The sequence below is a fragment of the Nocardia caishijiensis NBRC 108228 genome (genome assembly GCF_001612825.1).
Taxonomy (GTDB): domain Bacteria; phylum Actinomycetota; class Actinomycetes; order Mycobacteriales; family Mycobacteriaceae; genus Nocardia; species Nocardia caishijiensis.
Window position 1 is genome coordinate 1 of the sequence record NZ_BDBE01000028.1, and the last position, 56,508, is coordinate 56,508.

The 56,508-nt window shown below is 67.6% G+C and carries 55 protein-coding genes, 2 pseudogenes and 1 riboswitch (1 of these 58 only partly in view); of the genes and pseudogenes, 24 read left to right on the forward strand and 33 right to left on the reverse strand.

Annotation, left to right across the window (positions count from 1 at the left end; genetic code table 11):
* Nucleotides 1-65 precede the first annotated feature (65 nt).
* Nucleotides 66-1,442 carry a thymidine phosphorylase gene (locus NC7_RS11260; RefSeq protein ID WP_084458367.1) on the reverse strand — a complete coding sequence of 459 codons (1,377 nt, stop codon included), beginning with the start codon at nt 1,440-1,442 and terminating at the stop codon, nt 66-68.
* Nucleotides 1,443-1,449: 7 nt separating this feature from the next.
* Nucleotides 1,450-1,875, reverse strand: a complete 426-nt coding sequence (locus tag NC7_RS28445; RefSeq protein WP_084458381.1) for a cytidine deaminase — start codon at nt 1,873-1,875, stop codon at nt 1,450-1,452.
* A 289-nt stretch (nt 1,876-2,164) separates the two neighbouring features.
* On the opposite strand from NC7_RS28445, the gene sdhC reads away from it, so the two are divergent.
* The 7 genes and pseudogenes from sdhC to NC7_RS11285 all read left to right on the forward strand — a co-directional run.
* Nucleotides 2,165-2,569 carry a succinate dehydrogenase, cytochrome b556 subunit gene (sdhC, locus tag NC7_RS11265; protein ID WP_067981688.1) on the forward strand — a complete coding sequence of 135 codons (405 nt, stop codon included), beginning with the start codon at nt 2,165-2,167 and terminating at the stop codon, nt 2,567-2,569.
* A gap of 1 nt (nt 2,570) precedes the next feature.
* Nucleotides 2,571-3,005: a succinate dehydrogenase hydrophobic membrane anchor subunit gene (locus NC7_RS11270; protein WP_067981691.1), complete on the forward strand. Its 435-nt coding sequence runs from the start codon at nt 2,571-2,573 to the stop codon at nt 3,003-3,005.
* 16 nt (nt 3,006-3,021) lie between these two features.
* The gene (gene sdhA / locus NC7_RS11275; protein WP_157101938.1) at nt 3,022-4,791 is read left to right on the forward strand and encodes a succinate dehydrogenase flavoprotein subunit; all 1,770 of its coding nucleotides are present in this window, start codon (nt 3,022-3,024) and stop codon (nt 4,789-4,791) included.
* Nucleotides 4,791-5,561, forward strand: a complete 771-nt coding sequence (locus tag NC7_RS11280; protein ID WP_067981694.1) for a succinate dehydrogenase iron-sulfur subunit — start codon at nt 4,791-4,793, stop codon at nt 5,559-5,561. The genes sdhA and NC7_RS11280 overlap by 1 nt, the downstream gene beginning before the upstream one ends.
* 161 nt (nt 5,562-5,722) lie before the next feature.
* The gene (locus NC7_RS28450; protein ID WP_084458369.1) at nt 5,723-6,838 is read left to right on the forward strand and encodes a helix-turn-helix domain-containing protein; all 1,116 of its coding nucleotides are present in this window, start codon (nt 5,723-5,725) and stop codon (nt 6,836-6,838) included.
* Nucleotides 6,835-7,365 (forward strand): PIN domain-containing protein, encoded by a 531-nt coding sequence (locus NC7_RS30665; RefSeq protein WP_084458371.1) that lies wholly within the window; start codon nt 6,835-6,837, stop codon nt 7,363-7,365. Before NC7_RS28450 ends, NC7_RS30665 begins: the two co-directional genes overlap by 4 nt.
* Before the next feature lie 176 nt (nt 7,366-7,541).
* Nucleotides 7,542-7,955: pseudogene (locus tag NC7_RS11285) on the forward strand (4Fe-4S dicluster domain-containing protein); the annotation flags it as partial.
* Between the two features lie 63 nt (nt 7,956-8,018).
* On the opposite strand, the gene NC7_RS11290 reads toward NC7_RS11285, so the two are convergent.
* Nucleotides 8,019-8,915 carry an Rpn family recombination-promoting nuclease/putative transposase gene (locus tag NC7_RS11290; RefSeq protein ID WP_159372850.1) on the reverse strand — a complete coding sequence of 299 codons (897 nt, stop codon included), beginning with the start codon at nt 8,913-8,915 and terminating at the stop codon, nt 8,019-8,021.
* Nucleotides 8,916-9,004: 89 nt separating this feature from the next.
* Nucleotides 9,005-9,613, reverse strand: a complete 609-nt coding sequence (locus NC7_RS11295) for a dihydrofolate reductase family protein (protein WP_067981698.1) — start codon at nt 9,611-9,613, stop codon at nt 9,005-9,007.
* Between the two features lie 148 nt (nt 9,614-9,761).
* Between NC7_RS11295 and NC7_RS11300 the strand changes: the two genes are divergently transcribed.
* Nucleotides 9,762-10,259: a DoxX family protein gene (locus NC7_RS11300; RefSeq protein ID WP_067981701.1), complete on the forward strand. Its 498-nt coding sequence runs from the start codon at nt 9,762-9,764 to the stop codon at nt 10,257-10,259.
* On the opposite strand, the gene NC7_RS11305 is transcribed toward NC7_RS11300, so the two are convergent.
* Nucleotides 10,260-10,973: a TetR/AcrR family transcriptional regulator gene (locus NC7_RS11305; protein ID WP_067981704.1), complete on the reverse strand. Its 714-nt coding sequence runs from the start codon at nt 10,971-10,973 to the stop codon at nt 10,260-10,262.
* Nucleotides 10,974-11,001: 28 nt separating this feature from the next.
* A complete protein-coding gene (locus NC7_RS11310) occupies nt 11,002-12,231 on the reverse strand; it encodes a cytochrome P450 (RefSeq protein WP_067981705.1) in 1,230 nt (409 codons plus the stop codon).
* Between the two features lie 168 nt (nt 12,232-12,399).
* Here NC7_RS11310 and NC7_RS11315 point away from each other — a divergent pair, with 168 nt between their 5' ends.
* Nucleotides 12,400-13,293, forward strand: coding sequence for a fructosamine kinase family protein (locus NC7_RS11315; protein WP_067981708.1), 894 nt, complete (start codon nt 12,400-12,402; stop codon nt 13,291-13,293).
* Between the two features lie 118 nt (nt 13,294-13,411).
* A complete protein-coding gene (sph, locus tag NC7_RS11320; protein WP_067981711.1) occupies nt 13,412-14,371 on the forward strand; it encodes a sphingomyelin phosphodiesterase in 960 nt (319 codons plus the stop codon).
* A 37-nt stretch (nt 14,372-14,408) separates the two neighbouring features.
* On the opposite strand, the gene NC7_RS11325 is transcribed toward sph, so the two are convergent.
* Nucleotides 14,409-15,077: a JAB domain-containing protein gene (locus NC7_RS11325; RefSeq protein WP_067981713.1), complete on the reverse strand. Its 669-nt coding sequence runs from the start codon at nt 15,075-15,077 to the stop codon at nt 14,409-14,411.
* Between the two features lie 60 nt (nt 15,078-15,137).
* On the reverse strand, nt 15,138-15,356 hold the full coding sequence (locus NC7_RS11330) for a type II toxin-antitoxin system VapB family antitoxin (protein WP_067981716.1): 219 nt from the start codon (nt 15,354-15,356) through the stop codon (nt 15,138-15,140).
* A gap of 159 nt (nt 15,357-15,515) precedes the next feature.
* On the opposite strand from NC7_RS11330, the gene NC7_RS11335 reads away from it, so the two are divergent.
* Entirely contained in the window at nt 15,516-16,412 is an 897-nt protein-coding gene (locus NC7_RS11335) for a phenylalanine 4-monooxygenase (RefSeq protein WP_067981718.1), read from the forward strand.
* Between the two features lie 152 nt (nt 16,413-16,564).
* Entirely contained in the window at nt 16,565-17,248 is a 684-nt protein-coding gene (locus NC7_RS11340) for an ester cyclase (RefSeq protein ID WP_236573281.1), read from the forward strand.
* Here the strand turns inward: NC7_RS11340 and NC7_RS11345 are convergent.
* Nucleotides 17,245-17,841 carry a TetR family transcriptional regulator gene (locus tag NC7_RS11345; RefSeq protein WP_067981726.1) on the reverse strand — a complete coding sequence of 199 codons (597 nt, stop codon included), beginning with the start codon at nt 17,839-17,841 and terminating at the stop codon, nt 17,245-17,247. The genes NC7_RS11340 and NC7_RS11345 overlap by 4 nt on opposite strands.
* Nucleotides 17,831-19,333 (reverse strand): MFS transporter, encoded by a 1,503-nt coding sequence (locus tag NC7_RS11350; protein WP_067981728.1) that lies wholly within the window; start codon nt 19,331-19,333, stop codon nt 17,831-17,833. The genes NC7_RS11345 and NC7_RS11350 overlap by 11 nt, the downstream gene beginning before the upstream one ends.
* A gap of 118 nt (nt 19,334-19,451) precedes the next feature.
* Here NC7_RS11350 and NC7_RS11355 point away from each other — a divergent pair, with 118 nt between their 5' ends.
* A complete protein-coding gene (locus NC7_RS11355; protein ID WP_067981730.1) occupies nt 19,452-20,732 on the forward strand; it encodes a D-alanyl-D-alanine carboxypeptidase family protein in 1,281 nt (426 codons plus the stop codon).
* 1 nt (nt 20,733) lies between these two features.
* On the opposite strand, the gene yhjD is transcribed toward NC7_RS11355, so the two are convergent.
* Genes yhjD through NC7_RS11370 form a run of 3 tightly spaced genes read right to left on the reverse strand, consistent with a single transcriptional unit; the run spans nt 20,734 to nt 23,794 of the window.
* Entirely contained in the window at nt 20,734-21,753 is a 1,020-nt protein-coding gene (yhjD, locus tag NC7_RS11360; RefSeq protein WP_067981733.1) for an inner membrane protein YhjD, read from the reverse strand.
* A 43-nt stretch (nt 21,754-21,796) separates the two neighbouring features.
* Nucleotides 21,797-22,828, reverse strand: coding sequence for a tryptophan--tRNA ligase (trpS, locus tag NC7_RS11365; RefSeq protein ID WP_067981735.1), 1,032 nt, complete (start codon nt 22,826-22,828; stop codon nt 21,797-21,799).
* Between the two features lie 21 nt (nt 22,829-22,849).
* Nucleotides 22,850-23,794 (reverse strand): oxygenase MpaB family protein, encoded by a 945-nt coding sequence (locus NC7_RS11370; RefSeq protein WP_067981738.1) that lies wholly within the window; start codon nt 23,792-23,794, stop codon nt 22,850-22,852.
* A 102-nt stretch (nt 23,795-23,896) separates the two neighbouring features.
* On the opposite strand from NC7_RS11370, the gene NC7_RS11375 reads away from it, so the two are divergent.
* Nucleotides 23,897-24,535, forward strand: coding sequence for a TetR/AcrR family transcriptional regulator (locus NC7_RS11375; RefSeq protein ID WP_067981741.1), 639 nt, complete (start codon nt 23,897-23,899; stop codon nt 24,533-24,535).
* Nucleotides 24,536-24,551: 16 nt separating this feature from the next.
* On the opposite strand, the gene NC7_RS11380 is transcribed toward NC7_RS11375, so the two are convergent.
* The 3 genes from NC7_RS11380 to NC7_RS11390 form a co-directional block, all read right to left on the reverse strand.
* Nucleotides 24,552-24,926, reverse strand: a complete 375-nt coding sequence (locus NC7_RS11380) for a hypothetical protein (RefSeq protein WP_157101939.1) — start codon at nt 24,924-24,926, stop codon at nt 24,552-24,554.
* 92 nt (nt 24,927-25,018) lie between these two features.
* On the reverse strand, nt 25,019-25,492 hold the full coding sequence (locus NC7_RS11385) for a barstar family protein (protein ID WP_067981746.1): 474 nt from the start codon (nt 25,490-25,492) through the stop codon (nt 25,019-25,021).
* A complete protein-coding gene (locus NC7_RS11390; protein ID WP_067641336.1) occupies nt 25,492-25,986 on the reverse strand; it encodes a guanyl-specific ribonuclease in 495 nt (164 codons plus the stop codon). Before NC7_RS11390 ends, NC7_RS11385 begins: the two co-directional genes overlap by 1 nt.
* A gap of 303 nt (nt 25,987-26,289) precedes the next feature.
* On the opposite strand from NC7_RS11390, the gene NC7_RS28460 reads away from it, so the two are divergent.
* Entirely contained in the window at nt 26,290-27,495 is a 1,206-nt protein-coding gene (locus tag NC7_RS28460) for an RNA-guided endonuclease InsQ/TnpB family protein (RefSeq protein WP_236573279.1), read from the forward strand.
* Here NC7_RS28460 and NC7_RS11395 read toward each other — a convergent pair.
* Nucleotides 27,476-28,255 (reverse strand): exodeoxyribonuclease III, encoded by a 780-nt coding sequence (locus NC7_RS11395; RefSeq protein WP_157101940.1) that lies wholly within the window; start codon nt 28,253-28,255, stop codon nt 27,476-27,478. The two genes, NC7_RS28460 and NC7_RS11395, sit on opposite strands and share 20 nt — an antisense overlap.
* 164 nt (nt 28,256-28,419) lie before the next feature.
* On the opposite strand from NC7_RS11395, the gene ephH reads away from it, so the two are divergent.
* Entirely contained in the window at nt 28,420-29,280 is an 861-nt protein-coding gene (gene ephH, locus NC7_RS11400; RefSeq protein WP_236573277.1) for an epoxide hydrolase EphH, read from the forward strand.
* Here ephH and NC7_RS11405 read toward each other — a convergent pair whose 3' ends face one another.
* The gene (locus NC7_RS11405) at nt 29,281-30,510 is read right to left on the reverse strand and encodes an acyl-CoA dehydrogenase family protein (RefSeq protein ID WP_067981748.1); all 1,230 of its coding nucleotides are present in this window, start codon (nt 30,508-30,510) and stop codon (nt 29,281-29,283) included.
* Between the two features lie 196 nt (nt 30,511-30,706).
* On the opposite strand from NC7_RS11405, the gene NC7_RS11410 reads away from it, so the two are divergent.
* Entirely contained in the window at nt 30,707-32,332 is a 1,626-nt protein-coding gene (locus NC7_RS11410) for a purine-cytosine permease family protein (RefSeq protein WP_067981750.1), read from the forward strand.
* A gap of 57 nt (nt 32,333-32,389) precedes the next feature.
* Here NC7_RS11410 and NC7_RS11415 read toward each other — a convergent pair whose 3' ends face one another.
* Nucleotides 32,390-33,139: an SDR family oxidoreductase gene (locus tag NC7_RS11415; RefSeq protein ID WP_067981752.1), complete on the reverse strand. Its 750-nt coding sequence runs from the start codon at nt 33,137-33,139 to the stop codon at nt 32,390-32,392.
* Nucleotides 33,140-33,428: 289 nt separating this feature from the next.
* Between NC7_RS11415 and NC7_RS11420 the strand changes: the two genes are divergently transcribed.
* A complete protein-coding gene (locus NC7_RS11420) occupies nt 33,429-33,650 on the forward strand; it encodes a hypothetical protein (RefSeq protein ID WP_157101941.1) in 222 nt (73 codons plus the stop codon).
* 51 nt (nt 33,651-33,701) lie between these two features.
* Here NC7_RS11420 and NC7_RS11425 read toward each other — a convergent pair whose 3' ends face one another.
* The 4 genes from NC7_RS11425 to NC7_RS11440 all read right to left on the reverse strand — a co-directional run bounded on the left by NC7_RS11425 (nt 33,702) and on the right by NC7_RS11440 (nt 40,827).
* Entirely contained in the window at nt 33,702-34,850 is a 1,149-nt protein-coding gene (locus NC7_RS11425) for an MFS transporter (RefSeq protein ID WP_067981756.1), read from the reverse strand.
* Between the two features lie 311 nt (nt 34,851-35,161).
* Nucleotides 35,162-36,379: an NADP-dependent isocitrate dehydrogenase gene (locus NC7_RS11430; RefSeq protein ID WP_067490842.1), complete on the reverse strand. Its 1,218-nt coding sequence runs from the start codon at nt 36,377-36,379 to the stop codon at nt 35,162-35,164.
* Between the two features lie 332 nt (nt 36,380-36,711).
* Complete coding sequence (locus tag NC7_RS11435; RefSeq protein WP_067981758.1) at nt 36,712-40,095, reverse strand: ATP-binding protein; 3,384 nt, start codon at nt 40,093-40,095, stop codon at nt 36,712-36,714.
* An 81-nt stretch (nt 40,096-40,176) separates the two neighbouring features.
* Nucleotides 40,177-40,827: a hypothetical protein gene (locus NC7_RS11440; RefSeq protein ID WP_067981760.1), complete on the reverse strand. Its 651-nt coding sequence runs from the start codon at nt 40,825-40,827 to the stop codon at nt 40,177-40,179.
* Between the two features lie 150 nt (nt 40,828-40,977).
* A riboswitch (SAM riboswitch) is annotated at nt 40,978-41,088 on the forward strand.
* A 77-nt stretch (nt 41,089-41,165) separates the two neighbouring features.
* On the opposite strand from NC7_RS11440, the gene NC7_RS11445 reads away from it, so the two are divergent.
* Together NC7_RS11445 and metX are read left to right on the forward strand one after the other, a co-directional pair.
* Nucleotides 41,166-42,482 carry a bifunctional o-acetylhomoserine/o-acetylserine sulfhydrylase gene (locus tag NC7_RS11445; protein ID WP_067981829.1) on the forward strand — a complete coding sequence of 439 codons (1,317 nt, stop codon included), beginning with the start codon at nt 41,166-41,168 and terminating at the stop codon, nt 42,480-42,482.
* Complete coding sequence (metX, locus tag NC7_RS11450) at nt 42,479-43,624, forward strand: homoserine O-acetyltransferase MetX (RefSeq protein ID WP_067981762.1); 1,146 nt, start codon at nt 42,479-42,481, stop codon at nt 43,622-43,624. The genes NC7_RS11445 and metX overlap by 4 nt, the downstream gene beginning before the upstream one ends.
* Before the next feature lie 6 nt (nt 43,625-43,630).
* Here metX and NC7_RS11455 read toward each other — a convergent pair whose 3' ends face one another.
* Complete coding sequence (locus NC7_RS11455) at nt 43,631-44,158, reverse strand: TetR/AcrR family transcriptional regulator (RefSeq protein WP_084458373.1); 528 nt, start codon at nt 44,156-44,158, stop codon at nt 43,631-43,633.
* Between the two features lie 50 nt (nt 44,159-44,208).
* On the opposite strand from NC7_RS11455, the gene NC7_RS11460 reads away from it, so the two are divergent.
* Entirely contained in the window at nt 44,209-45,096 is an 888-nt protein-coding gene (locus tag NC7_RS11460; RefSeq protein WP_067981764.1) for an oxygenase MpaB family protein, read from the forward strand.
* A gap of 60 nt (nt 45,097-45,156) precedes the next feature.
* Here NC7_RS11460 and NC7_RS11465 read toward each other — a convergent pair whose 3' ends face one another.
* The gene (locus NC7_RS11465; RefSeq protein ID WP_067981766.1) at nt 45,157-45,531 is read right to left on the reverse strand and encodes a winged helix-turn-helix transcriptional regulator; all 375 of its coding nucleotides are present in this window, start codon (nt 45,529-45,531) and stop codon (nt 45,157-45,159) included.
* A 69-nt stretch (nt 45,532-45,600) separates the two neighbouring features.
* Here NC7_RS11465 and NC7_RS11470 point away from each other — a divergent pair, with 69 nt between their 5' ends.
* Nucleotides 45,601-46,245, forward strand: a complete 645-nt coding sequence (locus tag NC7_RS11470) for a nitroreductase family protein (RefSeq protein WP_067981767.1) — start codon at nt 45,601-45,603, stop codon at nt 46,243-46,245.
* Here NC7_RS11470 and NC7_RS11475 read toward each other — a convergent pair.
* Entirely contained in the window at nt 46,238-46,564 is a 327-nt protein-coding gene (locus NC7_RS11475; RefSeq protein WP_225282012.1) for a DUF3017 domain-containing protein, read from the reverse strand. The genes NC7_RS11470 and NC7_RS11475 overlap by 8 nt on opposite strands.
* Nucleotides 46,565-46,625: 61 nt before the next feature.
* On the opposite strand from NC7_RS11475, the gene NC7_RS11480 reads away from it, so the two are divergent.
* Nucleotides 46,626-47,090 carry a tRNA (cytidine(34)-2'-O)-methyltransferase gene (locus NC7_RS11480; RefSeq protein ID WP_067981834.1) on the forward strand — a complete coding sequence of 155 codons (465 nt, stop codon included), beginning with the start codon at nt 46,626-46,628 and terminating at the stop codon, nt 47,088-47,090.
* Between the two features lie 160 nt (nt 47,091-47,250).
* Here the strand turns inward: NC7_RS11480 and NC7_RS11485 are convergent, their stop codons facing one another.
* The 5 genes and pseudogenes from NC7_RS11485 to NC7_RS11500 form a co-directional block, all read right to left on the reverse strand.
* Nucleotides 47,251-47,475, reverse strand: a complete 225-nt coding sequence (locus NC7_RS11485; protein WP_067981769.1) for a DUF167 domain-containing protein — start codon at nt 47,473-47,475, stop codon at nt 47,251-47,253.
* Nucleotides 47,435-48,466: a DUF4349 domain-containing protein gene (locus NC7_RS11490; protein ID WP_067981772.1), complete on the reverse strand. Its 1,032-nt coding sequence runs from the start codon at nt 48,464-48,466 to the stop codon at nt 47,435-47,437. The genes NC7_RS11485 and NC7_RS11490 overlap by 41 nt, the downstream gene beginning before the upstream one ends.
* 37 nt (nt 48,467-48,503) lie before the next feature.
* Complete coding sequence (locus NC7_RS30500) at nt 48,504-48,917, reverse strand: OB-fold nucleic acid binding domain-containing protein (RefSeq protein ID WP_373861244.1); 414 nt, start codon at nt 48,915-48,917, stop codon at nt 48,504-48,506.
* 78 nt (nt 48,918-48,995) lie between these two features.
* A pseudogene (locus NC7_RS11495) lies at nt 48,996-52,265 on the reverse strand (error-prone DNA polymerase); the annotation flags it as partial.
* 50 nt (nt 52,266-52,315) lie between these two features.
* Nucleotides 52,316-52,771 carry a hypothetical protein gene (locus NC7_RS11500; RefSeq protein WP_084458375.1) on the reverse strand — a complete coding sequence of 152 codons (456 nt, stop codon included), beginning with the start codon at nt 52,769-52,771 and terminating at the stop codon, nt 52,316-52,318.
* Nucleotides 52,772-52,901: 130 nt separating this feature from the next.
* Between NC7_RS11500 and NC7_RS11505 the strand changes: the two genes are divergently transcribed.
* Nucleotides 52,902-53,849 (forward strand): SDR family NAD(P)-dependent oxidoreductase, encoded by a 948-nt coding sequence (locus NC7_RS11505; protein WP_067981842.1) that lies wholly within the window; start codon nt 52,902-52,904, stop codon nt 53,847-53,849.
* Between the two features lie 256 nt (nt 53,850-54,105).
* On the opposite strand, the gene NC7_RS11510 is transcribed toward NC7_RS11505, so the two are convergent.
* Both NC7_RS11510 and NC7_RS11515 read right to left on the reverse strand, forming a co-directional pair.
* A complete protein-coding gene (locus tag NC7_RS11510; protein WP_067981778.1) occupies nt 54,106-55,017 on the reverse strand; it encodes a ferredoxin family protein in 912 nt (303 codons plus the stop codon).
* A gap of 96 nt (nt 55,018-55,113) precedes the next feature.
* Nucleotides 55,114-56,508 carry the 3' portion of a DNA polymerase Y family protein gene (locus NC7_RS11515; RefSeq protein WP_236573305.1) on the reverse strand. It continues 108 nt past the right edge of the window, so the window shows 1,395 of its 1,503 coding nt (coding positions 109-1,503); the start codon falls outside the window, past its right edge; it ends in the stop codon at nt 55,114-55,116.

Consider the following 56,508-nt stretch of genomic DNA (forward strand, 5'->3'; position numbering starts at 1 on the left):
AAAAACACAGCCAGTACTCCCCTGGGCGCAATACCGTCAGGCATCACTCCCCCAGGCGAAACCCCTCAGCCCACCCTCCCGAGCACCAACTCCCCCGGCTTCCCTTCCGGCGCGCTCTCGACACTCACAGCCCCCGACAACGACTCCACCGCCGCATCGAAAGCCTCAGGTGTATCCGTATGCAGCGTGAACAGCGGCTGACCGACCGTCACCGAGTCCCCCGGCTTCGCGTGCATCTCCACCCCGGCCCCCGCTTGAACCTTCTCCCCCTGCCGCGCACGCCCGGCCCCCAGCTGCCACGCCGCGAGCCCCACCCCCATCGCGTCCAACCGTGTCAAGACCCCTGCCGCCTCGGCACGCACAACCTCGGTGTGCCGAGCCGTGGGCAAGGCCGCATCGGGATCACCGCCCTGCGCCTCGATCATCGAACGCCAGTGGTCCATGGCCCGGCCGTCGGCCAGTACCTCGGCCGGGTCCACCTGCAACCCGGCCTGCGCGACCATCTCGCGAGCAAGCGTCAGCGTCAGCTCGACGACATCCGCGGGTCCACCACCGGCCAGCACCTCGACCGACTCCGCCACCTCGAGGGCGTTGCCGGCGGTCCGCCCCAACGGGGCATCCATCGCGGTCAACAACGCCACCGTCTTCACCCCGGCATCGCGCCCCAACTCGACCATCACGGTCGCCAACTCGCGCGCCTCGTCGAGGGTCTTCAGAAACGCGCCTGTCCCGACTTTCACATCGAGGACCAGTGCCGATGTCCCCTCGGCGATCTTCTTGCTCATGATCGAACTGGCGATCAACGGAATCGACTCGACCGTGCCGGTCACGTCTCGCAGCGCGTACAACCGTTTGTCGGCGGGGGCGAGGTCGGCGCCCGCGGCGCAGATCACCGCGCCGATCGCCGGGTCGGCCAGGATCTCGCGCATCCGCGGCACCGTGACGTCGGCCTGCCAGCCGGGGATGGACTCGAGCTTGTCCAGGGTGCCCCCGGTATGCCCGAGCCCGCGTCCCGACAGCTGCGGCACCGCCGCACCGCAGGCCGCCACCAGCGGCGCCAACGGCAGCGTGATCTTGTCGCCGACGCCACCGGTCGAATGCTTGTCGACGGTTGGGCGCGGCAGATCGGTGAAGTCCATGCGGCTGCCCGACCCGATCATCGCCGCGGTCCACCGCCCGATCTCGCGCCGGTTCATGCCGCGCAGCAGGATCGCCATGGCCAGCGCCGACATCTGCTCGTCGGCCACGATCCCCCGGGTGAACGCGTCGACCACCCAGTCGATCTGCGCGTCGGACAGTTCGCCGCCGTCCCGCTTGGCCCGAATGATCGATACCGCGCTGTGGCCGCCTCCCCGCGAAGTCGGGCCGGTGTCGGGCGGACTCGCGTCGGCGGTCGGCGGCAGGTCGGCGGTCCGTGCGTTCGTTCCCGGCGAGTTACCCATGTGCCAACTAAATCAGTGGTCGCGCACCTTCGCCAGCTCGACCGGCCGCCAGATCGTCGGGGCCGAACGCGTACGGCAACAGCTCCCTCAGCCTCTTGGGCCCCTCGACATGGTCTACGAGCAACTCACCCCCGCCGTGCTCGAACAGCAGCTGTCGGCACCGTCCGCACGGCATCAGGATTTCCCCTCTGGAATCGGTCACCGACACCGCAGCAAGACGCCCCCCACCCGACTCGAATAAGTTACCGACGAGTACGCATTCGGCACACAGGGTTAGTCCATATGAGACATTTTCCACATTGCAACCGCTCACAATTCGACCGTCCGTGGTGAGAGCAGCCGCACCGACCGGGAAACCCGAGTAGGGAGCATACGCGCGACCCATTACGCGAAATGCCATGTCACGCAACATATTCCAGTCGATTTCGGACATCGCGAACCTCCAGCCGATACCGCCGAACACGTCCGCGCGGGGGCTCGGACACCAGTATTCGGCATCGAGAAAGGTAAACCTAACTCGGCCGATTCGTGCACAACGCACGGCACGCCGAATTAGTTCCGCGAAACAGAGAGGATTAGAGTTCACCGAAGATCGGTTCAGGTTCCCGGCGGCGGGCCAGCGCTCGAGAATACAGCGCAGCCACCTGGGCATTTGCCTCTCCACGCAGCCGGCGTCGGATCTGTGACCGGGTCCATCAACGACGTTGGAGGCACCGCACTCTATGACCACGATAGAAGCTCCGGCTCCGGCCCAGCCGAAGCGGAAGACGCTGTACCGCGGCGACCCCGGCATGTGGTCCTGGGCGCTGCACCGGATCACCGGTGTCACGATCTTCTTCTTCCTCTTCGTGCACGTGCTGGACACGGCACTGGTCCGGGTGAACCCGAACACCTACGACCAGATCATCGAGACGTACAAGAGCCCGATCGTCGCGCTGCTGGAAATGGGCCTCGTGGTGTGCGTGCTCTACCACGCCCTCAACGGCGTCCGGGTGATCCTCATCGACTTCTGGTCGCAGGGTCCGCGCTTCCAGAAGCAGATGCTGTGGGTCGTGCTGGCCATCTGGATCCTGGTCTCCGCCGCCGGCGTCGGCCGCCAGTTCTTCTACCTGCTGACGGAGCACTGATATGTCTGCACCTGTCCTCGGCAAGTCCTACGACCGCCCCGCCAGCCTCGACGCGCCCCGCGCCCCCCGCGGTGGCGGCAACAGCAACTTCGAGAAGTACGCGTGGCTGTTCATGCGCTTCTCCGGCCTGCTGCTGATCGTCCTCGTGCTCGGCCACATGTTCATCATGCTGATGATCGACGGCGGCGTGAAGCGCCTGAACTTCGGCTTCGTCGCCGGTCGGTGGGCCAGCCCGTTCTGGCAGCTGTGGGACCTGACGATGCTCTGGCTGGCCCAGCTGCACGGCGGCAACGGTCTGCGCACCGTCATCGATGACTACGCCCGCAACGACCAGACCCGGTTCTGGCTCAAGACCATCCTCGTGGTCTCGATGATCCTGGTCATGGGCGTCGGCACGTACGTCATCTTCACCTTCGACCCCAACATCACCGGTTAGGAACAGGCCACCTCGCATGAGTGAATCCCGTCCGATTCAGGAACATCGCTACGACGTGGTCATCGTCGGCGCCGGTGGCGCGGGCATGCGCGCGGCGATCGAGGCCGGTCCCCGGGCTCGCACCGCGGTCCTGACCAAGCTCTACCCGACGCGCAGTCACACCGGCGCGGCCCAGGGCGGCATGTGCGCCGCGCTGGCCAACGTCGAAGAAGACAACTGGGAATGGCACACCTTCGACACCGTCAAGGGTGGTGACTACCTGGTCGACCAGGACGCCGCGGAGATCATGGCCAAAGAGGCCATCGACGCGGTCATGGACCTGGAGAAGATGGGCCTGCCGTTCAACCGCACGCCCGAGGGCAAGATCGACCAGCGTCGCTTCGGTGGCCACACCCGTGACCACGGCAAGGCGCCCGTGCGTCGCGCGTGTTATGCCGCCGACCGCACCGGCCACATGATCCTGCAGACGCTGTACCAGAACTGCGTCAAGCACGACGTGGAGTTCTACAACGAGTTCTACGTGCTCGACCTGGTGATGACCGAGTCCGACCGTGGCCCCGTCGCCACCGGCGTCGTCGCCTACGAGCTGGCCACCGGCGAGATCCACGTCTTCCACGCGAAGTCGATCGTGTTCGCCACCGGCGGCTCGGGCCGCATGTACAAGACCACCTCGAACGCGCACACGCTGACCGGCGACGGCATGGCGATCGTGTTCCGCAAGGGCCTGCCGCTCGAGGACATGGAGTTCCACCAGTTCCACCCGACAGGCCTCGCGGGCCTCGGCATCCTCATCTCCGAGGCTGTGCGTGGTGAGGGCGGCATCCTGCGCAACGCCTCCGGTGAGCGTTTCATGGAGCGCTACGCCCCCACCATCAAGGACCTCGCGCCGCGTGACATCGTCGCCCGCTCGATGGTGCTCGAGGTGCTCGAGGGCCGTGGCGCCGGGCCGAACAAGGACTACGTCTACATCGACGTGACCCACCTCGGCGAGGACGTGCTCGAGGAGAAGCTGCCCGACATCACCGAGTTCGCGCGCACCTACCTGGGTGTGGACCCGGTCAAGGAGCTCGTGCCCGTCATGCCGACCTGCCACTACGTGATGGGCGGTATCCCCACCCGCATCCGTGGCGAGGTGCTGCGCAACAACACCGACGTGGTCCCCGGCCTCTACGCCGCCGGTGAGTGCGCGTGCGTGTCCGTGCACGGCGCGAACCGCCTCGGCACCAACTCGCTGCTCGACATCAACGTGTTCGGCCGGCGCGCAGGCATCGCGGCCGCCGAGTACGCCCAGCGCACCGAGTTCGTCGAGATGCCGGAGAACCCGGCGCAGATGGTGCAGGACTGGCTGACGCTGATCCTGTCCGACCACGGCAACGAGCGCGTGGCCGACATCCGCACCGAACTGCAGTACACGATGGACATGAACGCCGCCGTGTTCCGCACCGAGGACACCCTCAAGCAGGCCCTCACCGACATCCACGCGCTCAAGGAGCGCTACACCCGGATCACGGTGCAGGACAAGGGCAAGCGCTACAACAGCGACCTGCTCGAGGCCGTCGAGCTGGGCTTCCTGCTCGAGCTGGCCGAGGTCACCGTCGTCGGCGCGCTCAACCGCAAGGAATCGCGTGGTGGGCACGCCCGCGAGGACTACCCGGACCGCGACGACGTGAACTTCATGCGGCACACCATGGCCTACAAGCAGGGCCCGGAACTCATCTCCGAGATCCGCCTCGACTTCAAGCCGGTGGTGCAGACCCGCTACGAGCCGATGGAGCGTAAGTACTGATGACTGCTGTAGCAGAACCAACCACGCAGAAGCCCGCGCCCGTCCCCGAGGGCTCGGTCATGGTCACCGTGAAGGTGGCCCGGTTCAGCACCGAGAACGACAAGGGCGCGTACTGGGACTCGTTCCAGGTGCCGGTCCTGCCGACCGACCGCTTCCTCAACGTGCTGATCTACATCAAGTCCTACCTGGACGGCACCCTCACCTTCCGGCGCTCCTGCGCCCACGGTGTGTGCGGTTCCGACGCGATGCGGATCAACGGTGTGAACCGGCTGGCCTGCAAGGTCCTGATGAAGGACATGCTGCCCAAGGGCGACAAGACCCTCACCATGACCGTCGAGCCCATCCGCGGCCTGCCGGTGGAGAAGGACCTGGTCGTCGACATGGAACCGTTCTTCGACGCGTTCCGTGCCGTCAAGCCGTACCTGATCACCTCGGGTAACGAGCCCACCCGCGAGCGCATCCAGTCCCAGCACGACCGCGCCCGCTTCGATGACACCACCAAGTGCATCCTGTGCGCCTGCTGCACCACCTCCTGCCCCGTGTACTGGAGCGACGGCAGCTACTTCGGCCCGGCCGCGATCGTGAACGCCCACCGCTTCATCTTCGACAGCCGCGACGAAGGCGCCCGCGACCGCCTCGACATCCTCAACGACGTCGAGGGCGTATGGCGCTGCCGCACCACCTTCAACTGCACCGACGCGTGCCCCCGCGGCATCGAGGTCACCAAGGCCATCCAGGAAGTCAAGCGCGCGCTGCTGTTCGCCCGCTGACCTCCCCGGTCCCGACGAAGGCCGCCTTCATCTTTCGATGAAGGCGGCCTTTGTTAGCTGTGCTCCCGGCGAGAGCTGCCAGCACCCTCGTTGTCAACAGGTTCCGAGGTCTGTCCAAGCTCCACCTGACAGCCGTGCACCAATGTTCTAATATCGAACACATGACTGAGCTAGACGCCGCTACGCTCGGCGGGCGCATCGCTGACGCGCGAACTCGGCGCGGGCTGACACAGGCCGAGTTAGCTACCGCCATCGCCTTGGACCGCTCGGCCTTGGCAAAGATCGAAGGTGGCACCCGACGTGTTTCAGCACTTGAGCTAGCAAACATCGCCGTTGAGGTAGGCGAGCGCATTGAATGGTTCATACATGCCTCTACTCCAGCCATAGTCTCTCATCGGAATCTTCAGGAGCCTGGAGCGCCAAGCCCTGAGATTGACCGCGAACTTGAGAGGATCGCGTGGAATGTGGAGTTTGCGCAGGCAAACGACCACGAATTCAATGCCCCTCCTTCTCTCCAAATCCCAAAGCCAATGTCTTTAAGCGAAGCTGAAACATCCGCGAAACGCGTGCGAACACTACTTCAGCTCGCACCCAACGAACCCGTGCACGATATTGCGGGCGCTACCGAACAATTTGGCCTTCTCGCCTTTTCCTTCGACCTTGGGACCAATGGTGCCGATGCAGCCTCCCTTGCATTGCAATCAGGTGGAATTGCCCTAGTGAACGGTCACCTACACGTCGGTCGCCGTCGGGTAGCCCTCGCACATGAGCTCGGTCACTTTCTATTTGCGGACGAGTATTCCATAGACTGGCGCCTCGGAACGAATGAGGATGACTCGGCATGGGAGACACGACTCGACCGATTTGCCCGTGCGGTACTTCTACCTGCCGATTCCCTTAAGTCCGAGTGGGAATCAGCAGTATCTGACCACGGATTGCGGGCTGCGGCCGTGATCCTCGGAAGTAAATATCAAGTCGATATGACCACGCTCGCAATACGACTCAAAGAGCTAAAAGTTGCAAATGGTTCTCAGTTCGGTTTCATAAGATCCGTTCGCACAACTCGGGCTGACATAATCGAATTGGATCTTGTACCCCGTCACGATCTTGAGCCAAAGTTCCTCGCCCGCGGGTACGAGAAGTCTGTGCTACGCCTCTACCGATCCTCCACAGTTTCACCGATTCGTGCGGTCGACTTGCTGTTCGATTCGATTACCGAGGACCAGCTGCCTCCACCCAAACCAATTGCAGCTAACGCAATTTGGGAGTTTGTGTGACGGAGACGCTAATCTTCGACACGAGCCCACTTTGCCATTTCGCACGAGCTGACTGGCTGAATGTCCTCAAAGCTGTTGTCGGGGAAAGGGAAGCACTAATACCCGATGTCGTTGTCAGCGAACTTCGACTACTAGGAACGTCGGATAGCAGAGTTCTCGCAGTGCTCGATACACCGTGGATCCAGCACCGAGAGCTACGCAACCCAGACGAAATCGCTGCATTCGCAGATTTCTCCGCTCGCCTGGTACGTAATGACCGCAATAGAGGCGAAGCAGGCGTCCTTGCATTAGCACGCACACTGCCTGGAATCGCCGTAATCGATGATGGGGCGGGCAGAAAGGCCGCGCGGGATCATGGGGTCGATTGCAGCCCTACGCTGCGCCTTCTGTGTGACGCAATCCGACAAGGCCTCCTGACCGTCCCCCTGGTTTCTATATTAGCGGACGATTTGATCATAAACGAATATCGATTGCCCTTCAAGCCGGGGGATTTTGAGAAATGGGGACGAGATAACGGGCTATTGTAACCTCCGATTCGTCAGATTCGCTGACATGTCTTCGGCATTACCGAATGCCCTACATACCGAACAAGCCCGGTAGATGCTCCACTGCCCCGGGGGTAATCCAACTTCGTCGACACGGGGCGTGATGCAAGGTATGCAAAGCTGCAAGATTATCGAGCCGCTCCCGTCCCACCCACGGCGTGGAGAAGGACCTGGTCGTCGACATGGAACCGTTCTTCGACGCGTTCCGTGCCGTCAAGCCGTACCTGATCACCTCGGGTAACGAGCCCACCCGCGAGCGCATCCAGTCCCAGCACGACCGCGCCCGCTTCGATGACACCACCAAGTGCATCCTGTGCGCCTGCTGCACCACCTCCTGCCCCGTGTACTGGAGCGACGGCAGCTACTTCGGCCCGGCCGCGATCGTGAACGCCCACCGCTTCATCTTCGACAGCCGCGACGAAGGCGCCCGCGACCGCCTCGACATCCTCAACGACGTCGAGGGCGTATGGCGCTGCCGCACCACCTTCAACTGCACCGACGCGTGCCCCCGCGGCATCGAGGTCACCAAGGCCATCCAGGAAGTCAAGCGCGCGCTGCTGTTCGCCCGCTGACCTCCCCGGTCCCGACGAAGGCCGCCTTCATCTTTCGATGAAGGCGGCCTTCGTCGTTCGGACCTACGCGAAAACCTCCGCCAACGAACCGGCGGTCAACACCCGCCTGACCCACACGTGAAGTTCATCGGCATCAGCCGCCCGAACCCGCTCGGACACAGCGCTCGACAACGGACCGAACTTGACAGTCAGCTGCTCGACCAACGTCTCAGCGCGACCCTCGACACGCCCACGCGCTTTGCCACGTGCTTCGCCACGTGCTTCCAGCCGTTCCGCTGTGGTCATCACAACTTCCTTCGCTCGAGGGCCGAGACGTTCGGTCAACGGCTGTAACTCGGTGACGCTCACATCGCTGACGATGAAGAGGTACGTCACCAAGATGTCGAACTCGCGGGCGCCCGAGGGGCCGTCCAACAGGGCTCGTAGCTCATCGACCACCTCCATGATATCCGAGGCGATGTGCGGATTACTCGGTCCGATTTTGTGCATGATCAGCATCAATTTCGTCGCGGGGGTCAACGGCCGCGCACGCAATGCCGCGAGGTCAAGCGGGGCCACATCGTCGAGCAGAAACTCGAACTTCGGCAGATAGCGAGACAGCAGTGCACACGCGGAGTCGTCGAGATCGATCAGGTCACCGAGCTGTGTTGGCGCCGTCCACCGCAAGCCAGTGTGCGTGCTGTGCACAACCATCGGTAGGACAGCGGGCAGTACCTGCGACGTCGGGTGCTCGTCCAGGTGTCGACGCCAGATGTTGACCACATAGCCGAGCATCCGGAACGCCATCAGCTGGTCACTGCAGGACTGGTGCTCGATCAGCATGTAGAGGTAGGCGCCACGGCCGTCGATCGTGGTGCGGTAGAGGACATCGCTGTAGGATTCGACGGCTTCTTTGTCATAGCTGAAAGCTACCGCTGAAGCCAGGCGGGTTACGAATCGGATGGTGTTGCGGCGGAACAACACTGACTACTGTCCGAACGGAAACGAGCGAGGCTTCCCTCGTTGACCGCCCCTTGCATCGAAGCAAGGGCGACAGTGCCGCTACGGCGTTACCGGCCCTCAGGGAGATGGGCTTTGGCATCCTCGTAGGACCCACTGGGTGCGGTGTCGTCTTTGGTGTAGACCAGGTGCAGTACCCCGGTCTCGAAGGTTTCCGAGGAGAGCAGGCGGAGGGGGATCGTTGTTCCGTCCTCGAACAGCCGGTCCCCTTTGCCGACAGCGATCGGGTGCACCAGGAGGTGCAGCTCGTCCAGGAGTCCCGCTGCCAGGAGTTGGCGGACCACCGAGACCGAGCCGCTGATGGCGATGTCTCCGCCGGTGCCCTTTCTCAGCTCGGCCGCGGCGGCGGTCAGCTCGCCGTCGAGTCGTTCGGAGTTGCGCCACGGGAAGTCGGGGTTCTGATGGGTGACCACGAGCTTGCGGGCGTCGCCCAGTTTCTTCGCGAACCCGGCGTCGGGGCCGCCGTCGGCTTCGCGGCCGGGCCAGGCGTCGGCGAAGCCGTCGTAGGTCACCCGGCCGAGGAGCAGGGTGTCGGCGCTGCCGAGTTGGGCGTCGACCGCGGCGCCCATGGCGTCGTCGAAGTAGGGGAAATGCCAGTCCTGCGGGTCGGCGACCACGCCGTCGAGGGACATGAACAGGCCGGCGGTGATCTTCCTCATCGGGACTTCTCCTCTGTGCGGTGGGTACGTCGATTACTACGACGGTGCGCGGCCGCCGAACTCATCGCGACGGCGAGCACACTTGACGAACTAGTAGATAGCGCTACTATCCATAATAGACAGTGCAACTATCTACTACGGAGTCGCCGTGATCGTCATCGTTCTTCTCGCCTCGCTGCTCGGCTTCCGCGCGCTGGGAGCGCTCGGCATCGGCCGGTTCGCCTCCTGGTCCGCGTCCGCCGCACACGCACTGGCCGTGATGCTGGTGATGACGGGCAGTGCGCACTTCATGCCGTCGAGTGTCACCGTGATGCCCAACCACGAGGATCTGGTGGCGATGGTGCCGCCGTTCATCCCGTTCCCCGGATTCGTGGTGCTGCTCACCGGGGTGATCGAACTACTCGCCGCCCTCGGCCTGGTCCTCACCCGCACACGCCGGATCTCCGGCTTGGCACTGGTGCCGCTGTTCGTACTTCTCCTGCCCGCCAACATCTACGCGGCCATCGAGAATGTCGCGTTCGGGGGCGAATCCGCGTCGCCGCTGTGGCAGCGCATTCCGGAACAGCTGCTGTACATCGCCTTCGCGATCTGGGCGACGGGTGCCTTGGCTCCGGCCGCACGAGATCGCGTATCGGCTACTCGCTGACTAGGCGAAACCCGTGGTGCGGGCCAGGTCGGCGAGCATGGTGTCGAACATGACCTCCGGGTTCGTGAGCGGGATCGGGTAGTTGCCGAAGACCTCGAGGGTGACGTGGCCGAACAGGCGAACCCAGGTCTGCACCATCACGTAGGTCACGCCGAGATCCAGCTTCTCGGCGGGGAACTTCTGGCCCGAATCCGAGAGCATGGCGAGTAGTTCGGTCTGAAAGTCGATCAGGTCGTCGCGGAGTTCGAGCGGAATGGATTCACTTGGCGGAGTGGCGATCTCGAAACTGGCCAGCAGCCTGCCCGCCGCGGCGAGGAAGATCCGACCGAAGGGTTCACCGAAGCGGGGCAGCATGGTGCGGCTCGCGGTCGGCGAGGCGAACACCAGGGTGAACTCCCTTGGGTTGGCCAGCGCCCACCGCCGGAATCCCCGGCAGATCGCGAGGAACTGCACCGCACCGTCGTCGGGCAGATCGGCGATGCCCGCCGACAGGAACTCGGCCAGGTCGGCACAGAATTCCACGCGCAACCGCTCGATCAGCTCGTCGCGTGAGTCGTAGTGCCGGTACAGCGCGGGCGCGGTGACGCCGAGTTCGCGGGCGATGGCCCGCAGGGTGACCGCCTCCGGCCCGTGCGCGGCCAACAGCGCCCGCGCGACCCGCCGGATATCGGCATCGGCCACGACGGGCGCCCGGCCGCGTGCCTTGGCCGTCAACCGCCCACCCCCTCGCTGCTGTTCGGGCTCAAGAGTATTCGACTTCCCACCGCTTGATGCCGTTGAGCCAGCCGCTGCGCAAGCGCACCGGTTCGGCGACCTCGCGCAGGTTCGGCATCGCGTCGGCAATGGCATTGAACATCAGGTCGATCTCCAACCGGGCGAGATTCGCACCGACGCAGTAGTGCGTTCCGGTGCCACCGAAACCGACGTGCGGGTTGGGGTTGCGCAACACGTCGAATCGGAACGGGTCGGTGAAGGCGTTCTCGTCGAAATTGGCCGAGCTGTAGAACAATCCGAGGCGCTGGCCCTTCTTGATCTGCTGCCCACCCAGTTCCAGGTCGCGGGTGGCGGTGCGCTGGAAGGCCGTCACGGGGGTGGCCCAACGGACGATCTCGTCGGGTGCGGTGCGCGGGCGCTGATCCTTGTAGAGCTCCCACTGCTCGGGGTTGTCGACGAAGGCCTTCATGCCGTGGGTGATCGAGTTGCGGGTGGTCTCGTTGCCCGCCACCGCCAGCAGGATGACGAAGAACGCGAACTCGTCGGAGCCGAGATGCTCGCCGTCGACATCGGCGTTCACCAGCTGGGTAACGATGTCGGAAGCCGGACATCCGCGCCGCTGCTCGGCCATGTTCCAGGCGTAGCCCATCACCTCGGCGGTGGCGGTGTGGTGGTTGCCCTCGAACTCCGGGTCGTCGTAGGAGATCATCTGGTTGGTCCAGTCGAACAGCTTCATCCGGTCCTCCTGCGGCACGCCGAGCAGTTCGGCGATGGCCTGCAGCGGAAGTTCGCACGCCACCTGCTGCACGAAATCGCCGCGACCGGACTTCTTGGCCTCCCAGACGATGCGTTCGGCTCGTTCGGTGAGCGCGGCGCGCAGGTTCTCCACCGCGCGCGGGGTGAAGCCCTTGGACACGATGCGCCGGATCTTGGTGTGCTGCGGCGGATCCAGGTTCAGCATGAGCATGTTGGCGAGCATGTCGATCTGCTCGCGGGTGGTTTCCTCGTTGAACCGGATGATGGCGGTGTTCTCGTGGGAGGAGAAGTCCTCGGGGTTCTTCGAGATCTCCTTGATGTCGGCCAGCGTCGACACCACCCAGTAGCCGCCGTCGTCGAAGCCGCTGGCCCGGTCGGGCTGCGCGCACCACCAGACCGGCGCCGTGCGGCGCAGTTGCGCGAACTCCTGGATCGGCAGGCGTTGGGCGAGCAGATCTGGGTCGGTGAAATCGAATCCCGCGGGGATATCGGTGCTGGTCACGGCGTCTCCTTCGGCTGACTCCAGAACGTGATGTAGAACACGTTCGGATCGATGAAACCACGCGGCCACACTTTGTGAACAGGTTTTAGTAATACCCGTTTATGAAACCCGCTCGGCAAGATGCCGCGAACCTGAGCGGGTGCGGGACAAGCTGGGCAAGATGGCGGCGTGGACTTGCCCTACCTGCGAGCCAACCCGCACCTGCTACCGACCTTTCTCGCGCATCAGCGCCTGCGCACCACCCCCGTCGGCGGTGGGTCGATCGCGGTGGCCGAACGTATCGGACTCGACGACGGCACCCAGCTGTTCCTCAAGACCTGGCCGGGCGGAATCTCGGCCGCACCGACCGGCGGCGCACCGACCGCCGCTCCGCAGGGATTCTTCGCGACCGAGGCGCGGGGGCTGCGCTGGCTCCGAGAAGCGGACGGTGTCCCGATCCCCGAGGTCTACGCCGTCAGCGACGACTTGCTGCTCATGGAATGGGTCGACCACGCCGAACCGTCCCCGGCGGCCGCCGAGCGATTCGGCGCGGGGCTGGCCCGCCTCCACGACGCGGGTGCGCCCGAATTCGGCACTCCTGGCCCCGGTTTCCTCGGAAACCTGCCGATGGACAACACTCCCGGCCAGGATTGGGCGAGCTGGTTTCACGAGCGCCGGATCATCCCGTTGCTGAAACTCGCCGTCGACGCCGGTGGACTCGACCCGGCCGACGCCACCGCCGTCGCATCGATCCGCGTCGAAGCGCCCGCCGAGCCGCCGTCTCGCATCCACGGCGATCTCTGGCCCGGCAACATCCTCTGGAGCCAGTCCGAGACCCCGTGGCTGATCGACCCCGCCGCACACGGCGGCCATCGCGAAACCGACCTGGCCACCCTCCACCTCTTCGGCGGCGCGCCTCACCTGGCCCGAATCGTCGGCGCCTACAACGAAGTACACCCACTCGAGCCGGGTTGGCGGGAGCGCGTCCCCCTGCACCAACTTCCGCTGCTCCTGGCTCATGCCGCCCTCTTCGGCCGCTCGTATCGGACGGCCGTTCTCGATGCGGCGGCCCGGTATCGATAGGTCTCCCCGTACCAACAGGCACTGAATCGAGGCTTACAACTTTACGTTGCGTGTAACGATTTGATGTAAAGGCGCCCGACCGGTCGTCGCATAACTGGTCCTATGACCAAACTGCCTCATGCTCACACGATTGACGCTCGCCCTGGTCTGCGGCGCGGCCGCCCTCCTCCCCACCGCCGCACCCGCCGATGCCGCACCGAAGGCCGCTCCGAAGATCGCCTCCTACAACGTCTTCATGCTCCCCGAGGCCCTCTACCCGAACTGGGGTCAGGAGCAGCGCGCCGACCTCATCGCCCAGCAGAACGTCCTCGCCGGGCAGGACGTGGTGGTGCTCCAGGAGCTGTTCCACAACGAGGGCGGCGACAAGCTGCTGAGCAACCTGAAGCGCGACTTCCCGAATCAGACGCCGGTGGTCGGCCGAACCCGCTCCGGCTGGGACGCCACCCAGGGTTCGTACTCGGCGACCACACCCGAGGACGGTGGTGTCGCGATCGTCAGCCGGTGGCCGATCAGCCGCGAAGTCCAGTTCGTCTACAAGGACGCCTGTGGCACGGATTGGTTCTCCAACAAGGGTTTCGCGTACGTGAAGCTGGCCGCGCCGGGCGGACCCGTGCACGTGATCGGCACCCACATGCAGTCCGAGGACGACGGCTGCGGCGCGGGGCAGCCCGCTCAGGTGCGAGCGAAGCAACGCGCGCAGATCAAGGCCTTCCTGGCCGCGGAGCGGATTCCCGCCGATGAGCCCGTCTACGTCGCGGGCGACATGAACGTGATCGAAGCCAGCCCCGAGTACGGCGCCATGCTCGCCGAACTCGGCGCGGTCGGCCCGCAGCACACCGGCCACACGTACTCCTGGGACTGCGCGGACAACTCCGTCTGCCTCGACCAGTACGGTCCCGAATACGCCTCGGAGCACCTCGACTACGTGCTCCCCCTCAACGGCCACCCGGCACCCGACCGCTACGTCAACGAAACCCGCCGCGCCAAGAGCCCCACCTGGGCCGTCACCGCCGACGGCACCACGTACACCTACACCGACTACAGCGACCACTACCCGGTCTTCGGCTACACCGGCTGACGCGCCCCGAAAGGCTGTACGCCCGGAAAAGAAACTGTCACGGGTACGGTGCGGCCGTCGCCCAGTTCTCGCCCGCGATGACGACGTGGTCGAGGTAGCGGAGGCCGACGGTTGCGGCGGCCTGGGAGAGGAGGGTGCTGGCGCGGCGGTCGTCGGGGCTCGGGGTGGGGTCGCCGGAAGGGTGGTTGTGGACGACGGCGAAGGCTCGGCCGTCGTGGCGCAGGACGGTGTTGAGGATTTCGCGGACGGGGACGGCGACGTGGTCGATGGCGCCCTCGGCGACGAAAGCACGGTGGCGCAGACGGTTCTGGGTGTCGCAGATCAGGACGAGCAGGCGTTCCACCCTGGCACCGGCGAACAGTGGGACGGCCACGCGGGCGATGTCGTCGGGGGCGGTGAGCCTTGGGACCGGTTCGCTGGTCCTGGAGCGGGTGCCGAGGTGGAACGCGGCGATCACCGCGGCCGCCTTGGCCGGTCCGATTCCGACCCGCGACGACAACTCCTCGGGACGGGCGGCGGCGAGTTCGGCCAGGCCGCCGTATTCGGCCAGGAGATGACCGGCCAGCTCGAGTGCCGATTGCCCCCGGGTGCCCTGACCGATTAGCAGCGCGAGCAATTCGGTGTCGGTGAGCACGTGCGGGCCGAGCGCGAGCAAACGCTCACGTGGGCGCTGGGCGACGGGCAGATTCGCGATCGGTACCGACACATTTCCCCCTCGGTCATCGGTGACGTGACCGATACTCGCAGAGGGCACCGACAGATTCGGCTACCGCTCAGCCACCACGGGCGAATCCGTATCGATGTCGTGGGGTTCCGTACTGAACACCGAGTCGGCCATCAGCCGTTCGAGATTGCGCAGCTGACGTTCGTGCACCACGATGCGCCGCAATGCCTCGTTCACGGTCGTGTTGCTGTCTGCCGTGCCCATGATCTCGGCGGCGGCGGCGAGCAGTTCCTGGTCGAGATCTATCCGCAGGGTTCGCAAAAATCCTCCTCGGGTACAAACGCAATCTTGCGTGATGCGCGGTCGGCGCGTGCGCCGTTTCACCGCGTCGTTACCGAATTCGGGCGGGCGAACTGTGCAGTTTGCGTAGTTGCGCACCGGTGTGTTGTCGCGACGCGCCAGCGGTGCTTGCCTTGAGGCATGTTCACCGAGGCCCAGCTGTATTCGCCGGTGACGCGCGAGAGCGACGGCGACGTCACGGTGCACCTGTGTGACGACCACCCCGGCATCAACGACGAGGACTACCGCGCAAGACGCAACGCCATCGCCGCGCTCGCCCTCGACTACCAGCCCGGCAACCCCGTCCCGCACATCGACTACACCGACGATGAGCAACAGGTCTGGCGGATCGCCTCGGCCGAGTTGGCCCGCAAGCACGAGGCGTACGCCTGCCGTGAGGTGCGCGAAGCGGCCGCGCGGCTCGCCCTGCCGCACGAGCACATCCCCCAGCTCGACGAGGTCTCGCGGTACCTGCGTCCGCTCACCGGATTCCGGTATGTGCCCGCCGCCGGGCTGGTTCCACTGCGCGAGTTCTTCGGTTCGTTCGCGGACCGCACGTTCCACTCCACCCAGTACCTCCGTCACCATTCGGCGCCGCTGTACACACCGGAACCGGACGCGATCCACGAGATCATCGGCCACGCCAATCAGCTGGCGAGCCCGCGCTTCGCGGGTCTGTACGAGACCGTCGGCGCCGCGGTCGCCCGGCTGGAAACCGATGTCGCGCTGAAGTTCCTCGCCGATGTGTTCTGGTTCTCGCTGGAATTCGGCGTGGTTCGCGAAGACGGTGAGATCCGTTGTTACGGCGCCGGTTTGCTGTCGTCGTACGGCGAGATCGAGGAATTCCGGCAGGCGACGCTTCGCCCACTCGACGTGGCCCGAATGGGTACCATCAGCTACGACATCACCCATTACCAGCCGGTACTGTTCTGTGCCGATTCGGTGGATCAACTGGTGGACGTGCTCGGCGAATTCTTCGCGACCATGGACGACGACACTCCCGCTCGACTCGGCCGCAGCACCCACTCGATCTCATAACCAGCTGGAAGCTGTTGGCGCAGAATACAGTTGGCAATTTCGCGCGTCCCACATGATGAGACCCAGTGGGCGCGCGCAAAGTCGCGGCGGTAGGTTCGACCCGTTCTTCAAGCTTTGCGAAAGGGTCGGGTAGACCGAATATGACTGTGGACGTGACTGATACGCAGGCCGATCAGAATCCCGAGCCGGAGGCCCCGCTGTGGCTGCAGGGCCGCGAGGCCGTGATCGCCGCGGCGACCCCCGACCAGTGGCGCGGCAACGTTCCGGACTACGAACTGAGCCACGAGGTGATTCCGCGCGAGCGCGTCGCCCAGCACGCGCCCGGTTCGCTCGAGGCCATCGTCGAGGACCTGGTGAAGGTCTTCGAGATGGAGGTCTCGCACAAGGCCGACCCCGCCACCTGGCTGTCGGTGGTGGCCGAGCAGTACCGTGGCCGGGTCAACGGCGGTGTGTGGCAGGACGCGGAGGAATTCGCGCGGATCGGCAGCTACAACATCCTGATCGGCGACAACCCCTACTACGAGTCGGCGAACGAGACCTTCGAGTCCTCGCACAAGATCTTCCACACCGCGTTCCCCGGCGGCTTCTTCTGGGAGGTGCTCGAGGTGCTGTCGGGCCCGCCGACGGTGAGCTTCCGCTGGCGGCACTGGGGCAAGTACGACGGCGAGTACAAGGGCCACCAGCCCACCGGTGAGCAGATCGAGATGTACGGCGTGACCATCGCCCGCGTCACCGAGGACCTGCGCATCGTCGAGCTCGAGCACTTCTACGACAACAACCAGCTGCTCGGCCCGCTGGCGCACGGCTGCCCGGTGCGGCACGGCAAGACCGACTAGGAGGTCGTCGGCCTGTCGTCGTCGAACGGCAGGCCCGCCTCGAGCAGGTCGAGGGCGTGGCCGACCTTGGTCGCGTCGACCGGTCCGGTGGTGACGATGCCGAGCATCGCGCCGACCATCGCCCCCGCCGCCACCCGCACCTCGAAGTCGTCGACGGGGCGGCCGGTGTAGTCGCCGAGCAGTTGGGCGGCCAGCTCGATACTTCGCTGGAATTCCAGGCCGATCGCCGAACGCAGCTCCGGCAGGTGGTACAGCAGCTTCTGCCGTTCCTGTTCGAAGGCGGCGTCCTCGGCCGACATCGAGGCGTACACCGCGTCGGTGGCACGCCGGACCGCGGTGAGCGGATGCAGGCCGCGCGGTTGCGCCGCCAGCGCCTCGATCATCATCGGGTCCTGATCGTCGGCGATGACCAGCTGTTCCTTGGTCGGGAAGTAGCGGAAGAAGGTGCTCGGGGAGACCTCGGCGGCCGCGGCGATCTGTTCGACGGTCGTCTCGGTGTAGCCCTGCTCCCGGAACAGGCGGAACGCCTCGAGCCGGATGGTTCGACGGGTCCGCTCCTTCTTCCGCGCGCGCAACGACGTCTCAACCGACATGCAGCGATTCTGCCGCATCGTCGGCTGTCACGGAGTGGCGCCGCCCGAAGGCCAGCGCCACCAGGACAGCCGCGAGCAGGCATCCCACCGCGCACACGCCGAGCATGGCGTCCATCCCGAGCACAAAGGCATGGCGCACCTCGGCCAGCGCGACGGGGTCGTGCACGGTCGCCATGACCCCGGCATTGACCCCGTCGGAGATCGGCGGACGGTTCAGCTCGCCCAGATCCGCGCGGTAGACGGTGGCGAGTACCGTGCCGAGCACGGCGACGCCGATGGTGCCGCCTGCCTGCCGAAGTGCCTGTAGCAGAGCCGAACCCGATCCGGATCGTGCGGTGTCGAGTTCACTCATCGCCAACCCCATGGCGGCTGGCATCACCATTCCCATGCCCGCGCCGAGGATCGTCGTCCACGTGGCGGTGAGTCCGTAACCACTGTCGACGCGGGTGAACGTGCCGAGGCCGATGCCGACGGTGAGCACGAGGAAACCGGCGACGAGCACCGCCCGAATCCCCCAGCGCGGCAACAGCAGATCCACCAGCCTGCTGCCGACCACCAGCCCGCCGATCATCGGTAGCAACCGCAGTCCGCTGCCGAGTGCGTCGACGCCGAGGACCGCCTGGAAGTACTGCGGGACGGTGAAGAACATGCCGAACATGGCGAAGCTGACCATCAGCGAAATCGCGGTGCCCCAGCGGAATCCGGACGACGCGAAGAGCGCCGGATCGATCAGCGGATGCGCGACCCGCCGCTGCCACCATCCGAACACGGCGAGCGCACCGAGACCGGCGACGATCACGGCCCAGGCCACCGCGTCGTCCCATCCGTGATCGCCGATCCGGATGAAACCGTAGGTCACACCGAGCATCCCGAGCGCCGCCAGCATCGCGCCGGGCAGGTCGATCCGAAAGGCCTTGTCACCGCACGACTCCGGCACGAGAAAGATGACCGCGAGCGTGCCGAGGACCACCAGCGGCACATTGATGAGGAAGACCGAACCCCACCAGTAGTCACGCAGCAGCCAGCCGCCGACGACGGGACCGAGCGGCAGCCCGAGGGCGGTTGAGGTGACCCACACTGTGAGCGCGCGTTGGCGTTGTCCCTGGTCGGTGAACAGCGCCGGGATCACCGCCATCGACAGCGGCATCATCGCGGCGGCCGCGACGCCGAGCACCACGCGCGCGGCGATGAGCTGCCCGGCGGTGGTCGCGAAGGCGCAGCCGAGCGAGGCGAGGCCGAACAGGACGAGCGCGGCCAGGAGGACCTTCTTGCGTCCGTAGCGGTCGCCGAGCGCACCCGCGGGCAGCATCAGCGCGGCGAGGGCGAGGGTATAGGAGCTGCTGAACCATTGCAGCGCAGCGGTATTCGCGTCGAGGTCGACGGCGAGAGTGGGCAGGGCCACCGTGAGCACGGTGACGTCGAGTCCGATCGTGAGCATCGCGACGGCGAGCGCGCCGAGCGCCAGCCAGCGACGGGTGTCATCGGTTCGCATGTCTCCTCCAAAATGAAAGTAACTGTCATTTGTTAGTAACTCCCATTTAGTAGTGAGTGTCAATAGGTGCGTGGGCTCGGCGCGAAATCGATGTGACGGCTCGCTAGGCTCAGCGCTGATGAAGATCCGCGAACACGGCGTGCGCGCCGCCTGCTTCCTCGGCGTCGCCGCCACCGCGGCCGCTCTCACACTCGGTCCCGCACAGGCCCAACCCAGCCCCACCGGCTCGACCACCACCCCGTTCACAACGCCGAACACCGACAGCTGCCCACAGAAGACCAGGCCACCGGCCCCGATCGACTCCTCGGAGGTCCCGGCGCCTGGTGACCCGACCCCGAGCGCCCTGCCGATTCCGGACAAGCCGATCGGCGGCGAGCGGCTCGGCGCATGCGGTGTGGTGCTGCCCGAAGGCGCCCCGCCCCTGCCCGCCGACATCTCGGCGACCGCGTGGATGGTGTCGGACCTCGACACCGGGCGCGTGCTGGCCGCGAAGGACCCGCACGGCCGCTACCGGCCCGCCAGCACCATCAAGGTGGCACTCGCCATCGTCGCCCTGCGCACCCTCGACCTCGACAAAGTGATGATCGGCACCCAGGCCGACGCCGATGTCGAGGGCACCAAGGTCGGCATCGGGCCCGGCGGCCGCTACACCAACCGTCAGCTCCTCCAGGCCCTGATCATGTGTTCGGGCAATGACGCCGCACATGCGATCGCCACCCAACTCGGCGGCGACAAGGCCGCCGTGGCGAAGATGAACGACCTCGCGAAGTCCTTGCGCGCCATGGACACTCGCACCGCCTCCCCCTCCGGCCTCGATGGTCCCGGCATGAGCACCTCGGCCTACGACCTGTCGGTACTCTTCCGGGAGGCCATGTCGATCCCGCTGTTCGCCGAACTGATTCACACCGAACAGGTCGATTTCCCCGGCTACCCCGCCGACCCGAAGATCCCCGGCGACGAGGACCACCCCGGCTTCCCCATCGGCAACGACAACCAGCTGCTCTACAACTACCCCGGCGCCATCGGCGGCAAGACCGGCTTCACCGACGACGCCAGGCAGACCTTCGTGGCCGCCGCCGAACGCGACGGCCACCGCCTCGTCGTCACCCTGCTGCAGGCCGATGTGCGGCCCATCCGCCCCTGGGAGCAGGCCGCGCGCCTGCTCGACTACGGGTTCACCCTCGACTCCGACACGCGCGTCGGCAAGCTTCCCGAAGTGGGCGACGACCTGATCCAGCCGAGCGTCCCGCTCGCCTCACCGCCGCCACGCGCCGACGGCACCGAGCCGGAGGTGTCGCGCCCCGCCCACGAAGGCGTGCGCGTCGCCGCCCTGGTCGCGGGCCCGGTCCTGATCCTCGTGTTGCTGCTGTCGGCCCGCCGCGCCTGGCGCAGGCGCTGAGTTACCGGCGTCGGCCGAAGACGACGAGGGCGAGCGCGGCGAGCGCGCCCGCACCGAAGGCGGCCGCACCGGCACCGGTCGACAGGTTCTTGTCGACCACGCGCGGCTGGATGACGACCGGGGCGGGCGGGGCGATCTCGGTGTGATCGTTGTCGGACGACGTCGCCGCCCAGGCGGTGGCGAACAGCAGGATGCGGAAGGTGATGTAGCTGAACACCATCAGGCCGATGATCGAACCGAAGGTGGCGCCCGCCGGGCTCGACAGGACCATCCGCAGGTAGATGGCGGCGACGAACTTGAAGATCTCGAACGCCACCGCGGCGATGGCCGCCGCCTTCGCCGCGCTGCGCAACGACACCGGTTCGCGTGGCAGCCGGGCGATCACCCAGGCGAACACCGCCCAGGTGGCGAGCAGCCCGAGTGCGATCGACACGATCGACAACACCACCGACGCGCCGGGGACCCCGTCCAGGCCCACCGATTTCAGCAGCTTCGCGGCGAGCCCGCTGTTGGCGACCGTCGACAGGCCGAGCGACACGACCAGCGCGAGGAACAGCCCGAGCAGGGCACCGAGGTCCGACAGCTTCTCCCGCCACCACGGCTTGTCGGGAGTCTGGGTCTCCCACTGCTCGGTGAGCGCGGCACGCAGGTTCGCGATCCAGCCGAGCCCGGTGTACAGACCGGTCAGCAGACCGAGCACACCGACGGTTCCGCGCGAATCGATGGCCTGGTTGATGAGGTCGTTGATCTGCTCACCGAAGGAACCGGGCACCTTCTCGATCACCTTGTCCTGCAGTTCGTTCAGCAGGTCCGGCTGCCCGACGAGGATGAAACCCGCGATCGAGAACGCGACCATCAGCAGCGGAAACAGCGACAGCACAGTGAAGTACGTGATGCCCGCGGCGAAGTAGTCACCGCGCTGACGCTGGAACCGCCCACCGGCCCGGACCAGATGATCCAGCCAAGGCCTGTTCTTGACCTGCTTCTCGACGGTGGCCGAGATGTTGTCGATCAACTGCATGACACGCGCCCCTCTTCAGCCGAAACCTCAGGTGCGCACCGGGTCAGCGAGCGAGGAAGCCGACCCGGTCGTACACCTGGGCAAGTGTGTTGCCCGCGATCTCACGCGCCCGCTCGGCCCCGGCAGCCAGGATCCGGTCCAGCTCTGCCTGATCCGACAGATAGTCCTTCACCTTCTTCTGCACGGGCGTCACGAATTCGACCAGCGCGTCGGCCACTTCGGCCTTGAGCTCACCGTAGCCTTTACCCGCGAAATTCTGTTCCAAGCTGACGATGGGGGTTTCGGTGAGCGAGCTGAGGATCACCAGCAGATTGCTCACCCCCGGCTTGGTGTCGGGGTCGTAGACGATCTCGCGGCCGGTGTCGGTGACGGCCGAGCGCACCTTCTTCGCGGTGACCTTCGGGTCGTCGAGCAGGTTGATGAGCCCGGCGTCGCTGGCGGCGGACTTGCTCATCTTCGCGGTCGGGTCCTGCAGGTCGTAGATCTTGGCGGTGCCCTTCACGATGTGCGGTTCGGGCACGACGAAGGTCTTCTTGAAGCGGGTGTTGAAGCGCTGGGCCAGGTTTCGGGTGAGCTCGAGGTGCTGGCGCTGGTCCTCGCCGACGGGCACCTGGTGCGGGCGGTAGAGCAGGATGTCGGCGGCCATCAGCACCGGGTAGGTGAACAGGCCGACGGTCGCGTTCTCGGCGCCCTGCTTGGCGGACTTGTCCTTGAACTGGGTCATCCGGCCCGCCTCACCGAAACCGGTGATGCAGCTGAGCACCCACGACAGCTCGGCGTGCTCGGGCACCTGGCTCTGCACGAACAGGGTCGACTTCTCGGGGTCGATACCGAGGGCGAGCAGCTGGGCGACGGCCGCTTTGGTCCGACCGCGCAGCGCCTTCGGATCCTGGCTCACGGTGATGGCGTGCAGATCGGGGATGAAGTACAGCGCGTCGTAGTCGTCCTGCATCGTCACCCAGTACTGCAGCGCACCCAGGTAGTTGCCGAGGTGGAAGGAGTCGCTGGTGGGCTGGATGCCCGACAGCACCCGCTGCTTACGTTCGGCCGTCGCGGCCGGGGCAGGACTGGACATGCCCCAATCTTTCCACGGCCCTCAAGCTGGATTTCGCTGCACCCAGTTGCGCGGATCGACACCCGGCATGCTCGGCTTCCCCTGCCGGATCATGTGCTGTTCGCGGCGGGCGAGCAGCTGATAGGACGGCGTGCTTCGCCCCGCGAGGGTCCCGGCGAGCAGGCGCGGTGCCAGTGGCGGCGCGAGGTGCGCGGTGCGGATGCTGCGGCACAGGGTGCGATGGGCGAGCTCGTCGGCGAGGTCCCACCGGATGCCGTACATCCGCCGGATACGTGCGGGCAAACTGCCCTGGACCAGCAGATACAGCGCGCTACCCACCTGTTCGACGGGTGGGCGCAGCCGGTAGGCCTTGCGATGACCGGCCAGATAGGAGCCGACCAGCTCGGCTTCGTCGGTGAGGAACGGCTCGGTCGAGTCGAGATAGTCGTCGAAGTAGCGGCGGAAGGCCGGGTAGTCGGCGGGCGCCGCCGTGCGCGGCATGCCGAACAGCTCACCCCACCGCACGTAGTCCTGGTAGAGGTCCTCGCGTTCGGTCGCGGTGAGTTCGCGGACCAGCCGGTCGTGCATCACCTCAGCGGAGTCGAAGGTGAACGCCATGGTCATGAACATCAGGTGCGGATCGAGCGCCGAGTAGGGGGTGCCCGCGTGATGGTGCGGGCCCGCGTCCTCGGGCAGGGCGCCCACCACGCGCTCGTGCTTGCGCCGGGTGAAGGCGAGGGCCCGGTCGGCCTCGGCCTTGCTGCCGAGGAAGACCGACTCGAACAGGGCACCGGTGACCGCCAGTCGGGTGTAGGGCGTCGCGCGGTGGCCGGTGTGCTCGCTGGTCCCGACGAACAGCAGCGGGTGGACCGCACCGATGACCAGGGCGCGCAGACCGTAGGTGACGCCGACCGCGCGTTTGCTCATCACCCTGCGGATCATCGAATCGTCGGCGAAATATCCGGGTTCGCCCCACCGTGCGGTCATGTCGCGCCTCCTCGTCGAGTGCATCTGGCAATAGAATCCACCAGAATTGGTAATCTGGCAAGACTCTCTACCAAAACATCCGCGAGTGAACGGGGCAGCACAATGGAGCCCGTGGCTGCACAACGGACATACGGGGGCGTCTCCGCCGAACAACGCCAGGCGCAACGCCGCGCGGCGCTGCTGGACGCGGCGCTCGATCTCGTCGCCGAGGACGGGCAGGCCAAACTCACCGTCGCCGGGCTGTGCGCCCGCGCCGGTCTCAACGAGCGCTACTACTACGAGAATTTCGAACGGCGTGAGAGCGTGCTCGAAGCACTGCTCGATCGCATCGCGGAAGAACTGGCCGCCGCCATCATGACCGCCTTGGCGGATGCGCCCCCCGACAGCCGCGCCCAGGCGAACGCCGCCATCGAGGCGGGTGTCGCGGTGCTGATCGATGACCAACGCAAGGCCCGCGCCGCACTCATCGCGGGCATGGCCACCCCCGAGCTCCGTGCGCGCACCGCCCGCACGGTGCGCGCGTTCGCCCGGCTCGTCGCCACCGAGGGCAGCGGCTTCTACGGCGGCGACGTGCCACAGAACCTGGTGGACTTCCGGGCGATCTACCTGGTCGGTGGCCTGACCCAGACCCTGACGACCTGGCTCGCGGGCGAGATCGACCTGACCCGCGCGGAACTGATCGATCAGATCACCGACGTTTTCGTCCTACTCGGTGACGACCTGGCCGGTCGCTATCGCTAGGCCCCATCGACAACTGTCATTCCCAGGCGCAGTTCGGGCCGAAGCTATAGCACGGCTCCGAGGAACCGTTGGCCAGCCAGCCGATCGCATAGCCCAACACCGAATTGATGTCCTGATTCAGCAGCCCCGATCCGCTGTCGGCGACCGGTTGCGCGAAGCCCTGCCGGGTGCTCGCGGGCCCGGTCGGCAGGCACGTATCGAGCATGATGCCGTCGCACGGCTGCGAGGACCCGAGCCCGAGCGCCTGGAACAAGGCGGCACCGGGGAAGTCCTCGGTGGAACCGACCGCAGGGCCCGCTACCGGCGCGACCGCCGCTCCCGCCGCCGCGATTCCGGTGCTCGCCGCCATGATCGCGGCGACAACGCCGACGCCCGCCAGTACTCGCTTCATCGTGTTCTCCTCACCGGCGGCCACAGATCGGCCGCACCGGCGGAACGTTATGCGAGCTGGTCAGCCGACGGGAGACGCCAATTCCCTCGGCATCATCCGATGATCGCTACCGCGCCGAAGGTGACCGGGTCACCCTGGAGGACGACGCGGAAGATCACGTCGCGGCGTGCCCAGTAGGCGGCGCAGTCGCGCATGGCCGCCTCGAACCAGGCGCGTTCGGTCGGCTCGTCGGCCAGCAGGTCGTCGGCGGTGCGGACCACCGCGACGTAACCCGGCGCGTCCCCGACGAAATCGTCGAGGTCACGCAGGCATTCGTCGAAGGCGTCCTTGTTGGCGCCGAAGTAGTACGGGAACTGGAAGGCGGCCGCGAACTCGTCGAACAGGGTGGCGATATCGCGCATCTTGGTGCCGCGTAGTTCGCGCACGCGGTAGTCGGCGGGGGCGTCGTCACGGATGGCGCTGAACTGGTTGGCATCCACCGCCATGGCACCGAGCACCGGTGCGTCGGTGGCGGCGGGCGTCCCGGCGGTGGGGCGGGCAAGGAACTGCGACAGCGTCATCGGCATCAGCGCATCCTCGTGAACGTTTCGTAGTGGTCGCCGGTGTACCAGGCGCTGCCATCGCTACCGGTGACGATGCGTTCGGCATCGCGGCCCCGGTTGCGCTGCTTGGGATTCACATCCCACTCCTGATACTTCACCGGATTGCCCGCCGAATCCTTCGGCGGGAGTTTGGTTCCCCGGTTCATGAACTGCTCACCACCCTTGGTGCCGGGCGCGTTCGCGGAATCGGGCCAGCGCCCCGCGTCGATCTCGACGAGCGTGGCATAGGCCCGATCCGGCACCCCCGCCACCTTGGTGACCGGCGCGGCAGACGGATTCGCCGAGGGTTTCGCCGCAGGCGCAGCAGGTTTCGGCGCCGTGGACGACGCCACCGCACGGGTCGTCGTAGCTGCGGTCGTCGTATCGGAACCACGACCACCGAACAGAGTGAGACCGAGCGCGGCAAGGACAAGAACAAGCCCGCCGAGCAGACCGAGAGTTTTCCGTGAGATGTTCATCAACAAGCTTTCGAGAAAGTTTGCGGGTTCAACCGAGGACAGATGTTCAATCGCTACCCACAGTCGCTCGTCGCTCTCGGCATACCGATCAGCCTTCTCCAGAGCGCATTACCCGATACTGTGGTCGACCACTGTATCTGCCGACACAACAGACACTCGCACTGCCACGTCGTGAGGCAGATTCGCCACAGTACGCCGACGCCGATCCACGATTCACACTGGACCGATACGGCTTTCGGAGAACCCGGCGCGCACGAACACCACGAAGTGTGAGTCAGCCCACCGTTAGTTATAGTCGAACATATGGTCGAGACAGTGCGCTATACCTACCGCCTGCGCCCAGGCGCCAAGGTCGAACGCGCGCTTCTCGACGAGTGGCACCGCTGCCGGTTCCTGTGGAATGAAGCCGTCCACCAGCAACGTAGCGGAGACAAGCCCACATTCTGCAAGCTCTCGAAGCTACTGACGTCGGCGCGCGCATCGACCGCTTGGCTACGCGAAGGGTCGCATGTTCCTCAGCAACTGACGCTGCGTACGTACGCGCTGGCACTCGATCACTCCTACCGAGTCGCCGGTCGTGGGCGCCCGAAGGTCAAGGCGAGGAAGAAGTCGCTACCGTCGCTGGAATACACGACCCGCGGTTTCACGATCCGTGACCGACGGCTGCGGTTGGCAGGCGGGCTCATCGTTCCAGTTGTGTGGTCGCGCGAACTGCCGACACCACCGACCTCTGTTCGTGTGTATCAGGATTCGCTGGGCCACTGGTACGCGTCTTTCGTGGTTCGACGTGATGTCGAGCCACTCCCCCGGGTTGCTCGCCGGATCGGCATCGATTGGGGTGTCACGACGACGGCTACAACTACTGACCCCGCCTATGACCTACCTCATGCCGGATACCGGCGCAGGTGTGCCGCAGAACTCGCGAAGGCCCAACGGAAGATGGCGCGCCGCAAGCGTCCGCGCGGGGCTACGCCGTCCAAGGGGTACCAGCGGGCGAAGCGACAAGCTGCGCTACTGCACAAGAAGGCGGCACGACAGAACACACATGCAGCTCGTGTGTGGGCACGTCGTGTCGTCGCCGATCATCAAACGATCGCGGTCGAGGACTTCAAGCCGAAGTTCCTGGCCCGAACCACGATGGCGCGTAAGGCGGCTGATGCCGCGATCGGTGCGGCGAAGCGGGAACTGATCGAGTGTGGCACGCGGGCCGGCCGGAAGGTGGTGTTGGTCGCGCCCGCCTACAGCACTATGACGTGCTCCGAGTGCTTCGCGATAGCCAAGCTGCGACTCGAGCTCGCCGAACGGACCTTCCGGTGCGCAAGCTGCGGCCATACCGCAGACCGTGACCGCAATGCTGCCAGGGTAATCCTGGCCACGGTAGATCTCGACCGTGCTGATGCTGACGACGTAAGACGCTGTCCGAGCCCTCTCCAGGGAGCGGGTGACGCAGTCCGAGTCAGGAATCCCCGGCATCAACAGCGGGGAGGAGTTAACGGTATTGCACAGTAACCGGCGCGTGGTCCGACCAGCGCTGGTCGTAGGTGGGGGCGCGTTCGACGACGGCTTGTTTGGCGCGGTCGGGGAGTTCGCCGCGGGCGAGCTGGTAATCGATTCGCCACCCGGAGTCGTTGTCGAAGGCGCGGCCTCGGTAGGACCACCAGCTGTAGGGGCCCGCGACGTCGGGGTGTAGGGCGCGGACGACGTCGACGTAGCCCGAGGCGAGCAGGTCGGCGATCCAGGCGCGTTCCTCGGGCAGGAAGCCCGCCGACTTCTGGTTGCCCTTCCAGTTCTTCAGGTCAACCTCGGCGGGGGCGATGTTCCAGTCGCCGCTCACCACGAACTCGCCGGTTCGGGTCTTCAGGTAGGCGCCCAGCTCGGCCATGAAGCGGTACTTCTCGTCCTGCTTGGGCGTGTTCTCCTCGCCCGAGTGCACGTACACGCTCGCCACCGTGAGCTCGCCGAAGTCGGCCTCGAGATAGCGGCCCGACGCGGCGAACTCGGTGCTGCCGAAACCGATCCGCACCGCGTCGGGCGCGCGGCGCGACAGGATGCCGACACCTGCGCGCCCCTTGGACTCTGGTTCGGCATGGGTGAGCACCCACCCGGCCGCGAGTGCGGGAGCCAGCGCGGCGGCGGTTTGCGCGTCGGTGGCCCTGGTCTCCTGCAGGCAGACGATGTCGGCTTCGGTGGCTTCGAGCCAGGCGAGCATGCCTTTGGTCGCCGCCGCGCGGACTCCGTTGACGTTCACGGTCGAGAGAATGGTTGCCACGAATAGGACCGTACATCGGCGGGTATTCCCGCACGTGCAGGGGAACTGTCCGAGGGTGTGACCGTTGTGATCACTCGGCACGGCAACACCACGCGATCGGCGGTCCTCCGCGCTACCCTCGAGTGAGCACATGCTCCCGGGACACTGTCGTCCAGGAAGGGGTGATGACGATGACGTCACGCACCGCCAAGTCCTCCGCCCGCCCGGAGCCGATCGCGGCTCTGCACCTCGGGTCCGGCGACCCGGTGCTGCTGCTGCACGGATTCATGTTGTCGCCGCACTGCTGGGAGCAGGTCGCCCACCGCATGGCCGCGCACTGCGAGGTGTACGCGCCCGCGTTCGCCGGGCACTGGGGTGGGCCGAAGGTCGAGGGCTGGACGCTTGACGTGTACGCCCTGGCCGACCAGATCGAGGACCAGCTCGACGAATTGGGTTGGCGCACCTGCCACATCGCGGGCAATTCGCTCGGCGGCTGGGTCGGCCTTGAACTCGCGCGACGCGGCCGGGCACGCACCCTGACCACCATCGCGGCGGCTGGCGGGTGGGCCTCGCCTTCGATCACCCAGATCAGGATCGGCGCCAAGTTCGCCTCGCTGCTGCCGTTCGTCGCGGTGGGCAGGCGTCTCGGTGACGTGGCGATCAACAACCGGCTGGTGCAGCACGCCACGGCGCTGCTGCTGACCAAACGCACCGGCGCGGTGCCACGCCGCGACCTGGCGACAACGCTGCTCGCGGCCCTGCACTGCGACGTGATCGTGCCGCTGATCCTCGGCAGCCTGCGCGCGCCCGGCATGGACGACCTCGCCGAATTGCAGACACCCATCCGCATGCTGCTCGCCGAGTACGACCGGATCATCCCCAACAGCGTCTACGCCACCCACTACCTGCGCGAACTGCCCGCGTCGGCGGATCGCATCCTCGTACACGGGGTGGGGCACGTGCCGATGCTGGAGGCCCCCGACCGGATCGCGACGCTCATCGCCGAGCACATCTACGCCAGCCGGGGGCACCTGCGCGCGGTGTGATCAGCGCGCGAGCAGGCCCTTGGCGATGTGGGTCACCTGGATCTCGTTGCTGCCCGCGTAGATCATCAGCGACTTGGCGTCGCGGGCCAGCTGTTCGACGCGGTACTCGCTCATGTACCCGTTGCCGCCGAACAGCTGCACGGCCTCCATCGCCACCTCGGTGGCGGCCTCGGAGCAGTACAGCTTCATCGCCGAGGCCTCGGCCAGGCTCGGTGGCTTGCCCGCCTTGCCGCGCTCGAGGGTGTTGAACACCATGTTGCGCACATTGATCCGCGCGACTTCCATCTTGGCCAGCTTGAGCTGGATCAGCTGGAACCGCCCGATCTCCTGACCCCACAGCGTGCGGTTGCGCGCGTAATCCACGCAGAGCCGGTGACATTCTTCGATCACGCCGAGTGCCATGAATCCGACACCGATCCGTTCGGCGGTGAAACTCGCTCGGGCGCTTTCCCTTCCGTCGCCGCCACGGTGGTCCTCGGTCTCGCCGAGCAGCCGGTCCTTGCCGAGGCGCACGTTGTCGAAGAACAGCTCACCGGTCGGCGAGGAGTGCAGACCCATCTTCTTGAACGGTTTACCCTGGGTGAGGCCTTCCATGCCCTTGTCGAGCACGAAGGTGAGCACCTTGCGGTCGCGTTTGTCGGCGCCGTCGCCTTCGTCGAGCTTGGCGTAGACGATGATCACGTCGGCGCACGGGCCGTTGGTGATGAAGGTCTTCTGGCCGTTGAGGATGTAGTCCGCACCGTCGCGTTCGACGCGAGTCTTCATGCCGCCGAACGCATCCGAGCCCGAGTCGGGCTCGGTGATGGCCCAGGAGGCCACCTTGCGCAGGGTGACGATGTCGGCGAGCCAGCGCTGTTTCTGGGCGAGGGTGCCGCGCGACATGATGGTGGTGGCGCCCAGGCCGATGCTCACACCGAGCGCGGAGACCAAACCCATACACACGCCGGACAATTCGCTGATGAGCACCGCCATCATCGACTGCTGATCACCGAACGGGCCGCGCGAGCTCCCGCCGCCACCCTCGCCGCCCGCTTCTTCCTTGGCGAGCATCTTGGTGACCATGTCCTCGGACATCGTGTCGATGCCGAACTGGCTGAACAGCTTGCGCAGGATCGGGTACGGCAGCATCTCGCCGCTGTCGAGGGCGTCGAGATTCGGGCGGACCTCCTTGTCGATGAAGGCCCGCACAGCATCGCGGATCATCAGATCGGTCTCGGACCACTCGAACACTGCTCGCTCCTGACGCTCGTCCCCTGAGCAAAAACATACATGCGTGCTTGTTTTCGCGGGGCCGTTTCGGTGACCCCGGTCACCATCGCGGTGCGTAACAGCGGCGTAACGAATCGGAAAATACCTGTCTACATCCGTGCACGACCGTCGGTGAGTCGGGCGAATTCGCGCGGCAGCGGATGAAGGAGAGAGCTGAATGGCCGGAGCAGATACCGCCGCCAAAGAAACACTCGAGGACTACACGCTGCGTTTCGCCCCACGGAGTTACCGAAAATGGAGCCCGGCGGTGGTCGGAATCTCCGCGCTGGGTGGCATCGCCTACCTGGCCGATTTCGCGATCGGCGCCAATATCGGCATCGCCCACGGAACGGGAAACGCCCTGATCGGCATCGGTATCTTCGCCGTCGTCGTGATGCTCACCGGATTTCCGCTCGCCTATTACGCGGCGCGCTACAACATCGATCTCGACCTGATCACGCGCGGTAGCGGTTTCGGTTACTACGGGTCGGTGATCACCAATATCGTCTTCGCGTCGTTCACCTTCATCTTCTTCGCGCTCGAAGGTTCGATCATGGCCCAGGGCCTGGAATTAGGGCTCGGAATTCCGTTGTGGTTGGGGTATCTGGCCTCGACGGTGATCATCTTCCCGCTGGTCATCTACGGCATGAACACCCTGGCCAAGTTGCAGGTGTGGACCACGCCGCTGTGGCTGTTGCTGATGGTCGCGCCGTTCGGGTTCCTGCTGGTGCGCCACCCCGAATCGGTCGGTTCGTTCTTCGCCTACGGCGGTAAGGACGGCCAGGGTGTGAGCGTGTCCGGTGCGCTACTGGCCGCCGGTGTATGCCTGTCGCTGATCGCCCAGATCGCCGAGCAGATCGACTACCTGCGCTTCATGCCGCCGCGCACCCCGGAGAACCGGGTCAAGTGGTGGGGCTGGATGCTGCTGGCGGGGCCCGGCTGGGTGCTGTTCGGTGCGGCCAAGCAGGTCGTCGGCCTGTTCCTCGCGGTGTACCTGATCGCGAATCTGCCTGCGGCGCAATCGATCGCTAACCAACCTGTGCACCAGTTCCTGGAGATCTACCGGGACATGGTCCCCGGCTGGCTCGCCATGACACTCGCGGTGGTACTGGTGGTGATCAGCCAGGTGAAGATCAATGTCACCAACGCCTACTCCGGGTCGCTGGCCTGGACCAACTCCTACACCCGCGTCACCAAGACCTACCCCGGTCGTCTGGTGTTCCTGGTGGTGAACCTGGTCGTCGCGCTGATCCTGATGGAAGCCAACATGTTCGACTTCCTCAACAGCATCCTCGGCTTCTACGCCAACTGCGGCATCGCCTGGATCGTCACCGTCGCCACCGACATCGCGGTCAACAAGTACCTGCTGAAGATCTCGCCGAAGGTGCCGGAGTTCCGGCGCGGCATGCTCTACGACTTCAACCCCGTGGGGCTGGTCGGGTTCGGTCTCTCGGCGGTGCTGTCGATCATGACCTTCTTCGGCCTGTTCGGTGAGCTGCTGAAGCCGTATTCCCCGCTGGTCGCGGTGCTCGTGTCGTTCGTCGCCACCCCGCTCACCGCGCTGGCGACCAAGGGCAAGTACTACCTGCGCCGCTCCGACGACGGCATCGAGGCGCCGATGTTCGACGAACACGGCAACCCCTCGGGCGAACTACTCCCCTGCCACGTCACCGGTCTGGAGTTCGAGCGTCCCGACATGATCGCCTCGGCCGTCCCCGGGCCCGAGGGAGAAATCCAGTACATCTCCTCGCTGGCCTTGTCGACGGACAAGCACGGTGTGCACCTGCTGCCTCGCCAGCACTGATCCGTCATCGAAGGCCGTGCGGGCGAACATCTTCTGCCCGCACGGCCTTCGTGGTGTTCACAGCATTTTGCGCACGACACGCGATGGCAGGATGCGCAGGGCGTAGCCCAGGGGCACCCACGGCCAGGCGGGGACATACGCCTTGGCGCGGCGCTTCTCGATCGCAGCGACCATGGCGCGTACGCCGGTTTCGGTGTCCACCATGAACTTCGGCTCATGCTTGACGCGGTCGTTCATCTCCGAGCGGATATAGCCCGGGTAGATCACCGAGACATCCACGCCGGGAACAGCTTCGGCGCGTAGCCCGTCGGCGAGTGCGGCGACACCTGCCTTGGTCGCGGCATAGGTGGTGAGGGTTTTGGGCATTCCACGCAGGCCGGAGATCGAGGAGATCATCACCAGGTGGCCCCGACCCTGAGCGCGGAAGATCTTCATGGCCGCCTCGGTTTGGGCCAGCGCCGCAAGGAAATTCACCACAGCGGTTTCACGGTTGGCCGTGTGCTTACCGGTACCCAGCGGTGCGCCCTTGCCGAGTCCCGCGTTGACGATCACCCGATCGAGGGTGCCGAACTCGTCGGCGAACTCGTCGAAGACGGTGAACACAGCAGTGTCGTCTGTGACATCGAGCTGTTTCACCGAGACGGCCCGGCCGGGGTGTTCGGCGAGGATCTCGGTGCGCAGCTCGTCGAGGCGCTCGGTGCGGCGGGCACACAGCCCCAGGTCGTAGCCGAGGGCCGCGAACTGGCGGGCCATCTCCGCGCCGAGCCCCGAGCTGGCTCCGGTGATGAGAACGGCGCCCCTGCTCATGACAGCGCCCACGTCGAGCGGCGGAACGAATCGTTGTGCGAGTCCATCCACTCACGCTAGCGATCGCGGCCACCGGACGCCGACCGGACAGCCGTTTCCAGCGCCCGGTCCGCGCGGCGTCGTCCGTCGCTGTCCTCGGCGATGTGCGACGGAATAGACCCTTCGTTCCAGTTCGAAATATAACTTGTTGGCCTACAGGATCTTTCACTGACCTTCTATTGAGACCGATCGATCAAATATGCGAGACTGCGAACCGCTATCCACCATCGAGAACCGAACAGGATCCACCATGTCGTTCACCAAACTGGTCACCGCGGGCATCACCGCACTGGCATTCGGAGCAGTCCTCACCGCGGGCCCCGCCACCGCGGCCCCTGTCGCCCCAGTGGTTGCCCCCGGCGAACCCGCACCGGGTGGCGTCGCGTCCGGCAGCGCCATCATCGATGACGTCGCCGAGCTCTTCCGCCAACTCCAGTGCGGCTCCGCCTACTCCTGCGGCGCCCCCGCGTAACCCTCTTGTCCGGGCGGTTCCGACCCGCCCGGACAGGCTGGGGCCGCTCGACTACGACATTCGGCGAACGGAACGCCGTTGCAAGAACACGGTCACCGCGAACAACAGGACACCGGCGACCGCCAGCAGAGCGCCGACCAGGGCGGGGGCGGTGTAGCCGAGGCCCGCGGCGATGACGAGGCCGCCGAGCCAGGCGCCCGCGGCGTTGGCGATGTTGAGGGCGGCGTGGTTGAGGGCGGCGGCGAGGGTTTGGGCGTCGGCGGCGACGTCCATGAGGCGCGTTTGCAGGCCGGGGGCCAGGGCCGCGCCGGAGGCGCCGACGAGGAAGGCACCGACGGCGGCGGTGATCGGGTTGTGGGCGGCGAGGACGAAACCGGCCAGGATGACCACCATCGCGATCATCGCGGCGAAGATCGACCGGTCGACGCCGCGGTCGGCGAGGATGCCGCCGATGATGTTGCCCGCGATCATGCCGAGGCCGAACAGGGCGAGCACGATCGGCACGGCACCGATCGGCATGCCCGCGACGTCGGTCATGGTGGTGGCGATGTAGGTGTACACGGCGAACATGCCGCCGAAGCCGATGGCGCCGACCGCGAGGGTGAGCAGCACCTGGGGGCGGCGCAGGGCGCCGAGTTCGGTCATCGGGTTGGTGATCTTCATGTCGCTCAGGGCCGGGACGTACCGCCACAGCGCGAACATCGTCGCCAGGCCGATGATCGCGACGACCACATAGGCGTCGCGCCAGCCCAGATGCTGGCCGAGCCAGGTCGCGCCGGGGACACCGACCACATTCGCCACGCTCAACCCGAGCATCACCGCGGCTACGGCCTTCGCCCGCTGTCCGGCGGGCGCCAGGGTCGCCGCCGCGAGTGAGGCGACACCGAAGTACGCGCCGTGCGGCAGACCGGAAACGAATCGCGCGAGCACGAGCGTGCCGAAGGTCGGCGCGAGCACGGTCGCGGCATTGCCGACGGTGAACGCGGCCATCAACGTGATGAGCAGCTTCTTGCGCGGCACCCGCGCGCACAAGGCGGCGATCAGTGGCGCACCGACGACCACGCCGAGCGCGTACGCCGACACCGCGTGCCCGGCCGTCGGCTCGGAGATACCGAACGCCTTCGCGATGTCGGGCAGCAGACCCATGGTGACGAATTCGGTGGTGCCGATGCCGAAACCTCCCAGCGCCAACGCGAGCATCGCCGGGACATGCCAGCTTGTGCGTGGCGCCTCGGGGCGGTCAGTGGTCGCAAGGGAAGAAGTCACGCCTCGTTACAACGACCATCGCCAGGCGTTCGCTACCAGCACAGTGCGTGAGTTGCCCCACCTCCGACGCTTCGTCGGCGGAGCAGCGAAGGTGGTGGTGCGGGGCCGCGCCGGGCCTGCTCCTTCCGACACTCGCTGGCGGAGCGAAACAGACCGGGCAACAACAGGCATCCGGAAACAAGAACGGCCCGGTGGGGCCCGCTGACACGCGCAGCAGGGGCTCACCGGGCCGGGGAAGCTACTTCTTACTTCAGGGCACGCGCCAGGTTGGCATCCAGCGCACCCAGGAATTCCTCCGTGCTCAGGTACCCCTGATCGCCGCCGACGAGCAGCGCCAGGTCCTTGGTCATCTGCCCACCCTCGACGGTCTTGATGACGACGTCCTCGAGCGCCTGGGCGAAGCCGATCACCTCGGGGGTGTTGTCCAGCTTGCCTCGGTGCTCGAGCCCACGGGTCCAGGCGAAGATCGACGCGATCGGGTTGGTCGAGGTCGGCTTGCCCTGCTGGTGCTGGCGGTAGTGCCGGGTGACAGTGCCGTGCGCGGCCTCGGCCTCGCAGGTCTTGCCGTCCGGGGTGAGCAGCACCGAGGTCATCAGGCCGAGCGAACCGAAACCCTGGGCGACGGTGTCGGACTGCACGTCGCCGTCGTAGTTCTTACAGGCCCACACGTAACCGCCCTCCCACTTCATGGAGGAGGCGACCATGTCGTCGATGAGGCGGTGCTCGTAGGTGAGGCCCGCGGCGTCGAACTCGGCCTTGAACTCGGCGTCGAAGACTTCCTGGAAGGTGTCCTTGAACATGCCGTCGTAGGCCTTGAGGATGGTGTTCTTCGTGGAGAGGTACACCGGGTAGTTCTGCTGCAGGCCGTAGTTGAACGACGCGCGCGCGAAGTCCTCGATGGACTTCTTGAAGTTGTACATACCCATGACGACGCCGCCGTCCTCGGGCATCTTCACGACCTCGTGCACGATCGGCTCGCTGCCGTCCTCCGGGGTGAAGGTGAGCGTGACGGTTCCCGCCTCGTACACCTTGAAGTCGGTGGCGCGGTACTGGTCGCCGAACGCGTGGCGGCCGATGATGATCGGCTTGGTCCAGCCGGGCACCAGACGCGGCACATTGGAGATGATGATCGGCGCGCGGAAGATGGTGCCACCCAGGATGTTTCGGATGGTGCCGTTGGGCGAGCGCCACATCTTCTTGAGACCGAATTCCTTCACCCGCGCTTCGTCGGGGGTGATGGTGGCGCACTTGACACCGACGCCGTGCTGCTTGATGGCGTTCGCCGCGTCGATGGTGACCTGGTCGTCTGTCTTGTCGCGGTACTCGATACCGAGGTCGTAGTACTCGAGATTCACGTCGAGATAGGGATGGATCAGCTTGTCCTTGATGAACTGCCAGATGATCCGGGTCATCTCGTCGCCGTCGAGTTCTACGACGGTGCCTTCAACCTTGATCTTGGACATGGATCTTCGTGTCCTCCTCGGTGGGTGCCCTCATTGCACGGCCGGGCGAACACGCTTGTGAGCGGACCCCAGCAGTTCCAACAGACAACGTATATGCCCCGCGTTGTCTGCGGGACGTGTAGGTGCAAACATGACAAGCGTACTGCTGCCAAGGACCTCACCGCGACGGGAGGCCCAACTGTGCGCACAGCTCGAAACTACCCCCGCCCGGACGTGCGCCGACTCGCGCGCCGCGTACTCACGAGTAGTGCGCAACCACCCAGGCAGCGGATGGCAAACGGCTCGCAAGTGCGCGGGCCACCCTCGGAAGGTGACCGACACACGGCTGGGCGTCAGGTGAGCGGCGCAGCGGGCTCGTCGAGTGCGGCCAGCTCGGTGGCGAGGGCGGTGCGAACCTGCTCGGCGGCGGCGCGGTGCGCGGCCGCCGCGCCGTGGTCGCCCAGCCGCTCGGCCAGTTCGGCGAGGACGGTGTCGACCGGGCCGAAGGCGACCGAGCCCGAATCCATGCCCGCGATGGTGCCCGCCCGTGGCAGCAGGTCGCGGTAGAGCCGCTCGGCGGCCTCGGCGGTGCCGATCCGGGCGACCACTCTGGCCTCGAACGCCGACATCGCGCCCCAGTAGTAGTCGCGCAGCACCTCGGTGCCCGCGTCGAGGACGGTGACCGCGCGCGCGGTGTCGCCCGCGTCGAGCAGGGCCAGCGCGTACACGTAGCTGATCGCGTGCGGCGCGGCCGCGTACAGCTGCGCGTACCCGTCCAGGCCGGGGGTGAGGTCGCCACGGGCCCACCCGGTCATCATCCGGGCCAGCAGGATCAGTTCGGCGCCATTGGCGTTGCCCGCCGCGATCATCTTCGCGCTGAGGTCGGCGTCGATCGCTTCGGCGGTGTCCAGGTCGCCACGCAGCACCGCGAGGACGGCCAGGTGCGCGGTGGACACGACCAGCAGCGGGCCGAGCTGTCCGCCCTCCGCGCAGTCGAGTGCCTCCGCGATCGCCGACCGCGCCGCGACGAGCCTGCCCGCGCCCGAGGCGACGAGGAAGCGCAGGAAGTGCGCGACGGCCTGGTACTCGGGCAGCTGCGCCGCGGTCGCCACACGCAACAGGTCCTCGGCCAGGTCGGCGCGCTCGGCCCACAGATCGGGGCCGAGGGCGACGAAGGCCCTGGCGTTGAGCGCCGCGCACAGCAGTTCGGGGTCGCCGAGTGCGCGCGCGGTGCGCAAGGCCTCGGCGGAGCAGGCGAAGGCGCGCGCATTGTCGAACCCTTCCACGGCGAAGACGGTGCTGACCAGGAGCCTGACGCGCAGGTCCGGCGCGGTCGTGCGGTGCAACGCGGACGCGAGGTCGACCGACATGTCGGAGTCGGGCAGGCCACGGTCTCGGCTGCTCCAGATCGTCGGGGCGCGCCAGCAGGTGAGAACGGCGACGACGGGGTCTTCGTCGCGAGCCGCACCGCCCTCGCCCGGTCCGGCGGTGCCGCTCCGCATCAGGGCGCGGGCCGTGGTCATGGACTCGACGCGGAGGCGGCGGGCCTGGTCGTCGTTGCCGCCGTAGGCGAGGGCGTTGATCAGCGCGCAGCGGGTGGACAGCGCGGCCAGCCGGTCCGCTCGGGCGGCCGTCGGACTGTCGTGGCCCGCGCGGGTGTGCAATTCGAGCGCCGCGCGCCACAGGGGCTCGGCGTCCTGGTGGGCTCGTCGGGCGGTGCGTCTGCGGGCAGCGGCGAGGACGTAGCGCAGGGCACGGGTGGCCGTTGCGGTGGCCGCGCCCGCGATGGCGTGATGTGCCATGGCATCGAGCACGACGGTGTCGACGGCGGCGAGGTCGGCGTCGTCCGCGTGGCCCACGTCCGGGCGGGTGCCATGGCCCGCGGGCGAGATCCCGCGTTCGAGGAGTTCCAGAGCGGCCCAGTGCAGGCGGGCGCGGCGCAGGGTGGGGATGTCGTCGTACACCGCGTCACGAATCAGGGCGTGCGCGAAGGAGATTCGATCCGTCTCGACGTGCACGAGGCGAGCGACCGCGAGGGTGTCGACCAGGTCGATGAGAGCGTCCTCCGGTTCGGCGCTCAGCGCGAGCAGGGTGTCGAAGTCGATGTCGTCGCCCCAGACCGCGGCCAGCCGCAGGGCGCGGGCGGCGCCTGCGGGAAGCCGGGTGATGCGGCGGTGCAGCACCGCCCGCACCCCCGCGGGCACGGCGCGCAGATCACCCACCGCCGCAGCGAGCGTCGCGACCTCGCGGACGAACAGCGGGTTACCAGCGGTCCGGGCACGCAGCCACTCGACCGTTTCGTCGTCGAGGGGCGTCAGTCCGGCCCGCTCCGCGACCGCGCGCACCGCCACGCCGTCGAGCCCACCCAGCACCAGCCGCCGACCCGTCGACCCGGCCAGCGCCGCGGCGGTGGCCCGCACCCCCGAATCGGCCTCCGACCCCCGCGCGGTCACCAGCACCAGCAGCGGCCGCTGCGTCAGCCACGCCACCACCTGCCGCAGAATCTGCAGGGTCGCGCTGTCGGCCCGATGCACGTCCTCGAGCACCACCAGCAACGGCCCATCGGCCAGTCGCCGCCCACAGACCCGCGCCACCACCCGCGCGATGGCGAACGGTCCCGCCTGAGCCCCGACACCTTCGGTCATCGCCGGGGCCGCTGCATGGCCGGACTCCGCCGATGCCCAGGTCGGTTCGAGACCGTCGAGCAGGTGGACCCAGGCCCAGGCGGCGGGCGCGCCGTCGACCTCGGGGCACGAGGCGCTCGCCACCGCCCATCCTCGGGCGGCGAGAGTCGCGTCGAGCACCTCGACCTGCGTCGATTTGCCCGCGCCCGCTTCACCTTCCAGCCACACCACCCGCGCGCGTCCTCGCGCGACCACCTCTGCGGCCTCGGCGAGCAGGGCGGAGCGTTCGGCTGCGTAGCCGACCACCGCAGGCCCTGCGTCATCCGCGAGGTGGATCTGGACGGGCTCGGCGCTGACGGTGACGTGACCGCCGTCCGAGAGGTGCGAAACCTGTCGCCGGTCCAGTTCGGGAGCGTGGGTGAGGATGGCGGTTTCGAGGTCGTTGAGGGCCGGGCTCGGTCGGACACCGAATTCGTTGTCGAGATAGGCGCGCAGGTCGCGAAGGGTGGCGAGGGCGTCGAGTTGGCGGCCGAGGCGGTACTGAGTGAGCGCGAGCAGGCAGGCCGCGTTCTCTCGATCGGGGTGATCGGCGACGTGGCGGTGTAGGAGCACGAAGGCCTCGTCGGGGCGGTCGAGGGCCAGGGCCGACTCGGCGCGGCCCTCCACGGCTACGCGGCGGAGTTCGTGCAGGCGGGCGGCCTCCGCGAGCACCCAGTGGGCGGTGGCGAAGGGCGCGTACGGCTCACCGTGCCAGCAGGCCAGCGCCGCCCCGAGCCGCTGGAACCGGTGGGCGGGGTCGTCCGCGTCGCCCAGGGCAAGCAGCCGCTCGAAGCGCCAGGCGTCGACCGCCTCGGGACCCAGGCGCAGGGCGTAGCCGGGTGCCTCGGAAACGAGCACGGTGGCCCGCGCGCGCGGCGGGCGCGCCGGTTCGACGGCGCGCCGCAGATAGGAGATGTGCGCCTGCAGTGCGCCGAGCGCCTTGGGTGGCGGGTCGCCCGCCCACAGGTCGTCGATCAGCTGGTCGGTCGACACCACCGCACCGCCCGCGAGTACCAGCCTGGCCAGCAGCGCGCGCTGACGCGGCCCACCGAGGTCGGCGGGCCGCCCGCCCACCTCGACCCGCAGCGGGCCGAGTACATCGATGCGTACGGCGGTCGCGCCGCCGTCCGGTTCGCTCTGTTCGATCGGGTCAATTTACCGGGCGATACGCACCCCCGCGACACCGATCGCGACGCCTTGGGCGACCGTGCCGGGAATGATCCACCAGCCTTCCGCGCCCGGCAGCAGGCCGGGAATCATCGCCGCGACCGTCATCGACAGCGTGCCCGCGAGGATCAGCACACCCGACCACCGCCCGAACACCGCGGCGGGCCGCAGCAGCGCGTACACCGCGAGCAGCACGAAACCGAGCAGCAGCGCCATCGACAGCGGCGCGAGCACGGCGGCCGACGCGTCGGCGATCTCGCTTGCCGTGTGATGGTCGACCCCGGTGCTCACGAACACCTCGTGATACGCACCGATCGGAATCACCACGGCCAACCCGGCGAACAGCGACCCGTGCGCGAGGGTGAGCATGCCGCTCGCCACTCCGCCGTCCGGTCGACGGATGGCGCGGACCAGCGCGGGCAGGCCGACCGCCATCAGCACGGCCCCGACGGCGAATGTGAGGTGCGCGGGCGCCCAAGTCGGCGCGTGGACGGCGTCCTCGGAGTGTTCGAGCGGGTGCAGCAGGTTGCCGACGGCCCACAGCAGTGCGCCGACGGCGAGGGTCACCGCACGGCCTCGGTCCCGGTGGGGCGGCGCCGCGACGGCGGGAGCGGTGGATTGGGGCGATTCGATCGTCATGCACCGAGCCTGACCGGGCCCGATTGGTATCCACTTGCGAACGATTTGCGGCGCGGACGGGACCCGACACACCACGGCGGAAGTGATCCAGGTGACGTTTCGGCGGGAAGTTTCCGTGTGAGCGGGCTGTCCGGTTAACATGTCGTCCAAGGTCATGAGTACCAGCGCGAAGCCCCGGCTCGCTGGTCGGCAACCCTCCAGCTGCGGTGGGGTGCTCCGGGTGATGACCGGGCTCTCGAAGGTCGGGAGCAAGCGCGCATTTCAGGAGGACCCCATGTGTTGTTGTCCGTCGATCCGCCCCAGCTGAACCCCCGACGCACAACCCCTGGAGCATGACCATGACCGACTCCGCCCTGCCCGAGAACTGGTCGTTCGAGACCAAGCAGATCCACGCGGGCCAGGCCCCCGACGCGAGCACCAACGCGCGGGCACTGCCGATCTACCAGACCACCTCCTACACCTTCCGCGACACCGAGCACGCCGCCGCGCTGTTCGGCCTCGCCGAACCGGGCAACATCTACACCCGGATCATGAACCCCACCCAGGACGCGGTGGAGCAGCGCATCGCCGCCCTCGAAGGCGGCGTCGCGGCCCTGCTGGTGGCCTCGGGCCAGGCCGCCGAGACCTTCGCGATCCTGAACCTGGCGGGCGCGGGTGACCACATCGTGTCCAGCCCCCACCTCTACGGCGGCACCTACAACCTCTTCCATTACTCGCTGCCCAAGCTCGGCATCGAGGTGTCGTTCGTGGACGACCCCGACGACCTGGCGCAGTGGCAGGCCGCGATCCGCCCGAACACCAAGGCCTTCTACGGCGAGACCATCGCCAACCCGAGCAGCGCGGTGTTCGACATCCCCGGCATCGCCGGTGTGGCCCACGAGAACGGGCTGCCGCTGATCGTCGACAACACCGTCGCCACCCCGTACCTGATCCAGCCGCTGGCCCACGGCGCCGACATCGTGGTGCACTCGGCCACGAAGTACCTCGGCGGCCACGGCGCCGCGGTGGCGGGCGTGATCGTCGACGGTGGCACCTTCGACTGGACCGTCCGTGACGCCGAGGGCAACGCCCGGTTCCCCGGCTTCACCGAGCCCGACCCGAGCTACCACGGCGCGGTGTTCGCCGATCTCGGCGCACCCGCGTTCGCACTCAAGGCCCGCGTGCAGTTGCTGCGCGACCTCGGCGCGGCGGTGTCGCCGTTCAACGCCTTCCTCATCGCGCAGGGCATCGAGACGCTGAGCCTGCGGGTGGAGCGACACGTGAGCAACGCCGTCGAGGTGGCGAAGTTCGTCGCCACCCAGCCCGGTGTGGACGCGGTGCACTACGCGGGCCTCGAGACCTCGCCCTGGTACGAGCGGGCCAGGCAGCTGGCGCCCAAGGGCGCGGGCGCGATCGTGTCGTTCGAGCTGGCCGGTGGCGTCGACGCGGGCAAGAAGTTCGTGGACGCGCTCAGCCTGCACAGCCATGTGGCTAACATCGGTGATGTGCGTTCTCTCGTGATTCACCCGGCCTCGACCACGCACTCGCAGTTGACGCCGGAGGAGCAGTTGGCCGCCGGTGTCACGCCCGGCCTCGTCCGGCTCGCGGTGGGCATCGAGGGAATCGACGACATCCTGGCCGATCTGCGGGCCGGTTTCGCGGCGGCGACGACGTGACTGTGAGCACCGAATCGCCGATCACCCGTCCCGGCACCGGCGTGGCCCTGCTGCCACCGCCGGACGGGCGACTCGGCGTGGTCGCCATCGGGGACGTGACGCTGGAGAACGGCGCCGTGGTCCCCGATGTGCGGCTGGCGGTGCAACGGTGGGGTGAGCTCTCCCCCACGCTCGACAATGTGGTGCTCGTCGAACACGCGCTCACCGGCGACTCCCATGTCGTCGGTGGGCCCGACGGGGCGCCCGGCTGGTGGGAGGGCATGGTCGGGCCCGGCGCGCCGATCGACACCGAGCAGTGGTGTGTGATCGCCACCAATGTGCTCGGTGGCTGTAAGGGCAGCACCGGACCGTCCTCGCCCGCGCCCGACGGAAAGCCTTGGGGCGCACGGTTTCCCTGGGTGACGATTCGCGACCAGGTGACCGCCGAGGCGCAGTTGCTCGACCTGCTCGGGATCGAGCGGCTCGGTGCCGTCGTCGGTGGGTCGATGGGTGGCATGCGGGTGCTCGAGTGGATCATCGGGCACCCCGAGCGGGTGTCGGCGGCGCTGGTGCTCGCCGTCGGCGCGCGCGCCACCGCCGACCAGATCGGCACCCAGACCACCCAGATGGCGATCATCACCGCCGACCCCGACTGGCAGGACGGCAACTATCACGGCACCGGCCGTGCCCCGATGACGGGCATGGGCCTGGCCCGGCGCATCGCCCACCTCACCTACCGCACCGAGGGCGAACTCGAACACCGCTTCGCCAACCACGCCCAGGGCGACGAGGACCCGTGGGCGGGCGGCCGGTACGCGGTGCAGAGCTACCTCGAGCACCAGGCCGACAAGCTCGGTCAGCGTTTCGATCCGGCCACCTATGTGCTGCTCAGCGAGGCCATGAACCGCCACGACGTGGGCCGAGGCCGAGGTGGCGTCGCCGCCGCGCTCGCCTCGACCCCGGTGCCGTGTGTGGTCGGCGGGGTCGACTCCGATCGCCTGTACCCGTTGCACACCCAGGCCGAGCTGGCCGACGGCCTGCCCGGCTGCGCGGGTCTGGAGATCGTGCACTCCCGCGACGGGCACGACGGCTTCCTCACCGAGGCGGCGGCGGTGTCCAAGCTGCTCACCGAAACGATGCGACTGGCCCGCGAGAACCGCTGAGCGCGGTCAGGACGCGGTGAGCAACGCGACGATCGACCGCACATAGGCTTGCAGGCGTTCGCGCGAATACTCCTGCGGCGCGCTCACCGCCAGCCTGCCGAGCATCTCGGCGACGGTGAGCGTCGAGTTCGCCAGTAGTTCCGCGTCCATGCCCGACCAGCGCGGCGACCACGAGATGCCCACGCGCACAAGCGCTTGCGCCCGGTCGAGGATGTCGTCCCGGGAATCGCGCAGGGCGGCACGGTATTCGGCGGGTGCGCTGGCCGGGGTGGCGAGGATCAGCCGCCAGCGGGTCGGATTCGCCAGTGCCACATCGACGAACGCCTCGACCGTAGCCGAGGCAGCCGCCACCGGATCGACTCCGAGCAGGTCTTGCGGCAGGGTGTCGGCGATCTGCTCGAGCCCGCGTTCACGTTCCCGCTCGAGCAGGGCTTCGACGAGTTCGGCCCGGGTCTTGAACACCGTGTACAGCACCGGTTTTCCGACACCGGCCTCCTGCGCGACGGCTTCCATGCTCAGTTCGTGTAGTTCCATCCGGCCGAGCACGGTGAACGCCGCGTCGAGCAGACTCCCCCAGCTGGAAGGTGTGGGCGGCCCCGACGGCGCTGATCAGTTTCCAGCGCGCGGTCACCCTCGAGCACTTCGATCCCTTCCTGACCGCCGCCGTGGCCGACTCCCACGGCATCTACGACAGCCCGGCCAGCCGCCTCGACCACACCCTCGCGTACTTCCTGCTGGTCGCGGTGGGCGACGGCCGGACCGCCGTCCAGGCCGCCGAGCACCTGATGCGGGTGCACGCGCCGATGACAGGCATCGAACCGGTGAGCGGCAAGCGCTACAGCGCCAACAACCCCGGCTCCCAGCTGTGGATCCACATCGCCGGCTGGCACTCGGTACTCGAGGCCTTCGAGATGTACGGGCCCGGCCCGCTGAGCCGCGAGGACGAGCAGCGGTACTGGGCCGAGTGCGCGATCGCCGCCGAACTTCAGACCTGCGACCCGGCCGATGTGCCGCGCGATCGCGAGGAGGTCCGCGCCTACTTCGACCGGGTGCGCCCGCGTCTGTGCGTGACCGAACGGGCCGTCGAGGGCATGCATTACCTGCTGTGGACGCCACCGAGCAAGGGCTGGCACTTCGCCGTCGGCAGCAGGCTGCTCTCGCTGGCGAGTATCCCGAGCCTACCGAGGTGGATGCGGACGCTCGGGCGGTTCGCGCTGCCCCCGGCACTCGATCCGCTGCTGCGCCTTCCGGCGAAGGCGATCGCCCGGACCGCCGCCCGCCGCGACAACTGGGCCATGATCAAGGCCGCACCGTACATCGCGCCGATGTCAGGGGCGATCCTGGCCGCGCATGCCACGTGCGCGCCGCCGACGACCCCGACGACGATCACGCCGCAGCGAGCCAGAAAGCTCTACGGGAGCAAGGGCGACGCCGGCTTGTGGGCGACGTCGCGCGTCGGCGAAACCGCCTGACAGCGAACACCATCGACGACTCGGCGCGCTGGGGCCGCCGTCGTCGTGGCCGCCGCCCCCCTACGCCGAGCGGCGCCTGGCCCGCTCGATGTGATTGATATTGACCTCGATCCACTCGCGCAGGGCTGTAATCGGTTCGCGCAGACTGCATCCCAGATCCGTGAGGGTGTATTCGACGCGCGGGGGCACCGTGGGATACACGGTGCGCTCGACGAAACCGTCGGCTTCCAACTGCCGCAGGGTCTGGGTGAGCATCTTCTGGGAGACGCCGCCGATGCGGCGCCGCAGATCGGTGTAGCGCAGGGTGCCGTCGGCGAGCGCGTCGACGATCAGCACCGTCCATTTGCCCGCGATGGTGTCGAGTACCTCGCGCGTAGGGCATTTCGCCGAGTACACGTCGGCCGGTAGTCCGCTGAGTTCGTGAATGGTGGCCACCCGCCTGATTCTAACGCACTTTCAGGTGCCTACTTCCTTATCGGATGTAACTCTCCGATAGTAAGAAACATGCTTACACAGACACTTTCGGTCACCGACGCCATCCGTACCCGCCGCACCGTTCGCCACTACCTGCCCGACCCGATCGCCCCCGAAATCCTCGACGAGTTGCTCGACCTGGTCGTGGAGGCGCCGAGCGCCTGGAACATGCAGGACCGCTCGATCGTCCTCGTGCGCAGTGAACAGGGGCGCCGAGCGCTGTCGGAGGCGGCATTCGGACAGCCGCAACCGCTGGAGGCGCCCGCGGTGCTGGTTTTCGTCGCCGACCCGAACGCCTGGCGCGGCGCCCAGCCCGATATCGCCGAGCAAGCCGTGGCCAACGGGGCATGGAACGAGCAGTTCCGGGCGATGTTCGAGTCGCGCGCGGAGTACCACTCGCTCGATCAGCGGGGACTGCTGCGCGAGAACGCGGTGAAGAACGCCATGATCGCGGCCACCTACACCATGCTCGCCGCCGCCGGGCTCGGCTTGGCGTCGGCGCCGATGAACGGGTGGGACGAGGCCGCGGTGAAGCGTGCCGTCGGCATCGATCCCGCCTCCGACCTGGCGATCGCGGTGCTGGTCACCGTCGGTCACGGCGCGGGCCTGCCCCCGCATCCCGGTCGCAGGCCGCGGGCGCAGACGGTCTTCGCCGAGCGCTACCCGCTCAGCTGACGCCGAGGGTGTTGATCGTGGCCGCGAGGAAGACGATGGCGCTGCCGAGGGCGGTGAGCCAGGCGACGTCGAAGGGCTTGCTGCGGACCGCGAGCAGCCCGACCTGCACGGTGGGCAGGCACAGCCGGAAGGCGGCGGCCACCAGGGCCGCGCTGCCGAAGATGAGGGCGCCACGTCGCCAGCGATCCCAGGCGACGAAGGCGACGGCGATCACGATCAGCACGCTCACCACGGTCATCGGCAGGTGACTGCGCAGGTACTGCTGCCACGCGCTCAACCGCACGACGCGATGCTTGCCGGTGGTCTGCGCCTCGTTCACGCTGCCGATTGTCGCAGTGTTGCGCGCTGCCCGCACACAGGGGCCCGCTACCCTGCTGCGGGTGTTCAATGTGATGTTCCATCAGCCGGTGATCCCGCCGAACACCGGTAACGCGATCCGGTTGGTCGCGGGCACCGGATGCACCCTGCATCTGATCGAGCCGCTCGGGTTCGACCTGTCGGAGTCGAAGCTGCGCCGAGCGGGCCTCGACTACCACGACCTGGCCTCGGTCACCGTGCATCCCGACCTCGAGACGGCCTGGGCCGCGATCGGCCCGCAGCGGGTCTTCGCGTTCACCACCCAGGCCACCACCCGCTTCACCGACATCGCCTACCAGCCCGGCGACATCCTGCTGTTCGGCACCGAACCGACCGGGCTGCCGCCGGAGGTCCTGGCCGATCCACACATCACCGACCAGGTGCGCGTCCCGATGCTGCCCGGGCGGCGCTCGATGAACCTGTCGAACACGGCCGCCGTCGCGGTGTACGAGGCGTGGCGCCAGCACGGGTTCCCCGACGCGGTCTGACCTGGTCGGGCTCGTGCCCGCGCAGCGAAGGCGCGCTACCGGCGAGGCTGTCTCGGCGGGCCGATCGAGCGGGCGGCCAGGATGTGGTCTGGCTGGTCGGGGCTCGCTCTCGCGCGACGAAGATCCGTCCCGCGAGTTCGACCGGCAGGCGGAGGGTGCGTCAGTCGATGTCGAAGCGTTTGAAGCGGGAGGTGGCGCCTGCCGTGAGACGGACCGTGGACTTGGGGACGCCGAAGTGGTCGGCGAGCAGTTCGATCGCGGCCCTGTTGGCCTTGCCCTCCGTGGCGGGGGCACGGACGTAGAGGGTGAGGGTGCCGTCGGGGGCGGTTTCGACCAGGGGGCCTTTACGGCTGTTCGGTTTGATCGTCGCCCGCACGGTGGGCACCGGGATTCTCCTTCGCGGTCTCGCTCGATGTCGCCGTGTCGCTCGCCGAGGCGTTGGTTTGCGCTTCCGCCGTGGGCGGTGTCGGCTCGGTCTTTCCGACAGTCGGTGGGGCACCGGGCGTTGCGGCTGTGCGGGTGATGGGCGCGGACCGCCGGACGACGCGCAGGATCGCGTAGAGCACGCCGCCGAGCAGGGCGAACAGGCCCAACCACGGCACCGCCTTGCCCGCGAAGACGACCGCGTCGCCGAGCCAGTCGACCAGCGAGTTCCAGCCGGAGACGAGGCCGTCCCAGAACGAGTCGGGCTCGCCCGGCGCCTGCTTCTTCTCGGCGGTGAGGGTGATCGTGAGGGTCGACAGGGCCACCTGGTCGTCGAGGCTGCGCTTCTGGGCGGTGAGGCTGTCGAGCTCGCCCTGCCTGCTCGACAGCGCTTCCTCGGCGGCGATCAGGTCGGCGGTGTTGGTCGCGCCCGCGATCAGCGCTTTCAGCCGGTCGACGGAGGCGCGCAAGGCATTGATGCGGGCGTCGAGGTCCTGCCACTGCATGGTGACGTCGTCGCGGTTGGTGCTGATCTCGGTGACCGTGCCCGCGTCGCCGAGGTCGGTGATGAAGGTGTCGGTCTTGTCGGCGGGCACCCGCACGCTCAGTACGGCGCGCGCTACCCGCTTGTCGGTGCCCGGCTGTTCGGTGCGGCTGTCGACGCGGCCGTTCAGCGCCCGCACCCGGTCGACGACGGTGCCTGCGGCGGCGATCGGGTCGTCGGCGGTGATGGCGACCGAACCGGTGATCACCTCTTTGCGCGTCGACGAATCCGACGGCGGTGGGCTGTCTTTCGCCGGTGCGCCTTCCCGGAAGCCGGGCGCGACCGCGGCGGCGGGCCCGGACACCGACGGCGCGTCCGCCTGATCGGACGCGGACTCCTCGGCGCCGCCACACCCGACCGGGAACACCAGTCCGAGCAACGCGATCATCACCACGACAAGCTTGCGCATGGTCGCAGCGTAGTGCGTTGTCGGCGCGCAGCGGGGCTCAACGGAAGTCGCGGGATCGGGCCACGATGCGCAGGTCGAGGTGTTCGAGGTGGTCGGCGACCAGACTCGCCACGCCCTCGGCGTTCTGGATGCGGCCACGGACGAGCAGGGCGGTCGCGCTCTGGGCCAGGCGACGGTAGCGGGTCCACAGGCCGACCGAGCAGACCACATTGATCATGCCGGTCTCGTCCTCGAGGTTCAGGAAGGTGACTCCGGCGGCGGTGGCGGGGCGTTGGCGGTGGGTGACCGCACCCGCGACGAGGATGCGGGAACCGTCCTCGACGAGCAGCAGGTCGGCGGCAGGCACCACGCCGAGTGAATTCAGGTGGGCTCGAAGGAATTCGGTGGGATAGGTGTCGGGTGAGATGCCGGTGGCCCACACGTCGGCGGCGGCGAGTTCGAGTGCGCTCATCCCGGGCAACGACGGCGCCTGCGTCACCGCACCGGTTCCGGGCAGCAGGTCGGGCCGCTCCCCCGCCGCCGCCCCCGCCGCCCACAGTGCGGCCCGCCGCACACTGCTACCCCGCCCTCTCCGATCGATGTCGTCCGACCGGTCGCCCGCCGCGCCACCAGCACGCGCCGCCGCCGCGCCCGCCAACCTCACACCGCCGTGCGCCGACGAGCCACCGGCCCCTACCGCGCCGCTCGTCGCCACTGCGTCGACGGTCGCCGCGACAGTAATGGTCCGCCCCTCCGCCGCCACCGAACCGCCCGGAATCGCCACCGCGCCATCGGTCGATTCGGCGGTGCCCATCGTTGCTTCGGCGAGCGCGCGGGGCTCGGTGTGATGTCTCGACGCGGGTGGTCCGCCCCTTGGGCCGACGGCACGCGGGGGCTCGGTGTCGACCAGCACGTCGAGGGCGCCTGCGGTGGCAAGGGATTCGGCTTGGGCGACAGTCAGTTCCACACGGCCGGTGAGGTCGAGCATCGAGGTGTAGGGGCCGTGGTCGATACGTTCGGTGACGAGGCGTTCGGCGAGGTCGTCACCGATGTGGCGGACGGCAGCCAGGCCGAGGCGCACCTCGGTGCCCGCGTTCTCCAGGGTGGGTTCGGCGCGGCTGGCGTTGATGTCGGGGCCGTGCACGAGCACGCCGTGGCGGCGGGCATCGGCGACCAGCGACTGCGGCGAGTAGAACCCCATCGGCTGGGCGCGCAGCAGCCCGGCGCAGAACGCGGCCGGGTGGTGCAGCTTGAACCACGACGAGTAGAACACCAGCGCGGCGAAGCTCTGCGAATGACTTTCGGGGAAACCGAAATTGGCGAAGGCGTAGAGCTTTTCGTAGATGCGGTCGGCGAGGTCGCCAGTGATGCCGTGCCGGTCGCGCATGCCCTGGTAGAGACGGTTCCTGAGCCGTTCCATCTTCTCCGGTGAGCGTTTGGAACCCATGGCGCGGCGCAGCTGATCGGCTTCGGCGGCGCTGAAACCGGCGACGTCGATGGCCATCTGCATCAGCTGTTCCTGGAACAGCGGGATACCGAGGGTGCGCGACAGCGAGTTCTCCAGCGCCGGATGGTCGCAGACCGGGGGCTCCTTGCCGTTGCGCCTGCGGATGTAGGGGTGCACCGAACCGCCCTGGATGGGGCCGGGCCGGATCAGCGCCACCTCGACCACCAGGTCGTAGAACTCGCGCGGCTTCAACCGTGGCAGGGTCGCCATCTGCGCGCGCGATTCCACCTGGAACACCCCGATCGAATCGGCGCGCCGCAGCATCTCGTAGACGGCCGGTTCGGTGAGGTCGAGGGCGTGCAGTTCCACCTGCTCGCCCTTGTGCTCGCGCACCAGGTCGATCATGTAGTGCAGGGCCGAGAGCATGCCGAGACCGAGCAGGTCGAACTTCACCAGACCGACCGCGGCGCAGTCGTCCTTGTCCCACTGCAGCACGCTGCGTCCGGCCATGCGCGCCCATTCCACCGGGCACACATCGGCGATGGGGCGGTCGCAGATCACCATGCCGCCGGAGTGGATACCCAGATGCCTTGGCAGACCGTCTAATTCGCCCGCGAGCTCGAGCACGGCGTCGGGGATGTCGGTGCCCGTCTCCTGACTCACGCCGGACCAACGGCTCACCTGTTTGCTCCAGGCGTCCTGCTGACCGGGCGAAAAACCCAGCGCCCGTGCGGCATCGCGCACCGCCGACTTACCGCGATAGGTGATCACGTTCGCCACCTGGGCGGCGTAGTCGCGGCCGTACTTGGCGTAGACGTGCTGGATGGCCTCCTCGCGGCGGTCGGATTCGATGTCGATATCGATGTCGGGTGGGCCGTCGCGTTCGGGCGCGAGGAACCGCTCGAACAGCAGCTTGTTGGCGACCGGGTCGACATTGGTGATGCCGATGGCGAAGCAGACCGCGGAGTTGGCGGCCGACCCGCGCCCCTGGCACAGGATGTCGTTGTGCTTGCAGAACTCGACGATGTCGTGCACGACCAGGAAGTAACCGGGGAACTCCAGCTGCCGGATCACGGCCAGTTCGTGCTCGATCTGCTTGTAGGCCTTCGCATTCCGTTCAGGCGGTCCGTAACGTTCGGCGGCGCCGCGATAGGTGAGCTCGCGCAGCCAGGAGTCCTCGTCGTGACCCGGCGGCACCTCGAACGGTGGCAGTTTCGGTGCGATCAAGCCGAGATCGAAGGCGCATTCGCGGGCCAGCGCCGCCGCGTTGGTCACCGCGTGCGGATACGCCGTGAACAGCCGCGCCATCTCCGCACCCGAGCGCAGGTGGGCACCGCCGGTGGGCGCCAGCCAGCCGACCATCTCGTCGAGGCTGCTGCGGGCACGGATCGCGGCCAGGGCCATCGCCCGCCGCCGCTGAGCCGGGGACGCGAAATGCGCGCCGGTGGTGGCCAGCACAGGCAACCCGAGCCGATCGGCGAGGGCCACCAGGTAGCCGTTGCGTTCGTCGTCGGTGGCGATGCCGTGGTGGGTGAGTTCCACGCTCACCCGGTCGGCGCCGAACCGTTCGACCAGATCGCGCAGGGCTACTTCGGCTTCGGGCAGGTTCGTATCGCCCGCGAGCAGGTCTTGCTCGAGGGCGGTGCGCAGGTGACCTTTGCGGCAGCCCGTGAGGATGTGCCAGTGACCACCCGCCGCGGCGGTGAGCGTGTCCAGGTCGTAGCGCAGAACACCCTTCTCCCCCGCCGCCATGTGCGCCGCGGCCATCTCGCGGGAGAGACGGCGGTAACCCTCCTGACCCCGGGCCAGCACCAACAGGTGCGGACCGGCCGGATCGGGAAAACCGGTGCGGGGCAACGAATTCGTGGCAGCCACGTGCCCACTCGGCGCACCGGCCGAGCCGACGGCTCCCTCGCGTATCCCGCCGCGCGGAACAGTACGGCGCCGGACCGCATCCCCTCGGCCCGGCGCCGCCTCCGCATCGGTTCCCAGTGACAGTTCGGCACCGAAAACCGTTGGCATTCCCCATTCCCTGGCCGCCTCGGCGAACCGGACGGTCCCGTAGAAGCCGTTGTGATCGGTGAGCGCGAGCGCCTCGAGACCCAGCCGCACCGCCTCCTCGACCAGTTCCTCGGGCGGGCTCGCGCCGTCGAGAAAGCTGTAGGCCGAGTGGGCGTGCAGTTCGGCGTAGGGCACCGCCGGGCCTGCCGGGAGTTCCAGGTCGGGAGCACGGTATTCGCCGCGTTTGCGCGACCAGGCCGGGCTGTCGCCCCCGTCGCCGGGGTGCATCTCCTCGGCCGGGCGGGCACTCGGCTTGCCCGAGAGCACCCGCTCCAGCTCCGACCAGGTCGGCGGCCCGTTGCTCCAACCCACGCACCCGCTCCTCTCCCTACCCCCTCACCTCGAACGCGTTGCCCGACATCTCAACTCGCGGGCAACCGCTCCATCGACCGCGACTCCAGTGCCGCCTCCACGTGGGTGAGACCGGCCCGGATCACCGCGCCGTAAGCATCGTTGGCGAGCACGTCCAGGTGGCCTCGGGCGATGGTCAGTTGCATGCGCGCCATGTCGAAATCGCCCACCCGGCGGTGACTGTCGGCCAGGTTCAGATACAGCGAGGGCAGGAATCCGCGCAGCCCGTCGTCCAGCGGGATACCCGGCCCGAACACCGCGGCCAGGGCCCGCTGATCCCACAGCAACGCACCCTCGGGTAGTTCCTGCACATCGGCAAGGTGATGTGCCACCACGCAGCGATGCAACGGGTCGCCGCCTTCCCCCAGTTCGTCCCAGAGCCGGGTCAGCGCCGCGCGCGCCGCCGCCTGGTCGAATCCGCCGAGCCGCACCGCGGCATAGATGTCCGCCATCCGATCGTCCGCCATGCTGCCATTATCGCACATACGTTCGAACATTCACCAGAGGCGTTCGAACATATTTTCGAGTTTCCGCGAGGCCTGGTCGCATAACTTACTTTGAAGTAAGTTAGAGGGAGCGAGCTGCAAAGGAGCAGTGATGTCCCAGGTTTCCCCGAAGAACCGGCGCGATCTCACCGGAAGGCACGTGGTGATCACCGGCGCTTCCTCCGGCATCGGCCGCGCCGCCGCCCTCGCCGTGGCCGACAAGGGCGCCGTCGTCCTGCTGTTGGCGCGGCGCGGCGACGAGCTGGCCCAGGTGGTCGACGAGATCCGCGCGGCGGGCGGGCAGGCGCACGGCTATCAGTGCGATGTGACCGACGCCGAATCCGTCGAGTCGACCGTGAAGACCATTCTCGACCAGCACGATCACGTCGACATGCTGGTCAACAACGCGGGCCGGTCCATCCGCCGCGCCATCCACCGCTCCACCGACCGCCTACACGACTACGAACGCACGATGGCGGTCAACTACTTCGGCGCGCTGCGGATGACCATGGCGTTGCTGCCACAGATGCGCGAGCGCGGCTTCGGCCACATCGTCAACATCTCCAGCGCCGGGGTGCAGGTGGCGACGCCACGCTTCTCCGCCTACCTGGCCAGCAAGGCGGCACTGGACAAGTTCACCGAGGTGGCGGCCGTCGAAACCCTCGCCGACGGTGTCACCTTCACGACCATCCACATGCCACTCGTGCGCACCCCCATGATCGCCCCCAGCGGGGAACAAGGTCCCGCCGAATCACCGGAGTGGGCCGCGGCCACCATCGTCCGCGCCCTCACCGAACGCCCCAAACGCATCGACGTCCCCCTCGGCACCCTCGCCGAATACGGCGCCCTGTTCACCCCCAAACTCCGCGACCGCATCCTGCACCGCTACTACCGCGCCATCCCCGACTCCCCCGCCGCCAAGGGACAGACGAGCGCCGCCCCCGATCCCGATCCCGCACCCCCGGCACCGCAGCCGGAGCCGAAGAAGTCCCCCGCTCGCACCGCCGCAGGCGCCGCCGTCCGCCGAGCCGCCCGCTGGGTGCCCGGCACCCACTGGTAGCTGCTTCGAGATCACCACGCTCTGGTGGCGGCGTTCCCCGAGAAAGAACCCGCACGAGAGCGTGATGTCGATCGTCCAGCGCGGCATGACGCACGGGCGTGGCAGCACCCGCGGCTGCGGCGAGCCGACCGATCAGCGCTGCTCGACAGCAGTTCCATGCTCAGATCGGCGAGCTCGGGCGGCCGCCGTTGAGAACGGGCTTCCCAGGGCCTGACAGGGTCGCGTACAGGACGTCGCCGGGTGTGGTGCACGTGGGTCAGGGAGTGGGGAGTTGTTCGATGGACACCGGTTCGAGATAACTGGCGGGTTTGGGTTTGGCGTTGCAGCCGGCCTGGCGGGGTGGGGCGGGGGCGGTGCGGGTGGTCACGCGCCAGCGGCGGCCGTCGCGGTGAGTGACGATGGCGGCGCCCGCGCGGGTCGGGTCGTGCGTGGGGGTGGGGTCGAGGTCGACGGTGAGGGCGTCGGCCGGTGCTGAGACCTGTTCGCGGACAACGACTTCGGCCAGTTGAGCGATCGGGGGGTAGCAGCTGCGACCGCGCAGGCCGGTGAGGGAGACCTCGCCGGTGTCGGCGGCGGCGAGCAGGTCGCGGGCGGCCGAAGCGTCGACGCGGCCGTAGGTGAGGCCCGACGGAAGCAGGACGACGGCCGGGGCGAAGCGGTGGCCGCCGGTGTGGGAGGCCTCCCAGACGCGCTCGGGGTGGTCGGCGGCCAGGGCGGCGGCGATCGGGCGGCCGAGCCGGGCGCAGCACTGGTCGCGCTTGCCGTGTGCGCAGACCAGGACGACCGGATCGTCCACCGGCACACCGAGCTCCGGGGCGGGGCCGTCGACCAGGTGCAGGTCGATGTCGAAAAGCTCACGTAGGTCGGTGATCTCGAACCGCACACACCACGAACCCTCGGGCCGTGAACTGGCCAGCAACACGGTGCGCGTGCCGGTGAACTCGTAGCGCCCGGGACGGCGGATCAACGTCGGACGCACCTTCGCTGACGACGTGCGCGCAGCCAACTCGGGTGTGATCTCCGGGCCGAGCACCTCGTCGCCCAGCACGTCACGGCCCCACGCCCCGGGATGCTCGATACACAGCCACCCCGTGGCGTGTACCGCCGTGCCGAGCAGCGGAAGGTCGGCGGCGGCCGCCGAACACACCATGCCCTCGAACGGATTCATCACCGCACCTCCTTCCGCACTCGGATCTCCTGACCGGAGTTCACTGTAGAGCGGCACGGCAATGCACGGTTCACACCCTCGCTGAGCAGCTACTTTCTACTCGTACACCCCCTCGGCGTGCCAGCCGTGTTCGTCGTGGACCAACAGGGCCGCGCGGATCTCGGTGGGGTCGGCGTCGAGCTGGACCTGGACGCGGACGGCGGTGGTCGCGGGTTCGGCGGCGGACCACCAGCGTTCGACGACGGGCCAGGGGCCTGCCCAGCCGAGCAGGGACCACCGCTTGCGGCCCCAGCTCAGACGCACCGGGTCGGCGGTGAACAGGCCGCGGTCGGTGACATCGACGTCGGTGCCGTCGGCAGCGGTCAGATGGACGGTCGGGCGGTGCAGCAGGAGCAGGGTGGGGGCCGGTTCGGGGAGACGGCCGGGCCACGGGTGGGCGGGATCGGCGCTCGGGGTGAGTTCGTCGCCGAGGGCGATCATGGTGATGCGTTCGGCGGGGCCACGGCCGCCACTGAGCACACCGATGCGCACCGCCTCACCGCCGAGCAGACCCTGCACCCGGACCAGCGCACGCCTGGCGCGTTCGGTCTGCTCGCCCTCACCGCCCCACAGCCCCAGCTGCAACGCGCCCGCAGCGACCACTTCGACCGGTTCCAAGGTGAGCGCGACGATGGGACCGGTGGGGCGGGCGCGGTGGGTGAGCCAGCCGTCGAGCTGCCAGCGGACCCGGTCGGCGGTGTCGGGCGGGGTGAGTGGGCGCGCGCACCGCCAGATCCTGGTGAGTTCCTCGCCGGTCTCGGTGCGGGCGGTGACGGCGAGCCGGGTGCACGACACCCCCGCCGCCGACAGGGCCGCGTGCAAGCGGGTGGACAGTTGCCTGCTCGCGAAGGCGGCGGCGTCGACCCGGTCGACGGGTGGGTCGCAGGCCAGCTCGACGGTCAGTTCCGGGGCAGGTCTACGCGCCGAAGGCGGGCGTTCCGGGAGGGCGCGCGCCATGCGATGGGCATGCACGGCGTCGGCACCGAACCGGGACGCCACCTCGGCGGGTGCGAGTCGGGCGAAGTCGCCGATGCGGCGTAAACCCAAGCGGTGCAACAGGTCCGCGAGGTCGGCGCGATCTGGTGCGGCCAGGCTCGGTTCGGCCGCGAGCTCGGATACGGGCAGGGGCGCGAGGTAGCGCGTGCCCTCCCCCGGCGCGACGATCGCGCCGCGCTTGGCCGCGATAACCGCCGTCGACATGGTGTCGGCGATCCCGATCTGCGCCTCGGTCCCGGCCACGGCGACCGCGTCGATCAACCGTTCCGCGGCCGCCTCCTCGGAGCCGAAATACCGTGCGGCACCCCGCGCGCCGAGCACGATCAGCCCCGGCCGCAACACCTCGACACCCGGCACAGTGGCATCGACGGCGCCGACCACCGGTTCGAACATTCGCGCATCGCGGTCCGGGTCGTCCTGCGCGACGACGAGTTCCGGGCAGCAGCCCTGCGCGTC

Bases quoted from the DNA above. Each gene is read 5' to 3' on its own strand.
- NC7_RS28450 (WP_084458369.1), top strand. From the start codon at position 5,723: ATGACTGAGCTAGACGCCGCTACGCTCGGCGGGCGCATCGCTGACGCG.
- sph (WP_067981711.1), top strand. From the start codon at position 13,412: ATGCTCACACGATTGACGCTCGCCCTGGTCTGCGGCGCGGCCGCCCTC.
- NC7_RS11410 (WP_067981750.1), top strand. From the start codon at position 30,707: ATGGCCGGAGCAGATACCGCCGCCAAAGAAACACTCGAGGACTACACG.
- NC7_RS11375 (WP_067981741.1), top strand. From the start codon at position 23,897: ATGGAGCCCGTGGCTGCACAACGGACATACGGGGGCGTCTCCGCCGAA.
- NC7_RS11370 (WP_067981738.1), bottom strand. From the start codon at position 23,794: ATGACCGCACGGTGGGGCGAACCCGGATATTTCGCCGACGATTCGATG.
- NC7_RS30500 (WP_373861244.1), bottom strand. From the start codon at position 48,917: ATGAGCGCACTCGAACTCGCCGCCGCCGACGTGTGGGCCACCGGCATC.
- NC7_RS11455 (WP_084458373.1), bottom strand. From the start codon at position 44,158: ATGGAACTACACGAACTGAGCATGGAAGCCGTCGCGCAGGAGGCCGGT.
- ephH (WP_236573277.1), top strand. From the start codon at position 28,420: ATGACGATGACGTCACGCACCGCCAAGTCCTCCGCCCGCCCGGAGCCG.
- NC7_RS11260 (WP_084458367.1), bottom strand. From the start codon at position 1,442: ATGGGTAACTCGCCGGGAACGAACGCACGGACCGCCGACCTGCCGCCG.
- NC7_RS28445 (WP_084458381.1), bottom strand. From the start codon at position 1,875: ATGTCCGAAATCGACTGGAATATGTTGCGTGACATGGCATTTCGCGTA.
- NC7_RS11430 (WP_067490842.1), bottom strand. From the start codon at position 36,379: ATGTCCAAGATCAAGGTTGAAGGCACCGTCGTAGAACTCGACGGCGAC.
- trpS (WP_067981735.1), bottom strand. From the start codon at position 22,828: ATGTCCAGTCCTGCCCCGGCCGCGACGGCCGAACGTAAGCAGCGGGTG.
- NC7_RS28460 (WP_236573279.1), top strand. From the start codon at position 26,290: ATGGTCGAGACAGTGCGCTATACCTACCGCCTGCGCCCAGGCGCCAAG.
- NC7_RS11380 (WP_157101939.1), bottom strand. From the start codon at position 24,926: ATGAAGCGAGTACTGGCGGGCGTCGGCGTTGTCGCCGCGATCATGGCG.
- NC7_RS11500 (WP_084458375.1), bottom strand. From the start codon at position 52,771: ATGGCGGACGATCGGATGGCGGACATCTATGCCGCGGTGCGGCTCGGC.
- sdhA (WP_157101938.1), top strand. From the start codon at position 3,022: ATGAGTGAATCCCGTCCGATTCAGGAACATCGCTACGACGTGGTCATC.
- NC7_RS11470 (WP_067981767.1), top strand. From the start codon at position 45,601: ATGCTTACACAGACACTTTCGGTCACCGACGCCATCCGTACCCGCCGC.
- NC7_RS11335 (WP_067981718.1), top strand. From the start codon at position 15,516: ATGTTCACCGAGGCCCAGCTGTATTCGCCGGTGACGCGCGAGAGCGAC.
- NC7_RS11445 (WP_067981829.1), top strand. From the start codon at position 41,166: ATGACCGACTCCGCCCTGCCCGAGAACTGGTCGTTCGAGACCAAGCAG.
- NC7_RS11270 (WP_067981691.1), top strand. From the start codon at position 2,571: ATGTCTGCACCTGTCCTCGGCAAGTCCTACGACCGCCCCGCCAGCCTC.
- NC7_RS11490 (WP_067981772.1), bottom strand. From the start codon at position 48,466: ATGCGCAAGCTTGTCGTGGTGATGATCGCGTTGCTCGGACTGGTGTTC.
- NC7_RS11355 (WP_067981730.1), top strand. From the start codon at position 19,452: ATGAAGATCCGCGAACACGGCGTGCGCGCCGCCTGCTTCCTCGGCGTC.
- NC7_RS11440 (WP_067981760.1), bottom strand. From the start codon at position 40,827: ATGACGATCGAATCGCCCCAATCCACCGCTCCCGCCGTCGCGGCGCCG.
- yhjD (WP_067981733.1), bottom strand. From the start codon at position 21,753: ATGCAGTTGATCGACAACATCTCGGCCACCGTCGAGAAGCAGGTCAAG.
- NC7_RS11420 (WP_157101941.1), top strand. From the start codon at position 33,429: ATGTCGTTCACCAAACTGGTCACCGCGGGCATCACCGCACTGGCATTC.
- NC7_RS11510 (WP_067981778.1), bottom strand. From the start codon at position 55,017: ATGAATCCGTTCGAGGGCATGGTGTGTTCGGCGGCCGCCGCCGACCTT.
- NC7_RS11425 (WP_067981756.1), bottom strand. From the start codon at position 34,850: ATGCTCGCGTTGGCGCTGGGAGGTTTCGGCATCGGCACCACCGAATTC.
- NC7_RS11505 (WP_067981842.1), top strand. From the start codon at position 52,902: ATGTCCCAGGTTTCCCCGAAGAACCGGCGCGATCTCACCGGAAGGCAC.
- NC7_RS11280 (WP_067981694.1), top strand. From the start codon at position 4,791: ATGACTGCTGTAGCAGAACCAACCACGCAGAAGCCCGCGCCCGTCCCC.
- NC7_RS11390 (WP_067641336.1), bottom strand. From the start codon at position 25,986: ATGAACATCTCACGGAAAACTCTCGGTCTGCTCGGCGGGCTTGTTCTT.
- sdhC (WP_067981688.1), top strand. From the start codon at position 2,165: ATGACCACGATAGAAGCTCCGGCTCCGGCCCAGCCGAAGCGGAAGACG.
- NC7_RS11385 (WP_067981746.1), bottom strand. From the start codon at position 25,492: ATGCCGATGACGCTGTCGCAGTTCCTTGCCCGCCCCACCGCCGGGACG.
- NC7_RS11295 (WP_067981698.1), bottom strand. From the start codon at position 9,613: ATGAGGAAGATCACCGCCGGCCTGTTCATGTCCCTCGACGGCGTGGTC.
- NC7_RS11415 (WP_067981752.1), bottom strand. From the start codon at position 33,139: ATGAGCAGGGGCGCCGTTCTCATCACCGGAGCCAGCTCGGGGCTCGGC.
- NC7_RS11350 (WP_067981728.1), bottom strand. From the start codon at position 19,333: ATGCGAACCGATGACACCCGTCGCTGGCTGGCGCTCGGCGCGCTCGCC.
- NC7_RS11345 (WP_067981726.1), bottom strand. From the start codon at position 17,841: ATGTCGGTTGAGACGTCGTTGCGCGCGCGGAAGAAGGAGCGGACCCGT.